Below are 54,751 nucleotides of genomic sequence, written 5' to 3'. Positions count from 1 at the left end.
GGATGGATTGGAGTAGCCAAGAATGTGTTTGTTCTTCTCAAAGAATTCTGCAATGCTTATTTCCTTATGCTCCGAACTCATATCAGATTTCTGCGCCTATTACTGTGCTCGTCTTTATAACACCCTCAATCTCCCTGATGGTATCGACAGTTTTGTTCAGCTCTGAAAGACTTGATGCCTCGATAATCACAACGAAATCGAACTCCCCGAATACGTGATAAACATCCCTGACATTTTTCATTGCTTTGAGTTCAGAATAGACCGGTTTTTCCTTGCCAGGCGAGACGCTAACCATTGTAACTCCAATTACCATGTTTTCTTCTTCAACTGGAAAATATATAACGTTTTTCCTCAAAAAAGAGCCTTGAGCCAGGATTCATGCCTGCAGACCTGTCGGGGACATGAGCAGGAAAAAAAGATATATCAGAACTTGAATCAAAGATCAAGTCCAAATTCCTCCAGATATGTATGCACGTTGACTAAAAAATCGTTGAGCTTCTCAAACGGAACAATTACTGAATGGTGAAAATAGACCAGATCATCAATGAGTGGGACGACCACTGGAACCACCCTTCTTCCAAGAACTCTTTCAAGCCTTTCGCATCTGACTGCATGTTTTTCGGCCTCTCTTTTAATTGCAGAAAGCCTGTACCACCGTTCAGTGTACCTCTTCGCATCTATCCCAAGAACGAGATCAAATCGCTCTGCAACAACATCAACCTCCGCTCTGCCAGACTCGTCTCTAAAAACATACCTGAATCTCGTCTCGAACCCGTGTTCCTCGAGTATGTCCCTGACAATTTCCTCAAACTCCTGCCAGGAATTCATGGCTCTTCAGCAAGTTGACCATGCCGAGATTTCCAACGACCATGACGTCACCCGCCGGATTTGCTTCCCTGAAATCTGCGATGTGAGCATTGGGGCCTGTTTTTACGAAATCCTTCACATCCACCACAGCATCAATCCACGCCCCATGTCCTCCCTGCTCATACACGGTCTCGTTATCCAGCTCCCCACGGATGAATTTTCCGGCAAGTTCTTTAACATCCATGTTTTTCACGATGGATGTGTGATGCTCCATGAGGGAGTAGATCCTGCCATCTCTGTCGATCACAGCGAAAACCGTGTGTCCATTGCCGAAGTTCATCACCAGTGCTGGAAATTCCACAGCATCGAGCATCGCTCCACCTATCGCCGCAAACACAGTATCGATGACATACACCTCAGCTTCTCCACCAAGAAAGTCCAGTACCGCGGTAACGGCTGACTTCATTCTGTTATAATGCCCCGGAACATCATCGGCAGAATACAGGAAGCTCTCCAAGTATGGAGAGTTGTTCAATACCTTCTCAAACACCCTGAACCTGAATTTTCTGTTACTCTCAGTGGGAGAAAAACCGTGATCCTGCACAGCCACAACAAATTTATCGGGCACGCCAATGCCAAATGACTCCAGCATTGACGAGTATGCGGCCATGTCAACGTCAGTCATAAACACTTCGTGAGTATTTTCAACCACCTCATCCACAATGCGAATTCCAAGCTCCTCAACCCTCTGAAGGTTATCGTTTATCGTGAGAGCGGGTTTTTCAAAAGCATAAACGTTAACTCTGTCCAGTGCATCCCTGATTGCCCTCGAGCTTGGACCCCCTCCCATCGTGTAACCCGTGAGCAGTATATCTTCCCCTCCAGCAGCCAGTTTGCGTACCTTTTCCGCCACAATTTTTGTTGGGGAGGGCATTACGGCCTTGGGGCAGTTTCGAACATTCTCCCCCTCAATGTACAGTAAAAAGTCCTGGGTTCCCGTACCAACATCCAATGTGAAAACCTTCACACCATTCCAGAAATTCGCATGAGATATAAAGCTTAACCAGTTTTGATTCCAAAGTCATGGAGCCTTCTCTGAGATGGGTCAAAAGCTGTCGCTCGCCTGATGCTGAAGCCCAGCTTCTTCAGTTCGAGCAAACTGCACCCCTTCTCTACAAGTCCAGAAGTCTTCAATCCCAAACCAGGAACCTCCAAGGGTCTCAGCTCCTCCCCTCTCTCAAGCTTTTTGAGTGCAAAAAGTATCTTTGGGTCCTCATTCATGAGATTTCCGTCAACCATAATCTCTTCCAGCTCTTTAACATCAAAACCATACAGCCTGATCAGTGCATCAGCCCTGTAAAGCTTCACGACTCTCGCTTTCCTCTCTCTCTTCATGTTTTCAAGGGGCGTTCCCTTGAGTGGTGTAAAGCGGGAGTAATACACCCTCCTAACACCCCTCTCGTAAAGCTTCTCCGCTACCTTAAGAATTTGCACATCTTTTTCACCCAGCCCTGCAATCATCTGTGTGGTGAAGCTCCTGCCAGCCCTCCTTGCCATTTTTAGAGCAATTCTGAGAGTTCTCGAAAAATCAGATCTTGATTTTGTGGAACACAGCTCGGTGAGAATTGAGTAGGATGGGCTTTCCAGATTAACACTGACTCTGTCTGCAAGCATTACCGCCTGTTTTATCTGATCTCTGGTGCAACCCGGTATTATTTTGAGGTGGAGATACCCGTCAAAATTCCTTCTGATCATCTCAGCACTTTCGATGATTTCGTCCATCGACCTTTCCGGATCCCTTATCGAATTGGAAAGGAATGCTCCATTTACCAGCCCATTTCCCAGCAGAAGCTCAAAAGCCTTTACAATTTCTTCAGGTTTCGCAGCGTAGCCCTTATTCCAGGCATTATTGCAGTAATGGCAATCGTACGAGCATGAGGAGCTTATCAGCGTCTTGAAAAGATTCGCCCCTGCCGAGCGATAGATCGCTCTAAAAGGGTCAAACACACACCTTTCATGACATACGTCAAAATGTGAAAGCTGAATCAGCCTTCGAAGCTTAGACAGTTCCACAGAGAAAAACATGAGAAGAAGTTAATAAAAGAATTTCTCAGGCCGTGTACAGGTCTGTTCCCAGCATATACCTGAGACCGGCAAGGCAACCCGGCACGGGCTTTAGTGACCGCGGGCTGAACGGCTCGCCCGAAGGCTCGCCGCTTACACCCCGGCCCTATCAAACGGGTCTTTTACCCGCGCCCTTAAGGGCGGCTCTTTTCGGGGGCGGTTTCAGGCTTAGATGCTTTCAGCCTTTAACCGCATGGCGCGTAGCTGCCCGGCAATGCCCTGCCGGACAACCGGTCGACCAGAGGCGCCGGAGGCTCGTTCCTCTCGTACTAGAGCCTCCTTCCCCTCAGCCGCCCAGACACCCCCGTTAGATAGCAACCGACCTGTCTCACGACGGTCTAAACCCAGCTCACGATCCCCTTTAATAGGCGAACAACCTCACCCTTGGCCGCTGCTGCACGGCCAGGATGGGGAGAGCCGACATCGAGGTAGCAAGCCCCCGGGTCGATATGTACTCTCGCCGGGGACAACTCTGTTATCCCTGGGGTAGCTTTTCTGTCGTCACCCGGCCTCACCAAAAGGCCAGGGTGGTTCGCTAGGCCCGCCTTTCGGCTCGTGACTCCTTATTGTGCGGAGTCACGTCAGGCCGGCTTTTGCCCTTGCACTCTACGGCGGAGTTCTGACCCGCCTGAGCCGACCTTTGGGCTCCCCCGATACCTTTTCGGGGGAGTGGCGCCCCACCCAAACTGCCCACCTACCGATGTCCCCGCATTGCGGGTTAGCCCCACAGCTAAGGATGGGCGGTGTCTCATCGACGGCTCCATCCCCCCCGGAGAGGGGACTTCGAAGCCTCCCGCCTACCCTGCGCATCCCCAGCTGTGAGGCAACGGCAGGCTGCAGTAAAGCTCCACAGGGTCTTCGCTTCCCAACGGGGGTCCCCAGACTCTGCACTGGGATGTCGGGTTCGCCGGCTTCCGGCCGGGGACAGTGGGGGGGTCGTTAATCCGTTCATGCAAGCCGCCAATTAAGCGGCAAGGTATTACGCTACCTTAAGAGGGTCATAGTTACCCCCGCCGTTTACGGGCCCTTCGCCCGGTTGAACCCGGGTTTCAGGTACCCGCACTGGGCAGGACTCAGGGGCTGTACTAACCCTTTCGGGGTTGCAGCCCCCTGTGTTTTTAGTAAACAGTCGCCCCCCCCTAGGCACTGCGACCTGCGGTCTCCTAAACCGCAGGCACCCCTTCTAGCGAACATACAGGGCTAATTTGCCGAATTCCCTCGGCCGGAATGTTCCGTCACGCCTTGGCTTGCTCAGCCAGGGCACCTGTGTCGGTTCTCGGTACGGTCCTCCCGTCCCCCTTTTCACGGGCCCCAGGAGTCAGCCGACTTACGCCATCACGCCTTCACCCCCTTCTCTCCATTACGGAACTCCGGGGGCTTCGACGCTTGGACGGGCTGGCAACTCCCGCTCGGCCTATCCCGAGGCGTCGGGGCCTTACGGCAACCGCAGAGCGGTCGGACGGGGGGTGCGGGAATGTTAACCCGCTTCCCTTTTCGGTGGCTCCGAGTTACGGACCACCTTAGGACCGACTAACCCACGGCTGACGAACATTGCCGTGGAACCCTTGCCCTTCCGGCGGCCGGGATTCTCACCCGGCTACGCTGCTACTACCGCCAGGATTCTCGTTACCGACGGCTCCACCCGGGCTCACGCCTCAGGCTTCTACGCCATCGGTACGCCCCCCTACCGGATCACCTTTCGGTGCCCCGGGGTATCGGCGGCCGGCTTGAGCCCCGTCCATTTTCGGTGCCCCGAGTCTCGGCGGGTGAGCTGTTACGCACTCCTTAGAGGGTGGCTGCTTCTAAGCCTACCTCCCCGCTGTCTTCGACCCGGGACCTCCTTTATCGTTTACACTTAGCCGGCACTTGGGGGCCTTAACCCCGGTCTGGGTTGTCTCCCTCGCGGACATGGAGCTTAACCCCATGCCCGGACTCCGCCCATCTACGGCGGTAGTGGATTCGGAGTTTGACAGGGGGGCGAGGGTGTCACCCCCCGACTCCCCCAATCAGTGCTCTACCCCACTACCAGCCTCCGGACGGGTCATACTGCGGTATGTTTCGGGGGGAACCAGCTATCCCCGGGCTCGATTGGACTTTCACCCCTAGACGGGGGTCAGAGGAGCGATTTGAACATCAACACCCCTGCGGGCCTCCACGGCTCTTTCGAGCCGCTTCACCCTGCCCCCGCCTAGATCGCCCGGCTTCGGGTCGTACGGCAGAGACTACAGGCGAGCACACCCCGCCCCTCGCAGAAGCTGCGGGCTGTCGGTTTCCCTTCGGCTCCGGGCTTCAAGCCCTTAGCCTCGCCTCTGCCGTACACTCCCTGGCCCGTTCTTCAACACGTACGCGGCGACTCCGGTGTCCCGGTTCGTACTTGCGCCTCGCGGCGCTTTCCTTCACCGGGATTGCCCTTTCGAGCCACCGCTCACTATCCCCGGCCAGTTTCAGGCTCTTTTCACTCCCCTTTTCGGGGTTCTTTTCAGCTTTCGGTCACCCTACTATTGCGCTATCGGACTCGGGACGTATTTAGCCTTGGGGGTTGATGACCCCCTGCTTCCCGCGAGAATTCCAACCCGCGGTACTCAGGGAACCCCACCTTGTAACCTGAGAGCTTACGCCTACGGGGCTATCACCCTCTACGGCGCCGCGTTCCAGCGGACTTCGGCTTCACCCTCAGGCATTAGGCGGGGCCCTACTACACCACATTCACCCTTCCTTACGGAAGGGTGTTCGGTTTGGGCTGTGCCGCTTTCGGTCGCCCCTACTAACGGCATCGCGTTTGCTTTCTTTTCCTGCGGGTACTCAGATGCTTCCTTTCCCCGCGTTCCCACTCCCAGATGGGAGCGTCCCCGAAGGGACAGGATATCCCATTCGGGGATCCCGGGTTCTACGGCTCCCTGCGCCTCCCCCGGGCTTTTCGCAGCTTGGCACGCCCTTCGTCGGCGCCCGAGCCCAGCCATCCACTGACCGGGATATTTGCCGGAAGAGCCTCACCGGTCCCAGTAAGTACCTGGGAACAGACCTGTACACGGCCTCACAGCCCACATGGGGCTAAGCCCTTCCCCGGTGACTTTTCCATCACCGGGTGCACCTGAGATACAAGAATTAATGGACTCGTCGGGATTTGAACCCGAGGCCTCCGCCTCGCAAAGGCGGCGCTCTCCCAGCTGAGCTACGAGCCCATGGGCCTGTCAGCATTTAGGCTCCGGTGGGAGAAAGGCCCGCTACGTTAGGAGGTGATCCAGCCGCAGATTCCCCTACGGCTACCTTGTTACGACTTAGCCCCCCTCGCGGACCCTGGGTTCGAGAGTGCCCGAAGAGCACCCCCTCACCCCTGGCCCACTCGGGTGGCTTGACGGGCGGTGTGTGCAAGGAGCAGGGACGTATTCACCGCGCCATTTTGAGGCGCGATTACTACGGATTCCAGGTTCACGAGGGCGAGTTGCAGCCCTCGATCCCAGGTTAGACCGGGTTTAGGGGATTACCTACCCCTTTCGGGGTCGGTACCCATTGTCCCGGCCATTGTAGCCCGCGTGTAGCCCGGGGGATTCGGGGCATACGGACCTGCCGTTGCCCGCACCTTCCTCCGGCTTAGCGCCGGCAGTCCCCTCAGTGTGCCCGGCATCCCCGAAGGGATCCGCTGGCAACTGAGGGCGCGGGTCTCGCTCGTTGCCTGACTTAACAGGATGCTTCACAGTACGAACTGACGGCGGCCATGCACCACCTCTCAGCTAGTCTGGTAGGGTCTTCAGCCCGACCTTCATCCAGCTGTCTCCCCCGGTAAGCTTCCCGGCGTTGAATCCAATTAAACCGCAGGCTCCACCCGTTGTAGTGCTCCCCCGCCAATTCCTTTAAGTTTCAGCCTTGCGGCCGTACTTCCCAGGCGGCGGGCTTAACGGCTTCCCTCCGGCACCGGATAAGCTCGTGGCTTACCCGACACCTAGCCCGCATCGTTTACAGCCTGGACTACCCGGGTATCTAATCCGGTTCGCTCCCCAGGCCTTCGTCCCTCACCGTCGGAGCCGTTCCAGCCGGGCGCCTTCGCCACAGGTGGTCCTCCCGGGATTACAGGATTTCACCCCTACCCCGGGAATACCCCCGGCCTCTCCCGGTCCCTAGACTGGCAGTATCCCCCGGCAGTCTGACGGTTAAGCCGCCAGATTTCCCGGAGGACTTACCAGTCCGGCTACGGACGCTTTAGGCCCAATAATAGTGGCCGCCACTCGGGCCGCCGGTATTACCGCGGCGGCTGCCACCGGCCTTGCCCGGCCCTTGCTGTGGGGAGCTTTTTAGGCTCCCCGACAGCCGATGCGAGGCATCGGCACTCCGGCTAACCCCGTCGCGGTTTCCCGCATTGCGGAGGTTTCGCGACTGCTGCGCCCCGTAGGGCCTGGACCCGTGTCTCAGGGTCCATCTCCGGGCTCCCACTCTCATGGCCCGTACGGATCTTCGGCTTGGCGGGCCGTTACCCCGCCAACTACCTAATCCGCCGCAGACCCATCCTCGGGCTGCCCGAAGGCACTTTCGGTGATAGGGCATTCCAGCACCTATCACCTATGGGGGTTTAGCCCCAGTTTCCCGGGGTTATCCCCCTCCCGAGGGCAGGTTGTCCACGTGTTACTGAGCCGTCCGCCGGTGCCTGCATCCCCGAAGGGATACAAGCCCCCTGACTCGCATGTCTTAGCCTCAGCCGGATAGCAGCGGCCTCTGGCAGGATCAACCAGAATTGGCGGGGAAAAGGGTGAATACGTCCCTTCTCCCACCGGATCTGCCTTGCTGACAGGCCCATCTCAGACGTGTCTCACCGGACACGTCCTCCTTAGCTATACCGCGGGTGGGAACACCGCCCCTCATCACAGGCATTACGCCCTTTCGGGGCCCTTGCCGGTCCCGCGGTTTTGGTAATATGTTATTGAGACTTTATGATTTATAAGCTTTATCGTGCATCTCAACCCCCCTTGCGGGGATTTTTCTGCTGATGCTTGGTTATATAAACCTTGCCCTTGATCTCAGGGGCCTTCAACCTCGGAAAGCCCCCGCACGTGTAATTCCGCTAAGTACAGGGTGGAAATATAAAGCTTTTGGCTGAAAAACCAAGTGAAAAATAATTAAAGATGTCAAGAAAAAGTTCTTCTGCCCGAATACCATCCGAATTTCAAGTAATGGAAAAATAATCAAAGCTGGATTAAGAGGTACCAATAAGCTATAACCTCTTTCTGATAAATCTGTCAATTTCCCCTCCAATTTCAGATATCCAGTCCACATTTCCGGGTGGAGAAGCGGTCTGCCTTAGATATATGCTTTCCACTATTCTGGCAACTTCATGCGGTGTCTTACCTGTTGTATCAATTTCGTGCACTTCTGCACACATCTCGAGTGATTCTACAAGGATGAAATCCACTATTTCCGCTTCAAGATTCTCCAGAATCTTATCCTCGTCCCAGCCCTTGCCCTTCATCCTTTCTAAAAGCTCAGCAGGGTGACACCGCAGGACGGCACATCTGTCCGCAATATGATGGCTGAGATGCCCCTCCACAAAATCACACTCCCATTCGTACGGATCGAACCTCCCGTCAAGGCAGTCGAGGTCGACAACGAGTTCATCTCCTTCTCTGGATAGGCAACCGTAGTATTCAGCCACCTCATTGATATGAATAACTCTGTAACCTTTTCTCCTGAGTATCTCCGAAACGGTGGTTTTTCCAACCCCAGGGGTGCCGGTTATCGCGAACACAGTACCTCCCTCAGCGTGTCGATAAAGATTTTGTTCTGTTCCTCAGTCCCAACACTCACCCTGACCGCATTTTCGCCTGCGCCATCAAAATTTCTGAGAGACCTGATAATCACACCCCTCCTTTCAAGTCTCTCCGCTAGGTCCCTGGAAGTGATTTCAGTCTCGAAAAAGATGAAGTTGGCATCAGACTTCACAGGCTTTGCGATTTTTTCAAGCTCGGAATGAAGCCATCCTCTGCCATAAACGATCTTTCTCACCGTTTCCTTCATCCAATCGATGTCCTCAAGAGCCGCAAGTGCGGCAGATATTGCAACGGATGAAAGAGAAAAAGGTGGATTGACCCTCATGAACGCCTTTCTAAGCGACGGGTGCATAATCCCGTAGCCAATTCTGAGGTTCGCCAGCCCAAAGGCCTTTGAAAACGTTCTACCTATGATCACGTTCTCATATTCCGCAAGCTTCAGCATATCCCTTTCCGCAAACTCAGCATAGGCCTCATCAATAAATACATACCCTCTTACCGACTCGACCACTTCTCTGACAAAGTCAAAATCTTCAGAGTTGCCTGTGGGATTGTTCGGTGTGCAGATGATTGTGAGTTTCGCTCCTTTCACGTATTCTGCCATTCTGTAATTCGAATTTCTTTTCAGCCAGACCTCATTCGCTCTGTAAATCCTGGAGAGAATGGAGTAATACGGAAAGGTTGGAGGAGCATAGCAAACAGCATCTCCGGGATCTATGAGCATCTTGAAAACTGACTCAAGGACTCCATCCATTCCTGCTGATAGTGCAATCATCTCTGGCTCATATCCGATATAGTCTGCAATTCTCTCCCTGAGTTCACCAGGATCAGAAGGCGGATAGACGTTGAGGCGATATTGATTCTTCAGAATCTCCGCCACCTTTGGAGAAAAGCCATAAGGATTCTCGTTGGAAGCAAGCTTGATTATTCTCTTCAGCCCGTATTTTTTCTTGATTTCTTCGATGCTCTTCCCAGGAACATATTCCGGTATCCTGTCTATATCACTCCTCATCTTCTCTGCTTATTTTTATTTCAATCTCTGACCAGTCTTCCGGCACACCCTTCAGGGTTGACACGAGGGCAGCGATGACCTTCAGAAAGACGTCTTTCACGTAGCGGTTTACGGGAATCACCTTTCCGTCTATTTTTATCTCGACCAAATCAATCACCCCTGTAATAAGGCTCTCTCAACAGTATCGCCTCTCTTATAACATTTAATAATCTTTCTCCGCTTAAGCCACGAACATCAACAAGATTGTCGTTTCTCATAAGACATGGTTTTATTTTTCCATCTGCTGTAACCCTTATTCTGTTGCAGGAATGACAGAACTCCGAATTATCAACAGGCTTTACAAGTTCAACAGCATAATCCTCGAAAATGTACTGTCTTCTTTTCTGCATACCTCTGATTCTAATCTCCCTCGCACTGCTTTCGAACCTTTCTTTAAGCCGGAAGACGTCAAAATATCCTTCGCCATTGTAATTAAGATTGACAAGTTCTATGAACTGCAGAATAAGTTTTCCTCTGAACTTTCTGGCGAATTTGATCATTTCATCAATTTCATCAAGGTTCAGTCCAGAAATCAGAACCATGTTGAGCTTTACGGGAGTCAAACCAGCGTTAATTGCTGCCTCTATCCCCTCGATGACCCTTTCAATCTTCCCACCCCTCGTCATTGCCCGATACTTTTTCGCATCAAGGGTGTCAAGACTCACGTTGACTCTGTCCAGTCCGGCACGTTTCAAATCACACGCATACCTGCTCAAAAGCTGTCCGTTGGTTGTCATCGAGATTTCATCAAATTTCGGGAGCTTTTCCACGATTTCTACGATATCCTTCCTCACGAGGGGTTCTCCCCCTGTGATCTTGACTTTCCTGACCCCCAGTTCTCTGAAAGCTTCTGCAATTTCAGCTATCTCATCTGGAGAAAGCTCATCTCCACTAAGATAGCCTTCCCTGTGACAGTAAAAACAGTTCAGGTTGCACCTTGATGTTACAGAAATCCTCAGATTTGTGATTTTCCTCCCAAATCTATCGACAAGCATAGTTTTTCAGCTCGCTCCACGTCTTCACGGGTATTTACATTAAAGAAAGATAACAGATTTTTATCAATTTTTCGTAAACATTCAATGTCATAAAGAGCAACATTATTGCTCCGGAACACTGGAGCGAGTATCTTCCTCTCGTTTTTTTCGAAGCTTCTCTCAATTTCGAGAAGAATTTTCGGAGAATAAACTGCCAGCAAAGGCTCAAGTCTTCCGTCACTCCATACCGGTAGCAGCGCATCCGCATCACATTTTTCAGCCTCAGCATACAGTTTTTCCAAAACTTTTGCCTTAACAAAGGGCATGTCGCACGCAACAACAGCTGTCCTGCTACTGAAGTAGCTCAAAGCCGAATGTATCCCTGCAAGAGGGCCAAAATTCCTCACAGAATCTACAACACAGCGATGTCCCTCAAAAAGCCGCTTTTGACCTTCATCTCTGCAAACAATAACGGTTTCAAATTCGGCAAATTCCTCGATAAGCCTTTCAATAATCTTTTTTCCGCAAATTCTTATCTGAGACTTTTCAGCACCGCCAAGCCTCCTCCCCCTCCCCCCGACGAGAATTGCAACATTCACATCAGAAATGGATTAGTTATTTAAATAGTTGTTCCCAAACGCCTGACATGGATGTGATTGAGGAACTCAAAGCTGTCAGAGGCAGGGATATTCCCTACTCGAGAGTTCTCAGCTCAATGTGTACTGTCCCGCATCCTGTTGCAGCTGAAGCTCACAGTTTATTTATTGAAACAAACCTCGGAGACCCGGGAATATTCGTCGGAACCATGGAGCTTGAAAAAAAGGTCATCTCAATGCTCGGCAGACTGCTGGGCAACAAAAATGCTGCCGGATACATATCATCCGGAGGGACTGAAGCGAACATTCAGGGAATCAGAGCTGCAAGAAACCTGAAAAAAGTGGATAAACCAAACATAGTCATCCCAAAATCTGCCCACTTTTCATTCGAAAAAATAGGCGACATCCTCGGAGTGGAGATAAGGAGAGCAAAACTGGACGAAAACTACTGCGTGGATGTGTCGGAAGTTGAAAAGCTCGTGGACGACAATACCGTGGCGCTCGTGGGCATAGCCGGAACCACAGAGCTTGGGCAGGTGGACGATATTAAAGAGCTGGGAAAAATTGCGGAAGACCAGAATGTTTTTCTGCACATCGATGCAGCTTTTGGCGGACTCGTTCTACCATTTCTGGATGAGAAAGTCCCGTTTGATTTCGAAGTAAGAGCTGTAAGCTCGATAACCGTCGATCCCCACAAAATGGGCATGGCCACGATTCCCGCTGGGGGAATACTTTTCAGAGACGAGACCTTCCTCAAGGCCCTCGAAGTTGAAACGCCCTACCTCACAACCAGATTCCAGTACACCCTAACAGGAACGCGACCCGGAACAGGTGTCGCCTCAACCTACGCGGTGCTGAAACATCTTGGATACGATGGGATGAAAGGGATCGTGAGGGAGTGTCTCAGAAACACCAGAACGCTCGTAGAGGAAATGAAAACCCTCGGATTTGAGCCTGTGGTCGAGCCGGTTATGAACGTCGTTTCATTCCACGCACGTGATGCCAGCAGGCTGAAGGACGAGCTGTACAGGAGAAGATGGGTGATATCCACCATCAGGGAGCCTGAAGCTATCAGGATGGTCATAATGCCACATGTAAATGAAGAGATGATAAAGGAATTCATTTCAGATTTCAGACAGATGCTCATCAGGCTCGGATACCTCAGTTAATCCAAAGATTTAACTAAGAAGCCGGGAAAAGTAAGGCAATGATACTGGGAATATGTGGAAGTCCCAGGAAGAAAACAACACACCATGTCCTCTCGCTCGCGTTGAAGATGCTCGAGAAGCGCGGGGTCGAGACCACTCTATTCTCAGCCCATGACAGTAAGATAGAGTTCTGCAGGCACTGCGATTTTTGCAGAAAATCGAAGAGGTGCGTGCATGAGGATGACATGGCGGAGCTCTACGAGCTACTCGAGGCTTCGAAGGGTGTGATCCTCGCCACCCCGGTGCACAACGGTGGAGTGTCTGCTCACCTGAAGGCTATGATGGAGAGGACGAGAGCGCTGCTGTTCAGAAACCCGAAAGCACTTGCAGGAAAGCCGGGGATGGGGATTGCGGTTGGGGGGGACAGGAATGGAGGTCAGGACCTGACCCTGCTCGAGATAAACGCGTTCTTCATAATGAATCGCATGATCCCTGTCAGCGGAGGGAACTTTGGAGCGAATCTCGGCGCAGCGTTCTGGAGCAGGGACACACTCGAGGGTGTGAGGAGCGATGAGGAGGGAATTAGAAGCCTCGAAATGACTGTGAACAGGTTCGCGGAATGGGTTGAGAGGGCAGGAAAGCTCAGAGAATCATTCTGAGAAAGCGCCTCGTTCTCTCCTCCCTCGGGTTTGAAAATATCTCCTCCGGAGCCCCCTCCTCCACTATTACTCCGTGATCCATGAAGATCACTCTGTCACCAACCTCCCTCGCGAAGCCCATCTCGTGCGTCACAACCAGCATTGTCATGCCCTCCCTCGCAAGCTCCCTCATGACCTCGAGCACCTCCTTCACAAGTTCAGGATCGAGGGCTGAGGTGACCTCATCAAAAAGCATCACCTCGGGGTTCATTGCCAGAGCCCTTGCAATCGCAACCCTCTGCTGCTGACCTCCCGAGAGCTGGTGGGGGTAGTAGTTGGCCTTATCTCTTAATCCAACTTTCTCCAGAAGCCTCATGCCGATTCGGTACGCCTCTTCCTTGTCCATCCTCTTCACTTTTATTGGAGCGAGGGTTATGTTCTCTATGGCAGTGAGATGTGGAAAGAGGTTGAACTGCTGAAAGACCATCCCTATCCTCTGTCTTATCCTGTTTATGTCCACCCTATCTGAAGTTATCTCCTCATCGTCCAGAAAGATTCTGCCCGAGGTTGGCTCCTCCAGCCGATTTATGCACCTCAGCAGGGTGCTTTTCCCGCTGCCAGACGGGCCGATTAAGACCACTACCTCTCCTTTCTCCACCTTGAGGTTTACTCCTTTCAGCACGTGGAGGTCTCCAAATTTTTTGTGAAGGTTCTCAACCCTTAACAGCATACTTACCAATCCTCCTTTGGTAGTAGTTGACCAGCCTGCTCAGCGGAATTGTCATCAACAGGTAGAACAGTGCAACGCCAATGAATGGTGTCCACGCGTTGAATGTCGTTGAGACGATCTGCCTGCCCACTCTGGTGAGCTCGACTATGGATATGACCGACAGAAGCGAGGAGTCCTTGAGCAGAGCTATGAATTCATTGCCCAGAGCGGGCATTATGTTCCTGAATGCCTGCGGGAAGATCACGTACCTCATGGCCTGAAGGTACGTCATGCCGAGGGATCTCGCAGCCTCCATCTGACCGTGAGGAACTGATTCTATTCCTGCCCTCACTATCTCGGCGATGTATGCCCCGCTGTTTATGCTGAGCGCTATTATGCCCGCAGGTTCAGGGGAAAGGTTTACCCCTATAGCCGGAAGGCCGAAGTAGACGATGAGGATCTGAACGAGGAGGGGGGTGCCCCTGATGACCTCCACGTAAAACGTTGAGAGGTAGTGGAAAACGGGATTGTGGGACACCCTCGCCAGGCCCGCAATGGACCCAATTATCAGGCCGAAGAACGTTGAGACCGTGGTGAGCTTGAGAGTCATGAATGCCCCGAAGGCGAGGTCGGGGAGGATGTTCATGAACAGCTCGGGATCGAACTGGTTTATCCCTACCATGGGCACAAAAAAATTGGGAGATTTTAAACCTTACCCTTTTACTCTCCAAACCACTTCCTGTAGATCTTGTCGTAGGTTCCGTCCTCCTTCATCTCCTTCAAGACCTTGTTTATGGCCTCGAGGAGAGCTGGATTGTCCTTGTTCACGGCAATTCCATAGTACTCGGGCTCAAAAGTCTTGTCCTCTATGATCTCGAATACGTCAGGGTTGTTCTTCTGCGCGAGGTAGGCGACGAAATTGTCAATTATTGCCGCGTCTATGTCTCCTTTCTCGATGGCCATTAAGGCTGAGGGTGTGTCCTCAAACTTGATCAACTCGAACTTTATTCCGTTCTCGATGAGCTTCTGGGCGGCAAAGTCCCCTGTCGTGCCAAGCTGCACTCCAACCTTCTTGCCTGCCAGATCGCTGACACCCCTAATTCCGGAGCCTTTCTTGGCGAGTATGACCTGCTTCGCCTCGAAGTATGGATCGCTGAACGACACCTGCTTGGCCCTCTCCTCGGTGATCGTCATTGCAGACATTATCACGTCATACTTGTGGGCCAGCAGTCCGGGTATTATTCCGTCCCATGCAGTGTTCACGACCTCCAGCTCAAGCCCAAGCCTCTTCGCAATTTCCTTTGCCAGATCCATATCAAAGCCCTCGTACTTGCCCGTCGTCTGGTTGGTGTATTCGAATGGAGGGTATGCAACGTCGCTACCAACAGCCAGCTTCCCCGGGTTCACGAGATTCAACTCAACCTTCTGCTTGGCTGCTTTTTCAGGCGCGGGCGTTGGCGTTGCAACCTTCTCCTCCTGCTGTGCGCAACCAGCGAGCATAACTCCCAAAATCAGCAATACGATAAGCACCTTCCTCAAGCTACCACCCGTGTGAGCCTTGCAGCGGAAGTTTATAATTTTTCCTGAAAAATCTCACGAACTGCAAGGTGAAGAAAGAATATCTATTTATAGACTCGACGCCAAAGGTTTCAGCATGACAAGGAAGGTTTTAGTCTGTCCGGTGTGCAACTCCACGGACGTGGAGCTTGACACAGGTGGAGTTTCTGGAAAGTACTACTGCAAGAATTGCGGATACATAGGTAGCTACGTAATGGAAATGACCGAAGGAGAATATGAAGAGATGCTCAAAATGGAGGAAATGAAGAAAGAACATGATGAAAGCAAATGAGAAACTTCTCAAAAATTATATACCCAGAGTGCCCCCGCTGAACATGGACAGCATTGGCACTGTAATTCATGACGGGAAAAAGGCTATTGTAAGTTTTCCTGCAGAATTTGTCGACCCACGATCAATAAATCTCCTCATGAAAAACTGTGACAGGATAATTCTCGCAATGCCCTGGAAAAATATCGTTTCTCTCGGACTTAACAGGTACAGATTCTATAACGGAAGGTACATACCCGTGGATTACAGAGACAACGGGGAGGCGGGGAAAAAAGCCGAATTCATCCGAAAACTTGCAGAAGGTAACGTAAAGCAGGATGAAATAGTCTATCCTGGGAATATTTTCGTTGAAGAAGTTAAGGAGAACGGGGTCCTCGAAAGACCCTTTTTTGGCGAAGCCAGCATTGACGTTTCAAGACTGAAAAATCTGAAGCTAACGGCGGTGTATGGCTACCTCATGGACGAAAATGGTGGCTATGCAGACCCAGACTTTGCTAAAAACTTTGCCGACGAGAAAGGTTTCGAGTTTACATCAATACAGGAAATAATCGATAAAAGACTGAAGGGCGAAAAACTCGTCAGACGGGTTGTTGAGGCAACACTTCCAACCAAATTTTACGGCACATTCAGAGCGGTGGGGTATGAGACGCCCCTCGGAGAAATCGTGGCGCTCGTGAGAGGGGAGGAGCTCAGAGAGGTCCCTGTCAGAATTCACTCTGAGTGTCTCACCGGCGACATTTTCCACTCCCTGAGGTGCGATTGTGGAGAACAGCTTGAAAAGGCACTGAAAAAGATTGATTTCGAAAACAGAGGTGTTCTGATATACATGAGAGGGCATGAGGGCAGAGGAATTGGCCTGCTGAACAAGCTGATGGCATACAGGCTTCAAGAAGAGGGTAAGGATACGGTCGAGGCAAACCTCGAGCTTGGATTCCCATCAGACATGAGAAGTTACGGGATAGCAGCGCAGATCTTGCTTGACCTCGGAGTGAAAAAAGTGAGACTCATGACCAACAATCCGGAAAAAATAGAGGAGCTTAAGGCCTACGGATTTGAGGTCGTGAGAGAGCCTATAGAGATTGAACCGCATGAAGAGAACTACGTTTACCTGAAAACCAAGAAGGAAAAGATGGGGCACATGATCTGCATAAATGATTGATCACACCTGTCACAGTTACATACCCATACCTATTCTTTTCTGCCATCGGGTGCTTTCGGAAAGATAAACAATTCCTCAGAACTCCTCTTCCCATGTAAGAATCGTGTGCGTGTAGGTGCCTTCTTCCTCCCTGATACCCCTCCTGACCTCGGAAACGTGGGCATGCTTTGCCCCTATCCTTTCGAGAATGAAGTCGACAGCCTCCTCAGGATTGGATTCACCACATGTGTAGACGTCTATAGCCGCATACCCGAGCTCAGGCCAGGTATGAATAGAGATGTGGGATTCGGCAATTATAACCGCCCCTGACACGCCTGCAGGCATGAACTTGAAAAAATGTGATGCCTTCACAGTCATTTTTGCGTGCTTTGCAGCATCCTTGAAAATCCTCTCTATCTTCTTTGGATCCGAGAGAACGTCCGGACTGCACCCTGAAGCCTCCACTATGATGTGTGTCCCCTCTGTTCCCACGACGGGAGTCATCGCTTTGAGTTTCTCGTTCGGATTTTAAAATCTATTCCTCTCCTGAGGGGTCGATGAAAACACCATCATTACCCCTGACTCTGGCCATCTCTACCCTTCCATTCGATATAACTGCAATAGGGGCAGAACGTCCATGATTTGCCCTTCGAAGGTCTGATCCTGAGAATGGACATGTCATGCTTATCGCATTTTCTGGCAGTAACCTCCAGCCTTCCTTTCTGCGGTAAAGGCAGGGTGAACCTGCATTCTGGGTAGGACGTGCATCCAATGAACCTACCTCTCGCCTTCCTTATCTCAAGGTCATTACCGCACTCAGGGCATTTTCCGACAACCCTGTCCTTTCTAACACCCTCACGTATAGTCTTCCCAAGCTCCTCTTCATTGACATTTTCCAGGACTTCTTCGAGGAACTTTGCGCTCTCATTGACAACGGCCTTCTGATCCTGCTTCCCCTCTTCAATCCTGTCCATATCCTCCTCAAGCTTTGCGGTCATATCGGGTAGAGTTATAACCTCGGCCTCCTTTTTGAGTGCATCGATGACAGCAAAAGCTACTTCAGTCGGTTTCAGAGGGTTGCCCCTGATATACCCTCTTGAATAGAGCTTTCTCAAAATTTCGTGCCTTGTGGATTTTGTCCCGAGATTGTACTTTTCCATGAGCTTTATAATCGAGCTCATTGTGTATCTGCCGGGCGGTTTTGTCTTCTTTTCCTCGATTTTCTTTGAAAGCACCTTCAGGGTCTGACCCTCGTGCAATCCGGGCAAAAAGCTCTCCTCAGCTTTGTAGTAAACATATATTGCCCTCCACCCTGGATTTACAAGCTGTTTGCCGGTTGCCTTGAAAATCTCGCCACTGGCGTCGATTTCCGCCTGCCTCACAGCCCATACCGCATCAGGAGCTAAGGTGGCAAGAAACCTCCTCACAACAAGCTCGTAAATTCTCCACTCATCTTTGGAAAGGTCTTTTCTGCTCGCCACCTCGACAGGATGAATTGGAGGATGATCCTTGGTTTCTTTCTTACCTCTTGACGGTTTCATGTGCGATAAAGCGATTTCCGCCTCAGCCTTAAATTCAGAATTTAAGAATTTGCTCACGATCGCTTTCAGATTTAGTGATGGTGGGTAGACAGTATTGTCCGTTCTGGGGTAGGATATGTAACCGTTCATGTAAAGGTTTTCAGCTATGCTCATTGCCTTGTCAGGAGCCATGAACTTGCCCGCTTCTCTCAGAAACTCGGTTGTGTTGAACGGTATCGGCCTCCTTTCAGAAACATCCTTTTCGACGTACTTCTTTACGACGGCTCTATCACCAATCCTCGAAAAAGCCTCTTCTGCTTCTTCTTTCTTCAGAAATCTTTTAACGTGTTTAGCAGAAAACTTTTCCCCGTTTTCGAACTCTGCAAAAATTTCCCAGTATGGAGTTGGCTTAAATTGCTGGATCTCCCTCTCCCTTTCGACTATAAACCTGAGTGTTGGAGACTGCACCCTTCCAACGCTCAGAAAATCCTTACCAAGCCTTCCGGATGAAAGGGAAAGCAGTCTCGTGAGCAGCGCACCCCACATAAGATCCACAATCTGTCTCGTCTCTGCCGCCTTGGCAAGATTGAAGTTTATCTTTGTCGTGCTGGAAAACGCCTTCTTTATCTCCTGGGGGGTGATGGCAGAGTATTTCGCTCTATCGGCTTTAACTGACGGATTTGCTTTCTTTATTATCTCCAGAGCCTCGACTCCAATCAGCTCACCTTCCCTGTCGTAATCCGTTGCGATGGTGACCCTTTCTGCTTTCTGTGCAAGCTGAGACAGGGCTTTCGCAATATTTCTCGCCTTCACCTTTTTTACCAGATCTGCCTTAAGCAACGATTTTAACGGGACCTTGCTCCAGTTGTTGTATTCCTTTGGATAATCAAGCTCAACTATGTGCCCCTTCAACCCAACAACCGCATTTTTTTCATCCTGTGAGAAATAGACGTTAACTCCGTCTATCTTCCTTACCTTAACCCTGCCGAAGAGAATTCCGGCTATCCTTCTGGCGGTGTTGTCCTTCTCAGTTACTATCAGCCACATCCAGAACCATCTCAAGGTATGACTTTCTTATGCTTTTCTCTCCACCAAGCCCAAGCATTTCGGCATATCTGAAAACCCTCCTTTTTGCCTCCTCGACATCGTCGCTCTCAATCTCAAGCTCAACAAAGCTCCCGATACCATCAAGATGGTCGAGACAGATTATAACGTCCCCATCCCGGTAGATTTTCCTTCTCTTTACCACTTCACCTGCCTTTCTGAAACCCAGTTTTTCAAGTATTTTCCTTGCTGCTTCGAAGTTATCCAGCTTCACCTTAAACTCCTCCCTCGTTTTCGTCTCACTGTCAATTTTTTTGCCCTTGTAGGTCAGCGTTACACCCTCAACATCCTTCCTGACTCTGAGAGCCTCATCAGTTTCGCGAAAATCCCTGCATGGGTGATTGAAATAATAATCGTGCTCAATCTTTTCTATTACAAACTCAGCCCTGTCCCTCAAAACCCTCTCGATTTTTTCGGGATCCGGGATTCTGAATTTAATCTCAACTTCCATAACGCCCGTTTGATGGCAAACTTATAACCTTAACCATACTTTTTTAAATCCAGTATTTGAGTGGGTCTCAGGTGGTAACGATGATCAAAAAGGGAGACTTTGTCAGGGTAAGCTATACCGCAAAGCTTGAGGATGGAACCGTGATAGACTCCACAGATGAAAGCGTGGCGAAAGAGCACGGAGTCTATGAAGAGGGAGCAAGATACGGCAGCATTGTTGTTGTGGTTGGAGAGGGGCATGTGCTCAGGGGTCTCGATGAGGACCTTGAAGGAAAGGAGGCAGGCTACAAGGGAAGCGTGGAGGTTCCTCCGGAAAAAGCATTCGGGGAATACAACCCGGATAACAAGGAAGTGATTTCAATAACGAAATTCAAGGAAAGGCCTGTTCCGGGCCAGAGAGTCCAGGTTGGAGAAAAGGTTGGTACCGTCGAGAAGGTCATTGGAAGGAGAGCCATTGTCGATTTCAATCATCCGCTCGCAGGAAAGAAAATCATATTCGAATACGAAATTGAAGAGATTATAGAAAAGCCTGAAGAAAAGATAAAGTACCTTTTCCTGATCTACACCGGAAGAGAGCTTGAGCCAAAAATTGAGGATGGAAAGGTTATTGTCGAGGTTCCCAAAGACGCCTCATTCAACCAGTACTTCCTGCTGGGCAAATACACGGTTGTGGACCAGATCTTCAAGCACATAGAGGGTGTTAAGGAAGTCGTGTTCATGGAGGTCTTTGAAAAACCGGAAGAGGAGAAGGATAAACAGGGTAGCGCAGAAACAGAAGAGAAATCTGAAGCCGAAGGAGAAGAGAAAGAAGAGTAAAAACCCTACAATTCTTTTCTCAAATCAAGAACCCTTTTTGCTTTTCCTTCAAATCTTTCGAGGGTGCCCTTCTCAACAAGGTCAACGTTCACCCTTATGTTGAGTTCCTTCTGCAATGCCCGCATGACGTTATTCCTGATCCTGCTGAAGTCCCTCAGCTCACCAGTAAAGATTTCATCTCTCATCTCCACTCTGACAGTAATTTCATCAAGGCTGCCATTTCTTGTTATCACAACCTGAAAATGATCTCCAACCTCAGGCAGATTCATCAGAACATGTTCTATCTGGCTCGGATAGACGTTTATCCCCCTCACCACAATCATGTCATCCGCTCTGCCAATTATCCTGTGAATCTTGGGATGAGTTCTGCCGCAAGAACACCTGTCAAACCCCATCAGGTAGGTGATATCTCCCGTCCTGTACCTCAGCAGAGGCATTGCTTCCTTCGTCAGCGGAGTTAAAACAAGCTCACCCTTCTCACCTTCTCCGAGCTGTTCTCCCGTTTCAGGATCAACAATTTCAACCAGGTAGTGATCATGCCAGATGTGCAGTCCATTCTGCTCCTCGCACTCGAAGGCAACCCCCGGGCCATTCATCTCACTTAAGCCATAACTGTCGAAGGCCTTCAAATCAAACGCTTCTTCAAGCCTCTTCCTCGTATTATCGCTCCAGGGCTCTGCCCCAAAACATCCGATACGAAGGGGGAGGTTCTGAGTGTCTATGCCCTTTTCCTCCGCAACCTCCTTTATTCTGAGGGCATAGCTCGGGGTCGCATGGATGGCCGTGGTGCCGAAATCCACCATGTACTGAAGCTGTTTCTCAGTGTTGCCGGTGCCTGTAGGAACCACCATTGCTCCGATTCTTTCGGCGGCGTAGTGAAAACCCAGTCCTCCAGTAAATAATGTGTAGCTGACAAGATTCTGGAACACATCTTCCTTCCTCACCCCAATCATGTAAAGACATCTGGCAACCATGTTTATCCAGTTTTCAAGGTCCCTCTCAGTGTAGGCAACAACTTTGGGCTTCCCCGAGGTGCCCGAAGACATGTGAATTCGAACAAGCTCGGACTTATCGACGGCCACCAGGCCAAATGGATAATTCGCCCTCAAATCATCTTTCGTCGTGAAAGGGAGCTTAACCACATCATCTATCCTCCTGATGTCATGAGGAGTGATGCCCATTTCTCTCATCTTTTTCCTGTAAAAGGGAACATTATCGTAAGCCCGCCTGACAACCCATCTCAGCCTTTTCACCCGAAGCTCCTCAAGCTGATTCAGGGGCATAATTTCCTCACGTTGCCAATAGCTACCAAATGGCATACTTTGGACATCGGTGCATGAGGTTTTAAAAAATTTATCAAAGGTCAAAGTGAGTGATTCCGAGGGACACTCCACCATCTGGTTGAGTAGAGGCCCACATTACCACCAGTTCACCAAAACCAGTATTTCCGTTAGTGCTGCGCGACCAATGGAATTGAGTTTCATAAAAAAGAATGATATCGCCAGTAAGATTGCGAAATTGAGACACGTATTGCAGGTTCATATTCCAAAAATAATTTATATTGAATTTGTCAAAATTACTGTTGGATGACCCAGTTAGTCATCAATATGAACAGCAAGATTCTTGCAAGATTGCTCGCAAGGGCATATGTGGCAGAACACACGGAATGCGAGGCCATTTCCGAGACCATGCTTCAGCTGGGGGACGAGAACATATCCAAGCCATTTTTCAACCTGATAAAAGACAACGAGATCCACAAGATGATGATTGAAAATGTAATCGAGAGATTGAGCTTCAGCATTGAAGATTTCAAGGAATATTCCATCAGAACGATCGGAGTAAAAAAGTTCGATTTTACGGAAGATTTTACAACCCAGCAGTTAAACGAGATACTCAAATGGGAGAGGTGGGCAAGAAACTACTACCGAAACCTGCTTGATCAGGACTTCTCCCAGATATCGCAGGAACTCGGAGAGGAGACCGTAGAGTTCGTGAAAGATACGCTCAGAAAGCTCATACAGTGGGAAGAGATGCACATAAAACTGATAGAAGACCTGATGTCAAAAGCATGAAGTAAAAAATAGAGAGAATCAGAGCTGGCTTGTTGCGAGCTTGATATCCTCGATCTTGACTGTCTTCCTGCCAGAATGCTTGGCAAGTTCTACAGCCTTCTTAGCAACCTGAAGAGCGTAGTCCTCTATTGCCTCCGCCAGTGCTTTCTTTGCATCCTCACTAACTCTCTGCGCACCAGCCTGCCTAATAATCCTCTCAACTGGAGCAAGTGGCAGTTCCATCAAAACACCTCCTTAGCTTTTTTCGAGTATAAATTAAGTAATTCCATTATATAAATTTTTGGGTTGTTTAGGGAGGGGATTGAACCCAGTTCAACCAACGAAAGATGTAATCAATCACATCACTAATTCGATATTCCTTCAACGCTCCATTGGGGAAAATCAGCAAACTTTATACTCAGGACAACATTACTGGCAGTATGGATAGGCTGTTTGCTCCGTGGAGAATAAGATACATCCAGGCTCCAAAATACGAAGGCTGTATTTTCTGTGATTTTCCAAGAGAAAACAGGGATGAGGATAGGTTGATTGTATTCAGGGGAGAGAAAAATTTTGTCATAATGAACAACTATCCCTACAACCCGGGACATGTGATGGTGGCTCCCTTCAGACATGTTGGCGATCTTGAAGACCTGAGTCAGGAGGAGCTATCAGATATGATGGTGCTCGCTCAGACCTGTATCAGAGTTATAAAAGAAGTCATGTCTCCTGATGGCTTTAATATCGGAATAAACATGGGCAAAGTGGCTGGAGCCGGAATAGAAGAGCATATCCATCTGCACATCGTGCCGAGATGGAACGGTGACACCAACTTCATGCCTGTGCTTGCAGATGTGCGGGTGATACCGGAGGCTGTTGAGGAAACCTACAAAAAATTAAAAAAGGGTTTTGAGAAAATCAGCGACCTTTGAATCCGAACAGATTCCTTGCAATTATGAGTTTCTCGACTTCTTTAGCTCCCTCATATATTTCAGTAATCTTGGCATCCCTGTAGAACTGATTCACCGGATACTCATCGATGTAGCCGTAGCCTCCATGGAACTGCAGCGCCCAGTTGGCCGTTTCGACAGCAACCTCTCCAGCATACCATTTCGCCATGGCTGAAAGGGTGTTGTCTGGCTTACCCTGCTCAACCTGAAGCGCTGCTGCTCTGTATGTGAGGGTTCTTGCCGCCTCGATTTTGGTCGCAAGCTCGGCAATCTTGAACTGAATGTACTGGAAGGCTGCCAGAGGCACTCCAAATGCCTTCCTCTGCTTTACGTAATCGATGACAAGCTTCAATGCGCCCCTCGCAATTCCAACTGCCTGAGCAGCCACCCAGACTCTGCTGATGTCGAAGAACTCCATCATGTAGTAAAAGCCCTTGCCCTCCTCACCGACGAGGTTGTCTGACGGCACTCTGACGTTGCTCAGGCTCACTTCTGCTGTGTCTGTGGCTCTTATACCCATCTTGCCCTTTATCTTGTCCGCTTTATAGCCCTCCCTGTCAGTCTCAACGATAAAGTAGCTTATTCCCCTGTGTCTCGTCTCAAAGCTTTCCAGCTCGCTTGTTCTTGCAGTTACAAGGATGAAGTCTGCTATCGAACCATTGGATATAAACTGCTTTGTGCCATTTAGCACCCACTCATTGCCGTCCTTAACAGCCCTTGTCTTGATGCTCGCTGAATCGCTGCCCGCATCAGGTTCCGTGTTTGCCATGCCCATTATTGCATCGCCCCTGGCGACCTTCGTAACGTACTGCTCTTTCTGCTCCTCACTGCCGTGCAGAAGGAGAATCTCAACTCCAAACGTTGGGAGGAGGCACGCAAGGCCGAGGCCGGGGTTGACAGCCGAGAACTCTTCCATCACAATCATCTGCTCAATTGGCCCGTAGCCACCGCCGCCGTACTCCTCAGGAATTGACACTGCATGGAACCCGAGCTTTGCACACTTTTTGAAAAGCTCCTTCGGAAACTTCTCTTCTCTGTCACACTCTATCGCAAGCTCCGGTGTGAATTCCTTTTCAGCAAATTCCCTTGCAGCCCTCCTTATATCCTCCTGTTCCTCCGTAAACTGAAAGCTTATCGCCATAACACCACCTCACAATCAAACGTGAAGATTTAGTGTATTTCGGAGTATATAATTTTTTTCGGTTGGATAATTTGTTTAACGGCTCCGTCAAAACATAGTAAAATATTTAAAAGAAAATTTGAAAAAATCTTAAAATTCATGACAGATTTGGCCAAAATAAAACGTTTTCCATTTTTTTCGAGGTGAAAAAGCCCGGACAGCGTCAAAAGGCTTATATAATGAACTAATGTTACAAATAACTATGGCAGTTGCAATTATTGGCGCCGGACAGACAAAGTTCGGCACAAGAAAAGACGTTAACATGCCAGAACTTGCATGGGAAGCCATTAAACAGGCAATGCAGACAGCAAACGTGGAACAGAAGGACATCGATTTTATGGTTGTGGGCAATGCCGGCATGTGGAGCAGCGAAGCAGCAGTACCTGCCCTGATGTACGAATACGGTAAATTTGAGAATGTTGGGAGCATGAGGGTTGAGGCTGCATGCGCCACAGGAAATGCCGCAATCAGGGTTGGATACACAGCAATCGAAAGCGGCGAGGCAGACGTTGTGCTTATTCTCGGCGTTGAGAAGATGCAGGAGTCTCCAAACCCAACAGTCATAGAGCTGATCGGAAGATTCGGGAGCTATTTCTGGGAGTTTGAAAATCTCGGCCTCACGTTCCCCGGATACTATGCAATTCACGCAACAGCATACATGGCAAAGTATGGGGCAACCGAAGAAGATTTCGCAAAGGTGGCTGTGAAGAACCACCACTACGGAGCCAAAAACCCCTACGCCCAGTTCCAGAGAGAAATAAAGCTTGAACAGGCACTCAACGCCCCGTACGTGGCCTGGCCATTCAAGCTATTTGACTGCTCTCCGATAACAGATGGTTCAGCAGCCGTAATTCTTGCAAGTGAGGAAAAGGTAAAGGAGTGGGGCATCGAGGAAAAGATCTGGATACACAGCCAGGGTGTTGGCACCGGAACAGCCAACCTCAGCAGAAGAGAGAGCTTCACTTCCCTGAAGTCAGCATCATATGCTGCTGAGGTCGCCTACAAGAAGGCGGGGATAGATATAGATGCCCCATACAAGTACATTGATGGAGCAGACGTCCATGACTGCTTCACAGCAGCCGAGGTTATCGCTTATGAGGATCTGAGATTCGCCAAGAGAGGAGAGGGTGTGCAGCTTGTGAGAGAGGAGCAGACATACATAGGTGGAAGAATACCGGTCAACGTTGACGGCGGTCTGAAGGCCAAGGGTCACCCGATTGGTGCTACTGGTGTTAGTCAGGCAGTTGAGGCATGGAAACAGCTTCTCAGCAAGGCGGAGAACGGCAGACAGGTTGACGTGAAGAACGGAAGATATCTCGCTCACAATGTTGGTGGAACAGGTCATTACAGCTATGTTACGATATACGGGCTTGAAAAGCCGAGGTGATGAGGTATGGAAGATTTGAGAAAAGCTGCTGAAACAAATATTAAGGAATACGGATTTCCGGTAGCAATAGATGAGAAAAGCGGGGCCCTTCAGTGGGTCGACATGAGAGAACTCCACCTGAAGTACATAATATCAATCGAAAACATTCAGGAATTCTTTGAAGGATTGAGAGATGGCAAGCTTCTCGCCACCAAGTGCAAGAAGTGCGGAGAGCTGTTCTTCCCTCCGCAAAAAGACTGTCCAACATGCATGGACAGCGACATGGAGTGGTTCGAGCTGAAGAAAGAGGGTGTGCTTGAAACCCTGACAGTCATATTCGTCAGGCCCCCAAGCTTCTCAGCCTACGAGCCATACACGGTTGCGATTGCAAAACTCGACGACGGTGTCAGGATTACTGCATGGCTCAGAGGAGACCCCCAGAAGGTCAGACCCGGCCAGAGGGTAAAAATCGAAATCGCTAAAAGAAAGGAAGGCTACCTGATGTACGAAATCGTTCCTGTTGAGGGGTGATAGAATGGAGATAAAGAAGGTTGCCGTCCTCGGCGCGGGAGCAATGGGTTCGGGAATTGCACAGGTTGTGGCCCAGGCAGGTTATGAAGTCTGGGTTAGAGACATTAAAGAAGAGTTCATTCAAAAAGGGAAGCAGACAATCGAGAAAAACCTGAGAAAAGCTGTAAACAAGGGAAAAATCAGCCTTCCAAAATACAAGGAAATCACATCAAGATTGCACTTCACAACAGACATGAAAGAGGCTGTTGAAGATGCGGACCTCGTTATCGAGGCCGTCCCTGAGGTAATGGACATCAAAAAGCAGGTATTCCAGGAAGTGTGCCAGCTTAACAAAAAGGCAATCCTTGCCTCAAATACATCCGGTTTGAGCATAACCGAGCTTGCAAAGGCAACGGACAGGCCTGAAAGATTTGTGGGAATGCACTTCTTCAACCCCGTACCAGTAATGGCACTTGTCGAGGTTATAAGGGGCGAGCAGACGAACGACGATACCGTTAATGCTGCCGTGGAATTCGTTAAAAGCATCGGAAAGATTCCTGTTGTCGTCAAGAAAGACGTTGAGGGATTCATAGTCAACAGATGCCTGGTACCATACCTTGTTCTCGCAATTGATGATGTCGAGAAGGGCGTTGCTGAACCTGAAGAAATCGATGCAGCACTGCTCTACGAGTACAAGATGCCAATGGGACCACTTGAGCTTGCAGACTTTGTGGGACTTGACATCCTCTACTTTGCAGGCCAGCAGTGGTCAATTGTTCCGAAGTCCAAGCTCCTCGAGGAGAAGTTCAACAACAAGGAGCTGGGAATGAAGACCGCCAGAGGATTCTACGACTGGAGAGCCGGTAGGCCAAAGATACCCAAGGAGAAGGCAGGGAAGTACGACGGCCTGAGAATTATCGCTCCAATGGTTAACATCGCCGCAGGACTCATAGAGATGGGCGTTGCTGATGCTAAGGAAATTGACACGGCCATGAAGCTCGGTACAAACATGCCGAAAGGACCTCTTGAACTGGCCGATGAGATCGGGCTCGATATCGTGCTTGCAAAGGCTGAGGAGATATACAAGGAGAAGGGCTACGAAATCCTCAAACCGTCTGAATATCTGAAGAAACTCGTTTCTGAAGGCAAACTCGGAAAGAAAAGCGGGGAAGGATTTTACAAGTATGAGGCAGGAACCTACCAGAACATCAGAATAGAGAAGCTCGAAGGTGGCATTGCCAAGGTCGTGCTTAACAGACCGCACAGGCTGAACGCAATAACACTCGAACTTCTCGATGAGCTTAAGAGAGCCTTTGCAGAACTGGAGTTCGACGATGAGGTCAGAGTAGTCATAATAACAGGAGAGGGTAAGGCATTCTCAGCGGGACTTGACCTGCAGGCTGCCGGAACAGATGATGTGCTCAACCCGCCTGTCGCAATGCTCCTTGCCGCAAAGGGGCAGGAAACATTCACCACAATAGAGAAGTTCCCCAAGCCTGTGATAGCAGCGATAAACGGATACGCATTTGGAGGCGGATGCGAGCTTTCACTTGCATGTGATTTCAGAATAATGGCAAAGAACGCACAGATTGGCCTTACAGAGACGGCACTTGGACTCATTCCGGGATGGGGCGGCACACAGAGGATGGCGAAGATTCTTGGAATAGCTAAAGCCAAGGAGCTGATAATGTTCGCCGAAAGAATCAGCGGAGAAGAGGCAGAGAGAATCGGGCTCGTGAATAAAGCCGTGGAGCCAGAGAAGCTCTGGGATGAGGTCATGGCATTCGCAAAGAGGCTTGCTGAGGGGGCACCGGTTGCTCTCAGACTTGCAAAGTACGCCATCAACTTCGGCTACGAGCTACCCGTTGAGACGGGACAGGCTCTCGAATCAGCATACTTCGGCCTTGTGACGGCCACACAGGATGTCAGAGAAGGATTTGCAGCGTTCTTTGAAAGAAGAAAGCCCAATTTCAGGGGCAAATAAACAATTAATCATTTAATTTTTAATTTTTGGAAAGAGTTATTAAATTTCCCGAAAGGAAGTCCAGTTAACCGGAGGTGGTAAATTGAACATTATCGTGCTGGCAAAACATGCGGCTGACCCAGAAAGTGAAATTAGAGTTTCTCAGGATGGAAAAAGTGTTGACGAAAGGGGACTGGTTTTCGATATAAACGACTGGGACAGGTATGCTGTTGAAGAGGCGATCAGGCTGAAGGAAGAGCATGGTGGGGAGGTCGTGGTCGTTGGAGTCGGGCAAACAGAGGATACATTGAGAAAGTGCCTGGCGATGGGTGCAGACAGGGCAATCAAGGTTCCGGTGGAGCCAGGAATGGACTCATACCAGACAGCAATGGCAATAAAGGAGGCAATCTCGGGAGAGAAATTTGATCTGATACTTGCAGGTCTGATGAGTCAGGACTACAACAACGCACTTGTGGGCGTACTTCTCGCCGGAATGCTCGATATTCCGTTCGCCACTGCAGTTACGAGCATAAAGGTGGAGGATGGTAAGGTCAAGATAGTAAGAGAACTCGAAGGAGGCTTCGGAGAGGAAAACGTCCTTTCACTCCCGGCACTCCTCACGGTGCAGAGCGGTATAAACGAGCCGAGATACGTGTCAATCATGGGTATCAAGAGGGCGAAATCAAAGGAGCTCAAAGAGGTAAGCGTTTCTGTCGAGGGTGGCTACACGGAAATCGACAGAATATACACCCCACCTGTAAAGAAGGCAGAACTGATTGAGGGTTCACCTGAAGAGGTTGCGGAAAAGCTTATTCAGATTCTCAAAGACAGGGGGCTGATCTGAAATGAGGGTTTTTGCAGTAGCAGAAATCAAGTTTGGGGAACTTGATCCGGTCAGCATCGAGCTGCTCAATCTCGCAAACTCCATCAAAGGAGACGGGACTGCTGAGGCAGTGGTTATTGGAAATGGCATTTCAAAATATGCTGAAGAGCTTGCAAAGTATGCGGACAGAGTATGGAAAATCGAGGACAGCAGCCTGGAGAACTACAACCCAGAGCTTTACGTTGATGTGCTGTCCCAGCTTTTCAGCAAGGAGAAGCCAGACATTGTGCTGGTTGCCAACTCATCCAGAGGCTCTGAGTTCGCTCCGGCACTCGCAACAAAGCTGAACGCACCAGTAATTACGGACATTGTTGGACTCGACACCAGCAACGGAATAAAGGCGACAAGGTACATATTCCAGGGCAAGCTGCTTGTTGACATTCTTGTAAAGGATGGCGATACCAGCGTGTTCACGGTAAGGCAGGGTGTATTCAAAGAAGGCAGCGAAGTCGGAGGAGAAGTTGTTGATGCAGGGATAAAGCCTTCAGTAACTCCAAAAAGAGAGTTCTCACAGATCATAGAGCCAGAGGTAGGAGAGGTGGATATAAGCCAGGCAGACATAATTGTCTCCGTGGGAAGAGGTATAGAGGATGCGTCAAACATAGAGCTTGCAGAGGAGCTTGCCGATGCCCTCGGAGGAGTTGTTGCGGGGAGCAGGCCGGTTATCGACAGTGGCTGGCTTCCAAAGGACAGGCAGGTTGGCATTTCAGGTAAGACTGTGAAGCCCAAACTCTACCTCGCACTCGGTATTAGTGGTGCGTTCCAGCACATCATGGGAATGAAAGACAGTGAACTCATAATAGCCGTGAACAAAGACCCTGAGGCTCCAATATTTGGAGTTGCACAGTACGGAATCGTCGGAGACATATTTGAAATCGTGCCGGCCCTCGTAGACAAGCTTAGAGAGATAAAGGGCTGAGATCCTTCTTTAATTTTTTATCTCAGGGTGATAATATGGGGGACGAAGCAATAGTCAACACCACAGTTCTGCTTGCTGAGAAACTTTCGAAAGATGAGGAAAAGCTCTCCGAGCTGGTTTCAAAGATTGTCGAGCTGATAGAGAGCGGAAATGCATCGAGATTGCTTGAGCTTGCAGGTACTCTTGCTCCACTCATCGAAACCGCTGGCGTGTTTTTTGACAGGGAAACAGAAGAGGTTGTCCAGAACCTGATTGAAACGCTTGGCGCAGTTGCGCTCAGCATTGACAGCAACACCATCAGGGTTGTTGAGGCGATGGTTGATGCCCTGAACGCAAGCACCGAATTCACCCCGGTCACGCTTACTGGATTGATCAGAGCAATGAGGGATGAAAACGTACAGAAAACGCTTGGATTCTGTATAAAATTCGCACAGGAGTTTGGAAAAAGACTTTAACCATTTTTTAGATTTTGCCCAGCAGAAGTAATACGATAAGAACGATTACTACCAGAATAGCCACATCGATTACTCTCAAAAGGACAGTTCCATTGTCCTCTGAACCTGTAAACAGCACAACTTTTTCGCCTGAGAGTGCACCTTTTTCTGCGCTACCTTTGCTTTCAGAGGGGGCTTCCGAAATCTCGACTTCACCATCATCCATTAAAACCCTGAACAGTTCATCTTTCATGCCAACCCCAGAAGATACTTCAGCTTACCATACTTTTTAATTTCGGTCCTGATACCGGCAATGTTCATGGCCAGTCGGGTCACATCTCTGGATATTGCGGATGAAGGGTGGCTCACAACAAACGGTATGCCACTCTCCCACGATTTTCTGACGATGCTGGATTCTCTTATGATTCCCGCAATCTCTGCATGGACTTTTTCCTGCATTTCATCAAGGGCTTTTTTATCCCCTCTGTATCTGTTCACCACAATCCCGCTCACATAAACGCCTGCTTCTGTTGCAACATTCACAACCCTGCTGGCGTCAGAAACAGAAATTTTGTCGGGATTGGTTACAACGTATGTTTTTTCGGCTGAGAGCATTGGCATCAGAGCATATTTGCTCAGCCCTGCAGCAACATCGATTATGAGAAAGTCATAGTCAGGCTCAAGAATTTCGACTATATCGCCAAATCTGGAAATGTCCGCTTTTTCAAGAGAGTCCAGTGAGGTCGATGCAGGAAGAACGTCGATTGACACCTTCGCCCTTCCGACAACATACTCTACCCTCTTTATGGCATCCTCAACCATCCCGGGATTTCTGAGGGCATCCAGAAGTGTCTGATCAAATTCCTCAAGCCCTATGAGGACGTGAACATTGGGGAGAGCAATATCACCATCGATTATCAGAGTTTTTCCAATAGATGAAAGAGCAATGGCAGTATTTACGGAAATCGTGGTTTTTCCAACGCCACCTTTCCCAGAAGTGATCGCTATTACGGGCATCCAATCATTTATGCAGCGGATTAAAATATAATTTTTTTGAATTTCTAATTTAGCACGAATTTTAGGTTCCCGAAATTTATTTATTCATTAAGTCTCAAGCTCTGGGGAATGACAGTCATAAGATTTCTCGGAGGATGCAGGGAAGTTGGAAGATCAGCAATAATGGTGGATTCAATCATACTGGATTACGGTCTGAAGCCGTCGTCTCCTCCAGAATTCCCTGTTAATGGTGTCAGCCCAAAAAGCATCATAATATCTCATGGCCATCTCGACCATGTCGGTGTCGCTCCGAATCTGATGGATGTTGACCCAAAGGTATTCATGACTCCACCAACAAGAGACCTTTCAGACATTCTGCTCAAAGACTCAATGAACATAATGGAGAACCCGCCGTTCGGGAAGAGAGAGTACATGCAGTTCCACAGTAACACGAGAGAGGTCGGTTATGATGAGCCATTTCTGTTTGACGGATGGGAGGTTACGCTTTTCAACGCCGGACATATTCCCGGAAGTGCCTCGATATACATGTCGAGAGACGTGAACATACTCTACACAGGAGACATTAAGCTCGAAGACACCAGATTGCTCGAGGGTGCGGACACATCATTCCCAGAAACAGATATCCTCATCGTCGAATCCACGTACTTCGGTGTCAAGCATCCTGAGAGAAAAGAACTGGAGAAGCAGTTTGTCGAGAGCGTAATTGACACGCTCGATAAGGGAGGTCATGCAATTATTCCTGCTTTTGCTGTTGGGAGAACGCAGGAAATTATGATGATCCTGACCAAGCACGGGATAACGCCTTACGTGGACGGGATGGGAAAGGAAGTTTCAAGAATGCTTGAGAACTATCCTGACTATCTGAAAAGCGTTAGAGAACTGAAGAGGGCTATTAAAAGATCAATAATAGTGGAGAGGGGTAAAAGAGAGAAGGTTCTTGAAGAGCCGTCGGCAATAGTTACCACTGCAGGGATGCTCAATGGGGGACCTGCGCTGTTCTACATCTCAAAGCTGTATGGTGATGAACGCTCAAAAATCATACTGACCGGGTATCAGGTCGAGGGCACCAATGGTGATAAAGCGCTCAAAACCGGCGAAATAGACCTTGGAATGAAAACCGTAAAGCTCAAAATGAAGGTTGAACAGTACGATTTTTCCGCACATGCAGATGATGCACAGCTCAAAGAACTCGTAAAAAAGGTTGTGGACAGGGGGGCTGAGAAGGTCTTTGCGGTCCATGGAGAGGATACAGAGGCTTTCGCAAGCTGGATTTCTGAAGAAATAGGTGTTGAAAGCTACGCTCCAAGAAATGGGGACATGTACGTAATATGAGGATTCTGGCAATTTCGGACATCCATTCTGAGTTTGAAATGCTCGAAAGGCTGGTGGAGAAAGTAAGAGCAGATGTCCTCGCCGTTGCCGGGGACGTAACCCACTTTCGCCCATCAGATGTCAGAACATTTGAAGCAATAATCGAAGACTTCGATGGTGAAATTCTGGTTGTGCACGGGAACTGCGACCATGAAGACTCGCTGAACAGGGAGAATGAAAAATACAGGTTTATACATGGAAAAAGCCACAGAATCGGACATCTTACCTTTCACGGTCTCGGCGGTTCCCCAATCACACCATTCAACACACCCTCAGAATATCCTGAAAAGCATTACAGAGAAATCCTCGAGAATCTGAAGTATGGAGAGGTTAACATACTCCTGTCTCACTCTCCACCATACGGGATACTCGACAGAACGTACTCAGGAATCAATGCTGGAAATACTGTGATAAGGGAGAACCTGGATAAGTTCGACCTGATAATATGCGGACACATCCACGAATCTGCTGGAATAGAGAGAGCAGGGAAACGAACACTTGTAGTCAATCCAGGGCCGCTGAACAGAGGATATTACTCGATCATCGAAATCGATGAGGGGGTGCACCCCACGCTGCTGAAGCTTCCCTGATGATTTCCACCGGCTGTAGGACAGTTTCCTGTAAACAATCATCAGCAATATCTTTTTATCCGGCTTGTTAACACAATAAACAGAAAAGTATATCACCTCAGCCCGTTAAATTAAGAAAAGTTGATACAATATCAAATTAACTTGATGGTGGTAGAATGGAACTGAGCAATACTGCAAAAGTTGTTCTGGAAAAGAGGTACCTCCTCAAAAACGAGAAAGGAGAGCCGGTTGAGACTCCGGAAGAGATGCTCTGGAGAGTCGCAAGGGCAATAGCCAAGGCTGAGGAGAACTACGGAAACGACCCCGAAGAGTGGGCAAAAAGGTTCTACGAGATAATGGACGGGCAGGAATTTATGCCCAATTCGCCAACACTGATGAATGCAGGCACCCCACTCGGCCAGCTTTCTGCCTGCTTCGTCATCCCCGTGGAGGACAGCATAGATGGTATTTTCAAGGCTCTGTGGGACATGGCAAAAGTCCAGAAAAGCGGAGGAGGAACAGGATTCAGCTTCTCAAGAATAAGACCCAAAGGAGATATAGTAAAATCGACAATGGGCGTTGCGAGCGGTCCAATAAGCTTCATGAAAATTTTTGATTCCGCAACAGAGCAGATAAAGCAGGGAGGTAAGAGAAGAGGAGCAAACATGGGAGTTCTGAACGTGCACCACCCGGACATTGAGGAGTTCATAACCGCCAAGTGGGAGGAGGGTGTGCTGAGGAACTTCAACATAAGCGTCGCAGTAACCGAGAAGTTCATGGAGGCGCTGAAAAGCGACGGAGATTATGAGCTCATAAACCCGAGAACGAAAGAAGTTGTCAGAAAAATTTCTGCCCGGAAGGTCTTTAACCTTATTGTTGAGGGTGCATGGAGAAATGGCGAGCCGGGAGTAATTTTCATAGATGAAATAAACAGGCACAACCCGACACCGCATGCTGGTGAGATTGAAGCCACAAATCCATGCGGTGAACAGCCTCTCCTGCCCTACGAATCCTGTAACCTCGGCTCGATAAACCTTTCCAGATTCGTTGATGAGGGTAAAATGGATTTCAACTGGGAAAGGCTAAAAGAAGTTGTCCGGCTTGCAACCAGATTTCTGGACAATGTCATTGATGTGAACAGCTACCCAATCCCGGAAATAGCTGAAATGACCAGGAAAAACAGGAAAATTGGTCTCGGAGTGATGGGATGGGCAGATGCGCTGTTCAAGCTCGGGATACCATACGACAGTGAAGAGGCAATAGAACTGGCCCGGAAAGTGATGAAATTCATCCAGGAAGAAAGTCACAGGGCATCACAGGAGCTTGCAGAGGAAAGAGGGGTCTTCCCTAACTGGGAGGGAAGCGTGTGGGAAAAGAAAGGAATCAAAATGAGAAACGCCACCACCACAACCATAGCTCCAACCGGTACGATAAGCATCATCGCAGGATGCAGCAGCGGAATTGAGCCTGTGTTCGCCTTAGCATATAAGAGGGCAAATATTCTCGATGGAGACGAGTTCTTTGAGGTCAATCCAATATTCGAGAGAATGCTGAGGGCTCTGGATCTATACAGCGATGACGTGCTCAGCAAGGTCGTGGAGGAGGGGAGCATACAGGGAATTGACGAAATCCCAGAAGAGATAAGGAGAGTGTTCAAGTGTGCCCTCGACATCTCACCAGAATGGCACGTGAGGATGCAGGCGGCATTCCAGAAGTACACAGATAACGCCGTGAGCAAGACCATCAACCTGCCCAACCACGCAACGAAGGCAGATGTAGAGAAAGCATTTCTGCTAGCCTACGAGCTGGGGTGCAAGGGCATAACCGTGTACAGGGACGGAAGCAGAGAGGAACAGGTGCTGTCCGTGAAGAAAACCGAGAAGAAGAAAGAGGAAGAGAAGGTGAGGCCACCAGCAAGGTACCACAGGCCGAGACCCAGACCCAGAATCACGAAGGGGACGACGGTGGAGACGAGGACCGGATGTGGTTCGCTGTACGTAACAATAAACGAGGATGAACACGGAATAGCAGAGGTTTTCGTGCAGCTCGGAAAGAGCGGAGGGTGTGCGGCATCACAGACAGAGGCAATAGGCAGGCTGCTGAGTGTTGCTCTTCGAAGCTGGGTGGACCCGGAGGCTCTGATAAGGCAGCTCAAGGGGATAAGATGTCCTTCAGTGGGCTTCGACAACGGGGAGATAATAACGAGCTGCGCAGATGGTGTTGCAAAGGTTCTGGAGAAGCACCTCAAGGGAGAGTTCAGGAAGATCAAGATGGATGTCAAGGGTGTGAAGCCGCTGACGGAGTTCACGGAGGAGAAGGTTGAGGAGGTCCACGAGGCCCAGAGAACCAAGCTCATAGGCGGGATGTGTCCGGAGTGCGGAAACATCCTGGAGTACGGCGAGGGCTGCATGACCTGCAGGATGTGCGGATTTACAAAATGCGGCTGACTTCCTGCCTCTTTTTTATTTTAGATATTAATTTTGTTAACTCGCTTTCCCGGCTGTGATGGAATCACCAAACCCGGAGATACTTTTTAACACCTGCTGGAGAGTGTGCAGAGATAATCATGGGTCTTATGGACAGACTGTTCAGGAGAGGTGAGAGTGCGGCAGGCAAGCCCATCAGTGTCGACCAGTCCAGCTTCGACGAGTTTTTGAAGTCCAGCAGGTATGCTGTCGTGGACTTCTGGGGTAAGAACTGTCCTCCCTGTGAGGCCATGGAGCCTATCCTGAAAAAGCTCGCAAGAGAGTATGAAGGGAGAGTTGTTTTCCTGAAGGTGAATGCGGCATCCAGTCCGGAGATATCCCGGAGGTTCAGGGTTAAGAGCGTCCCTGCATTCCTGTTCTTCGAAAATGGAAGGCTGAAGGGTAGAAGAGTCGGAGCAATGTCGTACGAAACTTTCAAAAAGTGGATGGAGAGCATGATGTCCTGACTCATTCCACGTCGACAACCTTCCCCAGATTCAGGATGTTGTTGGGATCAAAGACCTTTTTTATTGCCTTCATAAGCTCTATGCTCTCTCCCGGCAGGGTTTTCAGCATGTCTGCTTTCTTGACCGAGCCTATGCCATGCTCTCCGGTGATGTATCCTCCAAGCCTGCTCGCCAGTCCAAACGCAAACTCCTTGAATTTCAGATATTTTTCCATCCACTCTTCCCCATCCATTCCCGACCTGAGTATCTGCTGGTGGACATTTCCGTCCCCTGCATGCCCGAAGTGCAGAACCTCAATGCCGAGCCTTTCAGCCTCCCTCTGACAGGTCTCAACGAACTCCGCTATGCTCGCAGGCGGAACTGAGACATCGAGAACCTCAATCGTCTCACCCTTGAGCCCCTCGTAAATCAGGCTTCGAATCTCCAGAATGTCCCTCTGCTCTTTTTTGCCCACTCCAACAAGAACGTCCAGCGCTCCGTGAGTTTTTGCTATCCTCTCTATTATCTCGGCCTTTCTGATCAGCTCATCCTCATCCATCCCGTCAATAATTATCATGAGGTGAGCCTTACCTCCGCTGTGAGGCCACCTCTTCCCAGTTACCCTTTCTCCAGCCCTTATGGCCCCGATATCCATGTACTCCATCGCGAGAGGAATAACTCCGCTCCTGAGTATCTCCGGCACAGTCCTGATCGCGTTCTCTGCGCTTTCAAATGGGATGACGAGCGTGTAGGTTGCACCGGGCTCAGGAATCAGACGGAGGACTGCTTTCGTTATAACGCACAGCGTCCCTTCACTCCCTATTACGAGGTGAAGCAGATCGTAGCCTGTTGCGTTCTTTATCACCTTCCCGCCGAGATTCAGCACCTCGCCAGTCGGCAGCACAACCTCAAGGCCAGCCACATAGTTCCTCATCACCCCGTACTTCACCGCCCTCGCCCCACCGGCATTGTTTGCAACAAGCCCACCAATCTGAGCACCCTCATCACCGGGGTGAGGTGGAAACGACAGGCCCGGAATTCTCTCAACAGCATCCAGCAGCTGCCTCAGCGTAACCCCTGCCTCACAAACAGCCATCAGATTTTGCTCATCAATCTCAATTATCCTGTTCATCCTTTCCATTGAGAGGATGATCCCGGGTCTCGTGGGTATCACTCCACCGCTCAGCCCCGTGCCGCCACCCCTGACAAACACCGGGATTTTACGCTCGTTTGCAAGTTTCATTATCCTGGAAACTTCTTCCGTACTTCCAGGCTTTACGACAACCACATCCCTCGATGCCTCAGGTCTTATCAGAGGCGGAGTTTCGTCGTAGATGTAGCTTTCAGGCTCGAGAACCACGTTTTCGTTGCCAACAATTTCCTGGAGCTTCAAAACCACACCCCTGGGGAGAGAAAAGAACATCGCACCCATCGGGCTCACTTGGACATGATTAATCATAAATTTTACGCAGCCCTAGAACGTCTGATGGAGCCAGAGATTCCCCGGAGCAAAAATCACAGAAAGACTTTTCTATAGCTGACCAGATCAATTACATGACCCTCAGAGATGTGATGCATTACGCTGGAATTACCATATCTGCAATATCCACGTTTCTCCTGCTCATTTCATACTTCATGCTTGTTTCAGGTACTGCAATTGTCATCACCGGAATACTTCTCCTCGCATACTACATCCTTACAGGCTCTGCAGGTGGCATTCTCACAGCACTCAGCCGAACCCCGGAAAATCTCACGAGATTTGCACCACCGGTTCTCGGGTTGCTTCAAACAGTCATCGTGCTTTTCCTGATCATGAAGATAAACACATTCAGCATCGCAATTCTGCTGCTGTTCATCCCGCCACTTCTGCTTATAGGAAAGAGTGCGATTTTCCGCTGAACTGATACAGCCTTTCGGTCTCTTAAAGGTTGGATTTCAACGAAAGTTCAAACCCCGGATTTCAGCATCCTCTCCACAAACTCCCTCTGCTCCTCCGCAAGCTTTGGCAGCAGAATCTCTATTCCTACAACCTCCCAATTTCCGTCAGAATCCACCGTAACCATACCTTACCAGCCACTCCTTACACACCTTTAAAGTTGTGATCACACAAAGCTTAAGTAATCTTCCGACGACTCCCGATCATGAGACTACCCGGGTTCCTGCTATTCCTGAGAAGAAACCAATACAGAAAAGAGCGAGAGGCTTTTTTCAGAGAGATTGACGAAGACATCGAAAAGACGCCGAAAAGCGAATACGTGAAATTGGGTGACCTTTGAAATTTTAATACACCCAAAAGCTTCCAGGAAAATAAATTCACTTCCTGCAAATGTCAAAGAGCATATTAAGCAAAAACTTAAAGAATTCTCCCAAGATCCCTTTGCCTTCGACGTTAAAAAGCTCATCGATGCTGGAAAACATCCAAAATACAGGCTGAGAATAGGAGACTACCGCCTTATTTTCACCATAGACTACGAATCAAGAACAATCTATGTTCTCAGATTCTTCCACAGAAAAGAAGGATATGATAAATTCCTCTAAAAACTCATCCTCTCAGCAAACTCTTCAATAGCTCTTTTAATCTTTTCCAGCCGTCCTTTCAATCCCATATTGGTCTGATTTCAGCTGTACGCTGTACCGAGTGGAGCCACTCCCTCGAATCCCCCTTTCAATCCCTTAAAGGTCTGATTTTAACGCTTTTATAAGGGCCTTTACGATTTTTTTGGCCTGAAACGACTGGTAACTTCATTGGTTGCATCTCCTTACAAAATTATGTTATACATATCCAGTCTGCCCTCAGCCTCACCCATCTTCTCCTGAAGCTCCTTCAGGAAACTCTCCACCCTCTCAACTGCAAGCTTCTTGCATTTACCGCATAAAAGTCTGCCCTCCCTGCAGTCCCTCTCGACCTCTTCAAGCTCCTCATCGTTCAGCAGGTGTATGGTGTAGAGCTCGAAAATCACGCACTTCTCCGGCTGACCTCCAAGCCTCCTCTGCTCCTCTGCTGTCGCTCTCCCACCGGTAAGGGCACGCTTTACCTTTCTGCCAGCCTCCTCTGGGGAGTCCAAAAGCGAGATGAAGCTCTCCGGCTTTGACGAGCTCATCTTTCCGCCCTGAAGGCCGGTTATGAAGCGATGGTATGTTGAGGATGGAGGAATGAACGCATAGCCGCCAATGCTGACCTCCAGCTCCCTGACTCTTTCCTCAACTTCCTCAGGCTGGGCGAAAACATCAACATGCTCGTCGTAGAACTTCATCTCAAACTCCAGATCCCTCAACCGCTCCAGATATTCTCCTCCCTTCCTGCTCCTTATCCTGACTCCGTTTTCAATCCTCTCGAATGCAAATATTGAGACTCTCGCCGCCAGATCCCGCGTCAGCCTGATGTGAGGGTCCTGATCGGCCCCTACGGGAACAACGGTGGGTTTTGGTCCGCCATAAAATGCAATCTGAGGCAGGAGGATGTCCCCCGCCTGAACTGAGGTTACGAACATTTTCGCGAGGGTGGTTTCACCGTCAAAGCCATATATGGCCTTCAGCTCGCTCCAGTTGACCTCCTCAGCCAGCTCGAAGGCAAGGCTTTTCACCCTCTCGTTCGCACTCTGGAAGTATATGACTGAGTTCTCGTTCAGCCCGAGAGCTATTATTGCCTTGATATATTCCATACCTATTTCTCTCGTCTTCTCCCAGCTCAGTCGCCTTACAGCATGAGCCTCCATGTCTGCTATGCCAACAAACGCCACACCCCCCATCCGGTTATGCCACACGATCTCGTCCATCGTCATCTTGTGGCCGAAATGAGGCAAGCCGGAGGGCATGAAGCCGGACATTACCGCAAAGCTCTCTCCCTTTTTCATCGCATCAACAATCCTGTGATAATCGCGATGTCCGAAAATTATCCCCCTCTTCATCAGGTGCATGGGTTCATCAATCAGATCGAGAACCGAGCCGAAAGGTTCAATACCGAATTCCTGAATCAACCTGTCGTAGTCAACCTCGCCGCTGACCTCCCAGGGAGTGATCATGGGCATAGCTCTTGATGCGTAAATAAAAATTCTTTGATTTGGCTGCAGAAAACTATTTATCTTTGACTGCATAAAATAAAAATCATGGTAAAAACATCTCTCGGTCTTGATGAAAACGTTGAGGCTGCTTTGAGCTACGTGCTGGGCTTTCTCACGGGAATCATATTCTATCTGCTTGAAAAAGAGAGCAAATTCGTTAGATTCCATGCAATGCAGTCCATTGTCGTCTTTCTCTCAATCGCAGTCCTCCAGAAAGTTCTCATGTTCATACCGTTTTTCGGATGGCTTGTCTCATGGCTCCTCGGGCTTCTCGGCTTTGCACTGTGGATCGTGCTGATAATCAAGGCTTATCAGGGCGAGATGTTCAGGGTGCCGGTAGCCGGAGATTTTGCAGAGAGGTACATGTGAGCCTGTCTGCACACCAGATTTTTTAAGGGTCGAAATTTTGCAGAAACTTTAAAATACGATCGGCAGTAGGAGATTCATGGGTTTCTTCGGCACAAGGGCTGGAACTTTCTCAGACGTCAGTCTCGTGCTTGAGTTCCTCGTCACGTTCGCCTTCATTCTGGGATACTACTTCGCAAGAAAAAGGGACATAAGCTCGCACTACAGAACAATGGTATCTGCCTTCGCTCTGGACACGTCGTTCATGGTCAGCTACATGGTGAAATCACTCGTTGAAGGGAGAACTGAGTTCGTGGGGCCAGCAACCATCAAAACCTACGTTTACCTGCCCACAGTCATTTTCCACTCAATAATCTCCATCGTCGTTCTGGCGATGGCCGGATACATGGTTTACCACGGCTTCAGGAACACCGAAAAGACAAACGGAAGAAGGATGCTGAGAGACGTGCAGAGACACCACAAACTCGGGAAGCTCACGATAATCACCTGGCTGCTGTCTTTTGCAAGCGGGCTTGCGATATACTATCTGCTTTACGTGGCAGTGTTTTAAAACTAATTTTTTGGCGCTCAGAAGTTTTTTAACAATTTCCACGTGCAATTTCAATTATGGGGCGCCCAAACCAGAATAAGGTCCGTGTGAACCTCACCATAAACAGAGAGATACTGGAAGCTTCGAGGAAATACATACCCAACTTAAGCGATTTCGTTGAAAAGAAGCTTTTGGAGTTCTTGGAATTCGTAAATCACCCCGTAGAAAAAAGTTTGATATGCGGCCGCCGGGATTCGAACCCGGGCAACGGGCTCGGGAGGCCCGTGTCCTACCGCTAGACTACGACCGCATCCTCACAGAATTAAGTGACTCGGGTAATATATCCCTTTCGCTGAGTTCTGGAAAGAACCTCTCAGAAAGATTTATGGCAGTCAGCGCAGAAAGGTCATGTGAACATTCTGGATGAATTAGAAAAAATTGAAAAAAAGCTGAAAAAGGGAGAAGATGCTAAAAGAGAATTCTGGATGCTCGTAGGCAGGATAAAGCGGTCGAATGTTCTGGATGATGATATGCTCGCAAGAGTTGCGAGTATCAGAGACGAGATGTTCGACAGAAGAATACTCTTCGGATTTAAAGCTGGTTTTCTCGCATTTTTATTCCTGTTTATCCTGTCTTACGCCCTACTTTACCTGATCGCCTTTAAACCCCTGCCTGACAACCTTAGACTCGCAGGCATCGTCGGTGTGGAACTCACAGCCCTGTACACCTCATTTCTCGTGGGCAGGTGTCTTTCTGCCATTTTAACTGGGATAAAGGTGGATGGCTTTTACAGATACACCCCGCTTGAGTTTGGGGTCAAGATCAACTACCTGAGCTACCTGAAAGCATCCCAGAGAGACAGAGTACTGCTTTATTCAGGAGCGATCGTTCTTGAACACGTCACAATGCTCGTCCACACGCTGTTTCTTCTCTCCATCAAATCGATCTACTGGATAATTCCAGCCTTCTTTCTGACCGTAAACCTGCCGTTCTCATACCTGATGCACAGGATGGTAAAAACGGGAGAACTTCACAGGCTGATCAGAGAGTTCAGGATTCTCAGAGAGATGAAAGCCAAATCCAATAAATAATCATTTGGTTTTTACCGTTTTTGTCAAAACCACTCTCAGCTTAAATACATGTTCTCACAGAGTATGTAAGGAGGTGATGAAGGATGATCACGATAAAGCTCCTCACGTCCCCAACCTGTCCGTACTGTCCAAGAGCAAGGGAGGTTGTCAAAAAACTGGTTGAGGAAGAGAGAGATGTAATGGCACTCGAGCTGAGCGTCACAACGGATGAAGGTTTGAAGGAGGCTCTGAAGTTCGGAATATCTGGAGTTCCTGCAATAATTATAAACGACACTGACGTGATACTGGGTGTCCCCAGGTTTTCAAATCTGAAAAGGCTCGTTGAAAAATACAGGTACAATTAAGATGGAGGTGAAAAAGAATGAAGGCACTCACAGAAAAGGAATTTGATGAGGAAATAAACAAGGATAAGCTCGTCGTGGTTGATTTCTGGGCAGAGTGGTGCATGCCGTGCAGGATGCTCACCCCGGTACTGGAAAAGCTGGAGAAAGAATATGATAGTGTTGAGTTTGCAAAGCTGAATACCGACGAATATCCCAACGTCGCGATGAGGTTCGGAATATTCAGCATCCCCACAGTGATGATGTTCTACAAAGGAGAAATGATAAACAGCTTTGTCGGAGCCATGCCAGAGAGCGTTGTCAGAAGAGAAGTGGAAAAGGCACTTGAAAAGATACAGGCATGAAAGTCATAGATTACGGGGATTGCAGGGTCGATGCCGGACTCTGCAATCTCCGGTGCCCCTACTGTGTTCATCTAAAACATGAAGCAATAGATGTCAGCCCGGAAGAGATAGCAGCATCTCTCAAAGGCTGTGAAAGTGTTTACGTTGGTGGAGCAGAACCGACGGTCCATGCAAACCTTTCAGAGCTGCTCAGAAAACTGAAAGAGAACGGTTCATACATTACACTGAAAACAAACGGATATCTGCCGTCAAAGATTGAAGAAGCTTTGCCTTATGTTGACAGGTTCGTATTCGAAATCAAGGGAGATTTCGATGACATTGACACCGTGGCATTCATGTCGGGTTTGAGCAGAGAAAGAGCGAGAAAATACGTCAGCAATCTGGAAAAAAGTCTGGAAATCGCAAGAAAAGGTGGAAAATCTATACGGCTCTGGTTCAGAATAATTCCAGGATATGTAAACGAAAAAAGCTTCACAAGAATGCTCGAAAAGGTTGGCATCGTGGATGAAATCCTCCTTTACCAGTTTCTTTCGAGACCTGACTGGGATAAACCTGTAGAGGGGCTTGAAAAACCCGATTACGAGTTCGTGAGAAAGCTGGGTGCAATCGCAAAACAGTATGCAGACAGGGTCATAATCATCGGAGACAGGCGGGAATCACTATGAGGACCATAAAAGATTCAATTACAAGCTTGAACTGCGAAACAATACTGGAGTGTTTTTACGGTATAAATGATAGCGATGCCCAGATATACCGTCTGCTAATAGAAAGAAATCTCAAAATAGAGGAAATAAGCCAGATCCTCGGTAGAGGGGAAAATTCCGTCTACAAATCTCTGCAGAAACTTTTGATTGCCGGACTTGTCGTTAGAGAGAAAAAAGTACTCCCGGGAGGGGGCTACTACTACACATACCGATCAGTATCTCCCAACAAGCTAGCCGAAGAGATGCGCAGGATTATGAAAGAATGGTGCGAAAAAGTCGCATTTACAATAAACGAGTTTGAGGAAAAGTTCGGAGGTGATTGAATGCCACCTGCAGTTCTCGGATGCCAGGGCTGCGGAAGGTGCTCACAGGTATGCCCAACAGACGCCCTGATAAGACAGGGGGGCAAGGTCGTGAGAATCGATGCGGACAGGTGTAGGGAATGCTACAGGTGTGTTGAGGTATGTCCATACGGTGCACTGATAAAAATGGACTGAATGACGAGACGGCACGGAAGGGTTTCATGCTTCTCGAAAAATATGCTGAAAGTGGAGTCATACCTGAAAGAGAACTTGACCATGAACTGATCCTGTTCTTCGATTCCGAAAAACTTGCCCTTCCCGTTTCCGCTCGCAGAGACTCTCTGTCATGGAGTATGAGAGAAATATCACTGCAAGATCTCGAAATCCCGTATATCATAAGAGAGCTTTTGAAAAACAACTGTGACTGGAAGAAGGCCATAAGAGAGTATTTCAGGAGAATCGGAGAAATTCGACCGGAAGATTTTGTAGAGATTGTTGAAGAACTCATCAAAAGAAAGAAGGAGTTTTTAATTTCAGGAACAGAGATTGTGGACATCTGCAAAAAATATAACAGAGATGGAGGAGTCGTCATAGCCGAGCTAAAAGGCGCCGGTGTGATAAGTCCCTATTCTGGCTGTGGTAGGGTGGTTTCAAAGCTGGAAAGAATTTATGGCTCTCCGCTGTACGAAATAAACAGATTCCTGATAAAGCTCGTTGAAGGCTAAAGTATATGCAGGGCCACCTTTCTTTTTCTCCTTCTGGTGTCAAAATTTATCAGGACTATCTGCTGCCACGTTCCGAGCACAAGTCTCCCATCACTGAAAGGAACGATCAGACTCGTTCCAATTACGGCAGATTTGACGTGAGATGAACCATTGTCGTCATTCCACGTTCCATGATGTTCATAGTGTTCGCCATAAGGTGCGAGTTTGTCCATCATTCTCGGCAGGTCTTTTTTCAAACCCGGCTCATATTCCAGCGTTGTTATCGCACCTGTCGAGCCCACGCTGAATACAAGGACTGCTCCATCCTTTTTCCCGCTTTCCCTGACGAACTCCTGAACCTCCCGGGTGATGTCCACAACCTCATCCCTGTCCATTTCAAACTCCAGAAACTTCAACTGAATCCCTCCAGTGCAAGACTCACAGCCTCTTCGGGGCTTTCAGCAAGAATCAGCCCATCAAGCTTTACAGCAGGCCTGTAAGCCACCACTCTTTTTCCCTCCTTGAGAGCAATCGCCATCTCGGAAACGGTGCCATAACCGCCCCCCACGGCTATGAGAGCATCGCTCGAATGGACAATGATCATGTTCCTCGCATGACCCATATCGGTCGCAATGACGTAATCACAGTATCTGTTTGCGGGCTTTTTGTCTTTAAATGGGATTATTCCAATAACCGTGCCGCCTCTGCTCTTTGCACCTCTGCTAACAGCCTCCATCACTCCTCCGAGACCGCCGTTTATCACCACCGCACCGTTTTCGGCAAGGAGCTGTCCTATCCTGTAAGCAGCATCACAGATGTCTCCATAACACTCTCCGCTTCCTATTACTCCTATCTGCATGATACCACCTCTGAGAGCAGTTGAAAAACCAGGACAGATATTTAACGGCTCGAAACAATATAAAAATATGCTTGAAAGGGTCATCGATCCCGAGAAAATAGATGTTCAGGCTGATTGCATCGAGATGAGTGAATTGTACACAGGAGAAAGGGTGAAGAATGGCAGAATTCTAAAGGGATTTGAGCTTGTGGAGATAGGCGAGGGTGACGGAATTGAGGTAATTGGAAATTGCAGAGACATAATGGGTATCCACGTTCTGGTTTCAGGTGTAACTGAGGATTCCGCCCAGGCAATTGAGAGCATTTTTTCAGAAGTCATAAACAGGATGAAGGGTGTGGAATACAGATTCAGAAAAGAAAACGTCAGAATAATCGTTTCTGAAGAAATCAAAGAAAAATTCTCGGCAGAGTGCGTTGGCAGGGTTATATATGATGCAATAAAAGCAATCCCTGCAGTCAGATCGGTGAAAGTCAGAATAATATGCGATGAAAACGAGTTTATAAAAATCATTGAAAAAAGCCGGGGAATTCATGAAGTCAGAGAAGAGAAATCAAGAAACTTAAAAGACAGTGACGTGAGTAGATTTTACGGCTGTGTGTCGTGTCAGGTTTACCTTCCCCATCACGTATGCATAATCACTCCTGACAGGCCCTCCCCATGCGGAACTCTCTACGGCGAGGCAAAAGCAGCAGAAGAGCTTAAGCTCGTGCACTACTACTTCCCGGTTGACAGAGGCAGAACCATCGACGAACACAAAGGAGAGTACGAAGGTGTGAACAGAGCTGTTGAGGAAATGAGTGATGGAACAATAACAAGAGTGAAACTGCATTCAGTTCTCGATTCGCCCCCATCCACAGGAAATTATGCCGAAGCGATAGTATTTTACATTCCGGAAGAGAACGGCTTCGGAATTGTTGACAGAAGCTGCGGAAAAAAGACACCCGTAGGGCTCACGTTCGACAGTATGGAAAAAATCATCGTCGGACGGCAGGTTGAGGGTTTTTTGGGGATCAGCTTCGCATACATGAAGTCCCCAGAATTTCTGAAAGGCGACGGCGGGTGGAATCGAGTGGTCTGGGTATCTCCAAAGATATACGAGTACATCATGGAGTTTCTGCCATATGAGCTGCTGAAAAAAATCAGAACCACGAGCTAAGCCCTGAAAACACCAATTCTGCTTTCAGACTCACATCAGCCCGAGGACTCTTCCCAGATAATACACATAGAATATCAGAAGCATTGCGCCCTCCCACCCCGTCATCTGCCTGTCCTGCGTCATGAAAAAGTACATCAGAGTTGCAACAACCATCAAGGGCAGTGCGAATGACCGTATAATCTCAGGGAAGATCACGGTCCCGAACAGTGCTGAAATCCCTGTGACTCCAAAAGAGTTGAAGATGTTGGAGCCGAGGACATTGCCTATGGCTATCTCGGACTTTCCTCTCCTCGCCGCCACCAGACTGACTGATAGCTCAGGCAGAGACGTCCCGAGTGCAACAGCAGTTGCCGCTATGATTTCAGCACCCATTCCAAGCTCGTGCGATATTTCTACAACCGATTTTACCGTGTACTCTGCACTCAGGTACAGCAGGATTGCGCTTCCCGCAAGCACCACAGCATCTTTTATGCCAAATCGCTCTGATCTGTTTCCACCGTCATTCGCAGTCTTAGCTGCATATCCGAGATAGACTGCAAGTCCGGCAATCGAGATCACACCATCTGCAATGGAAAAGCTGCCATCATATGCAAGGATTGCCAGCATAAAAGCTGATGCGATGAGGAGAGGCAGATCCACCCTGAGCAAATCATATTGAATTGTGATCTTTTTTCCCACAATCCCGGAAAGACCTATGATGAGGAAAATGTTGGTTATGTTCGAGCCCACAACATTGCCTGCCACAATCTCGGGAGACCCCATCGTCATTGCCGCAACAGACGAAGCAAGTTCCGGGAGAGATGTACCTATTGCAACGACTGTAACTCCGAGTATAAAGTGGGGCAGGCCGAGATGGGTGCCCAGTTTTTCCGCAGATCCTGTGAAGTAGTCAGAGGATTTTATCAGCGTGGCGATGCTGAGAACGAACACGGCAACCCAGAAAATCACGATGTTTCTCCTACAGCACTACTTTTTATAATTTTCCGAGCAGAAGAGAATCCTAAAATACATTTTCCAGCATTGTGACAAAATGGGGGATAAAAGATGATCAGGATCGACGGAAGTTATGGCGAGGGTGGTGGGCAGATTTTAAGGAGTTCTATCGCTCTTTCCTGTATAACCGGTGAGGATGTAGAGATTTACAATATCAGAGCCAGCAGGCCAAAACCGGGGCTTGCGGCCCAGCATCTGAAGGGAATCGAAACAGCAAAGATGCTGTGTAACGGAAGGGTTGAGGGTCTGAGGGTGGGATCTACAAGGGTCGTATTCAGGCCGGGAAAGATACGCGTAAGAGACCTGAAAGTGGATATAGGCACGGCGGGGAGCATAACGCTCCTTCTGCAGACGATTATGCCCCCTCTGCTCCATGCTGGTAGAGAATGCAGAATCGAAATAACGGGAGGCACGGACGTCAAGTGGAGTCCAAGTGTAGATTATTTCGTATTCGTGCTTGGAGATGTGCTGAAAGAAATGGGAGCAGAATTCGAAATTGAGCTGATAAGAAGAGGATATTACCCCAAGGGTGGGGGCAAAATTATCGTGAAAATATTCAGTGGGGAACTGAAAGGAATAAAATTCAGAAGAGCAGAGTGCAGCACGGTCAGGGGGATAAGCCACTGCTCGAATCTCCCCGAACATGTTGCCGAAAGACAGGCAAAGAGTGCCGAAGAGGTTTTGAGAGAACATGGAGTATTAAGTGAGATAAAAACAGAGGTCAGAAGAGGCGTGTCCACCGGCTCGGGTATTACGCTATTCTGCAAGTACAAGGGCTCCGTTTCGTACGGAGAGAAGGGTAAGCCAGCAGAAAGGGTTGGCGGTGAAGCTGCACTCGAAATCCTGAGAGAAATTGGCTCGCAAGGAGCATTTGACAGACATCTTGCAGATCAGGTCATGATACCGGGCGTTATCGCAAGGGGAGTTACGGAGTACAGCTCAACCGAGATCACAAAGCACATACTCAGCAACGCCTATGTTATCAACAGCTTTATCGATGGTTCTGTAGAAATACGTGACGACATAATCAGAATATCGGGGATCTGAACTCTTCAAACCCATACTGCGAGATCCACCCTTTATAAATAAAAATTAACGCCGAAAACCTTAAATATGAGTTTATATTAATTAATCATGCGAAAAAAAGTAAATGATTAATAGTTATATTTGGAGGTGTCTCAATGCATCTAAGCAGGAGAGATTTTAACAAAGCTCTTGCAACCCTGGGTGCAACCGGATTTTTGCTGAGATACAAAACAGAGATTGTAAATGCTTTTGAAACAGCAAAAAGCAATGGAGTGAACCTGTTCTGGTTGCAGGGGCAGAGTGATACTGCCTGTACAGTCTCACTTCTCCAGGCCTCCGATCCAGACCTTTACGATGCCGTTGAAGAGCTGAAGGTGGGAATCAACTTCCACCCGACCATAATGCCATCATTCGGTGACGAAGCGATAAGTGTTCTGGAGAATACTGAACCTGATGTCCTCGTTCTGGAAGGCTCCATCCCTACAGGAGACATGGAGTATGCATGCACCTTCGGAGAGAGGAATGGAGAGGAAGTAACCCTTGTCCAGTGGCTGGACGAGCTGATTCCCAGGACAAAGGTTGCCATCGTCGGTTTTGGAAGCTGTGCCACATACGGAGGGATACCCTCCGGGAGGGATTTTGACGGAAAGAGCCCGACAAATGCTGTTGGGCTTTACCAGTTCCTGAAGGACAGGAAACCGTCAGTGCCGGTTGTGCTGATACCCGGCTGTCCGGGACACCCGGACTGGCTGATGGTGACGCTTGCGAGCGTACTGCTCGGAATTGTTCCCGAGCTTGACGACCACTGGAGGCCCAAAGCGTTCTTCTCAAACCTGATACACGACAACTGCGCGAGGAGGGGGTTCTATGACGAGGGGTGGTTTGCCGAGAGCTTCATGGAGAGCGACATGAGGTACAACAAGTGCCTGTTCAAGCTGGGATGCAGGGGGCCGATGACGCTCTCCGCATGCAGTGAGACCAAGTGGAATGGAGGAATAAACGTATGCATGAATGCCGGAGCGCCCTGCATAGGGTGCATGCATCCCGGATTCCCGGACGAGATCTCTCCGTTCTTCAAGGCCCAGAGCAGGCTGGAGATTGATCTGACGAAGACGGTATTCACGACGCTGACCGGAGCGGTTCTGGTTGGAGCCGGAGCCTACATCGTCACTCACGCCATCAGGGAGAGCAAGATTGAGAAGGAACGGAGGAAGGAGAAATGAGGTACGTTCTGAGGTTTGATGTTCACCAGAGGCTCCAGCATCTGCTCCTTCTCACCAGCTTCATAATCCTCGCCATCACCGGCCTGCCACTTCTTTACAGATATACGGACTGGGGGATGGCTCTCATAAACGCCATGGGCGGGGTTGAAAACGTTCGAGGGTGGCACAGGCTTGCGAGCTTCGTGATGATAGGTGCAGGAATCTACCACATCCTGTGGGCCATTGCAAAAAGGCCGACTACAATGATACCGAGGATGAAGGACGTTCGGGACTTCGTAGCAGATGTCAAGTTTGCATTTGGTCTTTCAGACGAGGTGCCGGAATACCACAAGTTCAGCTACGTGCAGAAGTTCGAGTACTGGGGTGCCTTCTGGGGGATGGTCATAATGATCTCAACCGGACTCGTGCTGAGCTATCCGGAGATTTTCTCCCCCTCAGGAGAGTGGTTTGCGGCATTCAGGGTTGCACACTGGGAGGAGGCAATTCTGGCTGTTGTGTTCATAGCGAGCTGGCACATGTACTTCAGCCACCTCAGGAAGAAGTTCTTCCCCTTCAACAAGGTCATCTTCACCGGCAAGATGGAGCTGGAAAAGGCGGAGGATGAGCATCCACTCTGGGTTGAGGAGGTGATTAAGCGTGGAAGTGGTAATTGATCCGGTTACGAGACTTGAGGGTCATCACGGAGTGAAGCTGAATGTGGAGAACGGTGTTGTTAAGGATGCGAAGGCTCTCGCAACGATGTTCAGGGGCTTTGAGAGGATTGTGGTTGGCAGGGATGTAAGAGATGCCCCCATAATCCTGCAGAGGATATGCGGAGTCTGCCACAACGACCACAGACTCGCAAGTCTGTTTGCCATTGAAAACGCAGCCGGGCTGGGAAACGAGTGGGGCCACGGGATACCCGAACCGGCGCTGCTGCTCAGAAATGTCATAGCAAGCCTTCAATACGTCTTTGACCACCCGGTATGGGCTTACGCTCTCACTGGCCCCGATTACTGTGACCAGATACACAAAACCGGCCTTACAAGGTTCAACCCGCTTGTTGGCCAGGGGGTGAAGGAGGCCGTCTTCGCCCAGAGAAGACTTCATCAGGCCATGGCCTACATCGGTGGGAAAGTGCCGCACATCATGACGCCCATTCATGGCGGGGTAACCCTCGAAATAGACGAGAAGGTGATAAGCAGGCTGATCAGCATCGTTCTCGACGTCAAGAAATGGGCAATAGGGGTCGGACTCGGAAAGACCACACTCGAACACACTGCAGATGTAGCAGGATATATCATAGATGATGTCTCCAGAAAGGTCCAGGACGGTAAGGAGATTGCACCACCCTCAGACCCGGAGATCGGGAGGGGTCTTTACGACCTGGTGTCGCTCATCGTGGTGATGGCAAACATGGGTCTGGCCGAAATGGGCGAAAGAACAGCAACGATGCTGGCCTACGGATTTCTGACGGATGCTGAAGGAAAGCTGTTTTTCCCGTCAGGATTTTTCAATGGAAACGAGCTGGAAAAATTCGACTACAGGAAAATAAGCGAGGACGTGAAGCACTCATACTACAGCGACGACGCTGGTGGAGAATACGTGGGCAGCGAGGACACGAGAAAGCTCGTACCGAAATACGGAAAGAGCGGTGCATACACCTGGGCCAAGGCACCCAGATACGCAGGCACACCGGCAGAGGTTGGACCGCTGGCGAGAATGGTGGCCAAGGGTTTCAGAGACGGATGGGAATACGGAGACCCGCTCGACCTCAGAAAGAGCCTTGCAGGTGGACGAACGGCAAGCAACGCTCTGGCAAGAAACATTGCGAGGATTCAGGAGGAGCTCCTAATGATAGACTACCTCGAAAGCCTTCTTCTCCAGCTGAAAGACCATGCGGGCAAGAAAACGCACATAGAATTCCCTGAAAACCTGACTGGAGAGGGCGTAGGCCTCAGAGAGGCCCCGAGAGGAGCGCTGGGACACTGGATGAGAGCGAGGGATGGAAAGGTCGAGAACTATCAGGTCATAGCTCCAACGACCTGGAACGTCTCACCGAGAGATTCAGCCGGGAATCCCGGACCACTTGAGGAAGCACTTGTCGGAACCCCAATGGAAAACGGAGACCAGTGGAACGTTATTAGGGTGATACACAGCTTCGACCTCTGTCTTGCATGCACGGTCCACGTGTTCACGAATGACGGCAAAAAGTGGAACTTTATCGTCTAATTTTTTATCAGGCCCTTCCCCTGTTTTCTCCATGGATTATGGCTGAAGCGATCATGTGTGCTATTCTCAAACACTCTGGAATGTTTCCCTTCAGGGATGCGAGCCTCAAGTACTCTCTCGCTTCCTCCAGCCCACATCCCTTAAACTGGATAAATACATCTCCTGCATCAAAAACAGGTCCGGCTTTTTCAATCATGTTTTTTCTCGTTTCAAAGCCATCCACGTTTTTCAGTGCGCTGTAAATATCATCAAAATTGGGCCGCCTCCTCATCACAACGACAACGGGTATGTTAAGCTGTTCGTGTATGACTTCAATATCTGCTACGTTGAACCCGCCAAATGTTATTCCGCTCAGAAATATGCAGTGAACAAGTTCCCTGAATTTTGATCTTCCAAGCATGGAGATGATCCTGTCAGTAACGTCAAAACCATCAACAGCTATGCTGTCGACAAGAACGCCCTCGAGATACGAACTTCCCTCTGTTACCGCACCAACAATGCTGGCCCTATCGTTCCTGAAACTGTCATCAAAACCAACAAAGCGATATCTTTTCATCAGCAGTTATAATGGCTTTTCACGTATTTAACTCCATCTACCCTGCTCACTTCTTCAGCACTATCTGCGTTCACGATAAAGTGATAATCATAAAAAGCCTCGTAAACTTCAGGAAATATATCCCTGAGCTTTCTGAAAATTTCTTCTTTTCTCGTCAGATCCACCCAGACCTCAAAATATGGCACACTACCCCCTCAGACCGGCAATATCATACACTCCAAAAACGATTATAAAAAATAAGATTATGCCGACCGCAACCCTGATGGTGCTGATTACCCACCAGTACTTGAGAATTCTCACGAGATTTTCTTCATCCATCAACCATCTGAAAATCCTCTCAGAAATCATGCCTCAGCCTGCTCTTTCTTTCCCTTGATCTTCTTCAGCCTGATGATATTCTCTCTGTCCATTTCCTCAAGCTTGAACGTGATGTATCCTGCAGCTTCCTCCATCCTCGGGATGACGTTGAACTCGAGAGCATTGACCCTTCTCTTGGTCCTCTCAATCTCGTCAATAAGCCTTTTCAGTGTGGTTTCAATCTCAGCAACCTCAAGTATTGCATCCACAAGCTCCTCGTATGCTTCAACAGCCTCATCAATTCTTGCAGTTGTACCGATTATACCGTAATTTCGCTCACCAACACTCTTCCGAACCTTTTCTCTCTTTATAACTGGAACAACAACACCCATGATGTTCTTTCGCTTGAGGGTGAATGACGGAGGTTTGTCCACAGACAGTGCAATTGATTTCACGGCGATGACACCATCTGCCGCCATTGCAAGAGCGAGTTTCTCCTGAGCCTCCTGATAGCTCCTAACCATCTCGTCAATAACCCTCTTCGCATCTTCGAGTATCGTCCTGAATTCCATTATGAGGCCATCTCTTTTCATTTTCAGGAGAGAATGCCCCTTCTTTGCCATTGCTATTCTTCTTCTGAGCTTGATGAGCTCCATTCTCGTTGGCTGGACGTCCATTGTTTACCACCTCAAAAAATTTAAAAAGTTATTCAGCCGTTTTTTCCTTCTTCTTGTATGCAGGGTGATACTTCTCTATGTACTTCCTTTCGATCTTTGTCAGCTCGCTTTCTGGAAGCATCGAGAGGAGGTCCCAACCAATATCAAGGGTTGTCTCGATGTCTCTGTCCTCATATCTTCCCTGCTGTACGAATCTCCTTTCAAACTCATCCGCAAATCTGAGATATCTCCTGTCTCTCTCCGAAAGCGCCTCCTCACCGACAATTGCAACAAGACCTCTGAGATCGACACCCTCAGCATAGGCTGCATACATCTGGTCGTTCCACTGCACATGGTCATCTCTCGTCTTACCCTCGCCAATACCTTCTTTCATCAGCCTGCTGAGTGATGGCAGAACGTTAATGGGCGGATAGATGCCCTTGGCGTGCAGCTCTCTGCTGAGCACAATCTGTCCCTCAGTGATATATCCGGTGAGGTCCGGAATAGGATGAGTGATATCATCTCCAGGCA

At 49.1% G+C, this 54,751-nt stretch carries 65 protein-coding genes, 2 tRNA genes and 2 rRNA genes (2 of these 69 only partly in view); 34 read left to right on the top strand and 35 right to left on the bottom strand.

The features are described 5' to 3' along the window. The 13 genes from LPQ35_RS02565 to mobA form a co-directional block, all read right to left on the bottom strand. Positions 1–81: the 5' end (the start) of a DNA topoisomerase VI subunit B gene (locus LPQ35_RS02565; RefSeq protein WP_193806189.1), read on the bottom strand. Its footprint begins 1,707 nt before the window's first position; 81 of the gene's 1,788 nt are visible here — the first part of the coding sequence; its start codon is at positions 79–81; the stop codon falls past the left edge of the window. 1 nt (position 82) lies between these two features. Then, positions 83–313: an Lrp/AsnC ligand binding domain-containing protein gene (locus LPQ35_RS02560; protein ID WP_048092616.1), complete on the bottom strand. Its 231-nt coding sequence runs from the start codon at positions 311–313 to the stop codon at positions 83–85. Positions 314–435: 122 nt separating this feature from the next. Then, positions 436–828, bottom strand: coding sequence for a restriction endonuclease (locus tag LPQ35_RS02555; protein ID WP_193806191.1), 393 nt, complete (start codon positions 826–828; stop codon positions 436–438). Continuing rightward, on the bottom strand, positions 806–1,834 hold the full coding sequence (locus LPQ35_RS02550; RefSeq protein WP_193806192.1) for a DUF1786 family protein: 1,029 nt from the start codon (positions 1,832–1,834) through the stop codon (positions 806–808). The genes LPQ35_RS02555 and LPQ35_RS02550 overlap by 23 nt, the downstream gene beginning before the upstream one ends. A 32-nt stretch (positions 1,835–1,866) precedes the next feature. Next, positions 1,867–2,880, bottom strand: a complete 1,014-nt coding sequence (locus LPQ35_RS02545; RefSeq protein ID WP_193806193.1) for a radical SAM protein — start codon at positions 2,878–2,880, stop codon at positions 1,867–1,869. Positions 2,881–2,965: 85 nt separating this feature from the next. Next, positions 2,966–5,919 (bottom strand): 23S ribosomal RNA (locus LPQ35_RS02540). A 121-nt stretch (positions 5,920–6,040) separates the two neighbouring features. Continuing rightward, positions 6,041–6,113: transfer RNA gene (locus LPQ35_RS02535), tRNA-Ala, on the bottom strand. 49 nt (positions 6,114–6,162) lie between these two features. Beyond that, positions 6,163–7,658: ribosomal RNA gene (locus LPQ35_RS02530) — 16S ribosomal RNA — on the bottom strand. The 16S and 23S rRNA genes sit together here with 1 tRNA gene alongside, the layout of an rRNA operon. Positions 7,659–8,134: 476 nt before the next feature. After that, entirely contained in the window at positions 8,135–8,665 is a 531-nt protein-coding gene (locus tag LPQ35_RS02525) for an AAA family ATPase (protein WP_193806194.1), read from the bottom strand. Beyond that, positions 8,653–9,699 carry a histidinol-phosphate transaminase gene (gene hisC / locus LPQ35_RS02520; RefSeq protein ID WP_193806195.1) on the bottom strand — a complete coding sequence of 349 codons (1,047 nt, stop codon included), beginning with the start codon at positions 9,697–9,699 and terminating at the stop codon, positions 8,653–8,655. Before hisC ends, LPQ35_RS02525 begins: the two co-directional genes overlap by 13 nt. Next, positions 9,689–9,847, bottom strand: coding sequence for a hypothetical protein (locus LPQ35_RS02515; protein ID WP_193806727.1), 159 nt, complete (start codon positions 9,845–9,847; stop codon positions 9,689–9,691). The genes hisC and LPQ35_RS02515 overlap by 11 nt, the downstream gene beginning before the upstream one ends. Before the next feature lies 1 nt (position 9,848). Continuing rightward, on the bottom strand, positions 9,849–10,733 hold the full coding sequence (gene moaA, locus LPQ35_RS02510; protein ID WP_193806196.1) for a GTP 3',8-cyclase MoaA: 885 nt from the start codon (positions 10,731–10,733) through the stop codon (positions 9,849–9,851). Continuing rightward, positions 10,694–11,311, bottom strand: a complete 618-nt coding sequence (mobA, locus tag LPQ35_RS02505) for an NTP transferase domain-containing protein (protein WP_193806198.1) — start codon at positions 11,309–11,311, stop codon at positions 10,694–10,696. The genes moaA and mobA overlap by 40 nt, the downstream gene beginning before the upstream one ends. Positions 11,312–11,358: 47 nt before the next feature. Here mobA and mfnA point away from each other — a divergent pair, with 47 nt between their 5' ends. Both mfnA and LPQ35_RS02495 read left to right on the top strand, forming a co-directional pair. Continuing rightward, complete coding sequence (gene mfnA, locus LPQ35_RS02500; RefSeq protein ID WP_193806200.1) at positions 11,359–12,477, top strand: tyrosine decarboxylase MfnA; 1,119 nt, start codon at positions 11,359–11,361, stop codon at positions 12,475–12,477. Between the two features lie 38 nt (positions 12,478–12,515). Next, the gene (locus LPQ35_RS02495; protein WP_193806202.1) at positions 12,516–13,115 is read left to right on the top strand and encodes an NAD(P)H-dependent oxidoreductase; all 600 of its coding nucleotides are present in this window, start codon (positions 12,516–12,518) and stop codon (positions 13,113–13,115) included. Here LPQ35_RS02495 and LPQ35_RS02490 read toward each other — a convergent pair. From LPQ35_RS02490 to LPQ35_RS02480, 3 genes are read right to left on the bottom strand one after another with little or no spacing between them, the layout of a single operon-like run. After that, the gene (locus tag LPQ35_RS02490) at positions 13,099–13,824 is read right to left on the bottom strand and encodes an amino acid ABC transporter ATP-binding protein (RefSeq protein WP_428832251.1); all 726 of its coding nucleotides are present in this window, start codon (positions 13,822–13,824) and stop codon (positions 13,099–13,101) included. The two genes, LPQ35_RS02495 and LPQ35_RS02490, sit on opposite strands and share 17 nt — an antisense overlap. Further along, positions 13,808–14,485, bottom strand: a complete 678-nt coding sequence (locus LPQ35_RS02485; RefSeq protein ID WP_193806203.1) for an ABC transporter permease subunit — start codon at positions 14,483–14,485, stop codon at positions 13,808–13,810. The genes LPQ35_RS02490 and LPQ35_RS02485 overlap by 17 nt, the downstream gene beginning before the upstream one ends. A 38-nt stretch (positions 14,486–14,523) precedes the next feature. Further along, positions 14,524–15,333: a basic amino acid ABC transporter substrate-binding protein gene (locus tag LPQ35_RS02480; RefSeq protein ID WP_346297716.1), complete on the bottom strand. Its 810-nt coding sequence runs from the start codon at positions 15,331–15,333 to the stop codon at positions 14,524–14,526. Between the two features lie 124 nt (positions 15,334–15,457). Here LPQ35_RS02480 and LPQ35_RS02475 point away from each other — a divergent pair, with 124 nt between their 5' ends. Both LPQ35_RS02475 and ribA read left to right on the top strand, forming a co-directional pair. Next, a complete protein-coding gene (locus LPQ35_RS02475) occupies positions 15,458–15,652 on the top strand; it encodes a TFIIB-type zinc ribbon-containing protein (RefSeq protein ID WP_193806205.1) in 195 nt (64 codons plus the stop codon). Positions 15,653–15,695: 43 nt separating this feature from the next. Next, positions 15,696–16,808: a GTP cyclohydrolase II gene (gene ribA, locus LPQ35_RS02470; RefSeq protein ID WP_346297672.1), complete on the top strand. Its 1,113-nt coding sequence runs from the start codon at positions 15,696–15,698 to the stop codon at positions 16,806–16,808. 75 nt (positions 16,809–16,883) lie between these two features. Here ribA and speD read toward each other — a convergent pair whose 3' ends face one another. The 3 genes from speD to cyaB all read right to left on the bottom strand — a co-directional run bounded on the left by speD (position 16,884) and on the right by cyaB (position 19,862). After that, entirely contained in the window at positions 16,884–17,279 is a 396-nt protein-coding gene (gene speD, locus LPQ35_RS02465) for an adenosylmethionine decarboxylase (protein WP_193806702.1), read from the bottom strand. 80 nt (positions 17,280–17,359) lie between these two features. Beyond that, positions 17,360–19,354, bottom strand: coding sequence for a DNA topoisomerase I (locus LPQ35_RS02460; protein WP_193806207.1), 1,995 nt, complete (start codon positions 19,352–19,354; stop codon positions 17,360–17,362). Next, on the bottom strand, positions 19,335–19,862 hold the full coding sequence (gene cyaB, locus LPQ35_RS02455; RefSeq protein WP_193806208.1) for a class IV adenylate cyclase: 528 nt from the start codon (positions 19,860–19,862) through the stop codon (positions 19,335–19,337). Before cyaB ends, LPQ35_RS02460 begins: the two co-directional genes overlap by 20 nt. Before the next feature lie 80 nt (positions 19,863–19,942). On the opposite strand from cyaB, the gene LPQ35_RS02450 reads away from it, so the two are divergent. Beyond that, positions 19,943–20,677, top strand: a complete 735-nt coding sequence (locus tag LPQ35_RS02450) for an FKBP-type peptidyl-prolyl cis-trans isomerase (protein WP_193806210.1) — start codon at positions 19,943–19,945, stop codon at positions 20,675–20,677. 5 nt (positions 20,678–20,682) lie between these two features. Here LPQ35_RS02450 and LPQ35_RS02445 read toward each other — a convergent pair whose 3' ends face one another. After that, a complete protein-coding gene (locus LPQ35_RS02445) occupies positions 20,683–21,996 on the bottom strand; it encodes an AMP-binding protein (RefSeq protein ID WP_193806212.1) in 1,314 nt (437 codons plus the stop codon). Positions 21,997–22,263: 267 nt separating this feature from the next. On the opposite strand from LPQ35_RS02445, the gene LPQ35_RS02440 reads away from it, so the two are divergent. Then, positions 22,264–22,749, top strand: coding sequence for a hypothetical protein (locus LPQ35_RS02440; protein WP_193806214.1), 486 nt, complete (start codon positions 22,264–22,266; stop codon positions 22,747–22,749). 18 nt (positions 22,750–22,767) lie between these two features. Here LPQ35_RS02440 and LPQ35_RS02435 read toward each other — a convergent pair whose 3' ends face one another. Next, positions 22,768–22,974 carry a histone gene (locus tag LPQ35_RS02435; protein ID WP_048092641.1) on the bottom strand — a complete coding sequence of 69 codons (207 nt, stop codon included), beginning with the start codon at positions 22,972–22,974 and terminating at the stop codon, positions 22,768–22,770. A 194-nt stretch (positions 22,975–23,168) separates the two neighbouring features. Between LPQ35_RS02435 and LPQ35_RS02430 the strand changes: the two genes are divergently transcribed. After that, the gene (locus tag LPQ35_RS02430; protein WP_193806215.1) at positions 23,169–23,660 is read left to right on the top strand and encodes an HIT domain-containing protein; all 492 of its coding nucleotides are present in this window, start codon (positions 23,169–23,171) and stop codon (positions 23,658–23,660) included. Here LPQ35_RS02430 and LPQ35_RS02425 read toward each other — a convergent pair. Beyond that, positions 23,647–24,819 (bottom strand): acyl-CoA dehydrogenase family protein, encoded by a 1,173-nt coding sequence (locus LPQ35_RS02425; RefSeq protein WP_193806216.1) that lies wholly within the window; start codon positions 24,817–24,819, stop codon positions 23,647–23,649. The two genes, LPQ35_RS02430 and LPQ35_RS02425, sit on opposite strands and share 14 nt — an antisense overlap. Before the next feature lie 241 nt (positions 24,820–25,060). Between LPQ35_RS02425 and LPQ35_RS02420 the strand changes: the two genes are divergently transcribed. The 6 genes from LPQ35_RS02420 (at position 25,061) to LPQ35_RS02395 (ending at position 30,954) form a co-directional block, all read left to right on the top strand. Beyond that, positions 25,061–26,245: a thiolase domain-containing protein gene (locus tag LPQ35_RS02420; RefSeq protein ID WP_193806217.1), complete on the top strand. Its 1,185-nt coding sequence runs from the start codon at positions 25,061–25,063 to the stop codon at positions 26,243–26,245. A gap of 6 nt (positions 26,246–26,251) precedes the next feature. Continuing rightward, the gene (locus LPQ35_RS02415; protein WP_193806218.1) at positions 26,252–26,755 is read left to right on the top strand and encodes an OB-fold domain-containing protein; all 504 of its coding nucleotides are present in this window, start codon (positions 26,252–26,254) and stop codon (positions 26,753–26,755) included. 4 nt (positions 26,756–26,759) lie between these two features. Further along, positions 26,760–28,718: an enoyl-CoA hydratase-related protein gene (locus LPQ35_RS02410; protein ID WP_193806219.1), complete on the top strand. Its 1,959-nt coding sequence runs from the start codon at positions 26,760–26,762 to the stop codon at positions 28,716–28,718. 82 nt (positions 28,719–28,800) lie between these two features. After that, positions 28,801–29,541, top strand: a complete 741-nt coding sequence (locus tag LPQ35_RS02405; protein ID WP_193806221.1) for an electron transfer flavoprotein subunit beta/FixA family protein — start codon at positions 28,801–28,803, stop codon at positions 29,539–29,541. A gap of 1 nt (position 29,542) precedes the next feature. Next, a complete protein-coding gene (locus LPQ35_RS02400) occupies positions 29,543–30,499 on the top strand; it encodes an FAD-binding protein (protein ID WP_193806223.1) in 957 nt (318 codons plus the stop codon). A 35-nt stretch (positions 30,500–30,534) separates the two neighbouring features. Further along, the gene (locus LPQ35_RS02395) at positions 30,535–30,954 is read left to right on the top strand and encodes a DUF1641 domain-containing protein (protein ID WP_193806226.1); all 420 of its coding nucleotides are present in this window, start codon (positions 30,535–30,537) and stop codon (positions 30,952–30,954) included. A 7-nt stretch (positions 30,955–30,961) separates the two neighbouring features. Here the strand turns inward: LPQ35_RS02395 and LPQ35_RS02390 are convergent, their stop codons facing one another. Together LPQ35_RS02390 and LPQ35_RS02385 are read right to left on the bottom strand one after the other, a co-directional pair. Then, positions 30,962–31,186 carry a hypothetical protein gene (locus LPQ35_RS02390; RefSeq protein ID WP_193806228.1) on the bottom strand — a complete coding sequence of 75 codons (225 nt, stop codon included), beginning with the start codon at positions 31,184–31,186 and terminating at the stop codon, positions 30,962–30,964. Continuing rightward, positions 31,183–31,950 carry a P-loop NTPase gene (locus LPQ35_RS02385; protein WP_193806231.1) on the bottom strand — a complete coding sequence of 256 codons (768 nt, stop codon included), beginning with the start codon at positions 31,948–31,950 and terminating at the stop codon, positions 31,183–31,185. The genes LPQ35_RS02390 and LPQ35_RS02385 overlap by 4 nt, the downstream gene beginning before the upstream one ends. A 108-nt stretch (positions 31,951–32,058) precedes the next feature. Here LPQ35_RS02385 and LPQ35_RS02380 point away from each other — a divergent pair, with 108 nt between their 5' ends. The 4 genes from LPQ35_RS02380 to LPQ35_RS02365 all read left to right on the top strand — a co-directional run bounded on the left by LPQ35_RS02380 (position 32,059) and on the right by LPQ35_RS02365 (position 36,822). Next, positions 32,059–33,282: an MBL fold metallo-hydrolase gene (locus LPQ35_RS02380; protein WP_048092660.1), complete on the top strand. Its 1,224-nt coding sequence runs from the start codon at positions 32,059–32,061 to the stop codon at positions 33,280–33,282. Further along, complete coding sequence (locus LPQ35_RS02375) at positions 33,279–33,911, top strand: metallophosphoesterase (protein WP_193806233.1); 633 nt, start codon at positions 33,279–33,281, stop codon at positions 33,909–33,911. The genes LPQ35_RS02380 and LPQ35_RS02375 overlap by 4 nt, the downstream gene beginning before the upstream one ends. Positions 33,912–34,066: 155 nt before the next feature. Next, positions 34,067–36,337 (top strand): vitamin B12-dependent ribonucleotide reductase, encoded by a 2,271-nt coding sequence (locus tag LPQ35_RS02370; RefSeq protein ID WP_193806235.1) that lies wholly within the window; start codon positions 34,067–34,069, stop codon positions 36,335–36,337. Positions 36,338–36,456: 119 nt separating this feature from the next. Further along, positions 36,457–36,822, top strand: a complete 366-nt coding sequence (locus LPQ35_RS02365) for a thioredoxin domain-containing protein (RefSeq protein WP_193806238.1) — start codon at positions 36,457–36,459, stop codon at positions 36,820–36,822. Position 36,823: 1 nt separating this feature from the next. On the opposite strand, the gene LPQ35_RS02360 is transcribed toward LPQ35_RS02365, so the two are convergent. After that, positions 36,824–38,233, bottom strand: a complete 1,410-nt coding sequence (locus tag LPQ35_RS02360; protein WP_346297671.1) for an FAD-binding oxidoreductase — start codon at positions 38,231–38,233, stop codon at positions 36,824–36,826. Between the two features lie 122 nt (positions 38,234–38,355). Here LPQ35_RS02360 and LPQ35_RS02355 point away from each other — a divergent pair, with 122 nt between their 5' ends. From LPQ35_RS02355 to LPQ35_RS02345, 3 genes are all read left to right on the top strand, one after another. Continuing rightward, positions 38,356–38,700 carry a hypothetical protein gene (locus LPQ35_RS02355; RefSeq protein WP_193806240.1) on the top strand — a complete coding sequence of 115 codons (345 nt, stop codon included), beginning with the start codon at positions 38,356–38,358 and terminating at the stop codon, positions 38,698–38,700. 242 nt (positions 38,701–38,942) lie between these two features. Continuing rightward, positions 38,943–39,077 (top strand): hypothetical protein, encoded by a 135-nt coding sequence (locus LPQ35_RS02350; RefSeq protein ID WP_346297670.1) that lies wholly within the window; start codon positions 38,943–38,945, stop codon positions 39,075–39,077. Beyond that, positions 39,067–39,339, top strand: a complete 273-nt coding sequence (locus tag LPQ35_RS02345; RefSeq protein ID WP_193806242.1) for a type II toxin-antitoxin system RelE/ParE family toxin — start codon at positions 39,067–39,069, stop codon at positions 39,337–39,339. Before LPQ35_RS02350 ends, LPQ35_RS02345 begins: the two co-directional genes overlap by 11 nt. Before the next feature lie 221 nt (positions 39,340–39,560). Here LPQ35_RS02345 and LPQ35_RS02340 read toward each other — a convergent pair whose 3' ends face one another. Continuing rightward, positions 39,561–40,823, bottom strand: coding sequence for a tryptophan--tRNA ligase (locus LPQ35_RS02340; protein ID WP_193806244.1), 1,263 nt, complete (start codon positions 40,821–40,823; stop codon positions 39,561–39,563). Between the two features lie 84 nt (positions 40,824–40,907). On the opposite strand from LPQ35_RS02340, the gene LPQ35_RS02335 reads away from it, so the two are divergent. Further along, positions 40,908–41,231, top strand: coding sequence for a DUF4870 domain-containing protein (locus LPQ35_RS02335; protein ID WP_193806246.1), 324 nt, complete (start codon positions 40,908–40,910; stop codon positions 41,229–41,231). 76 nt (positions 41,232–41,307) lie between these two features. Then, the gene (locus LPQ35_RS02330; RefSeq protein WP_193806249.1) at positions 41,308–41,778 is read left to right on the top strand and encodes a DUF420 domain-containing protein; all 471 of its coding nucleotides are present in this window, start codon (positions 41,308–41,310) and stop codon (positions 41,776–41,778) included. Between the two features lie 218 nt (positions 41,779–41,996). Here LPQ35_RS02330 and LPQ35_RS02325 read toward each other — a convergent pair. Next, positions 41,997–42,067: transfer RNA gene (locus tag LPQ35_RS02325), tRNA-Gly, on the bottom strand. A gap of 100 nt (positions 42,068–42,167) precedes the next feature. On the opposite strand from LPQ35_RS02325, the gene LPQ35_RS02320 reads away from it, so the two are divergent. From LPQ35_RS02320 to LPQ35_RS02290, 7 genes are all read left to right on the top strand, one after another. Beyond that, complete coding sequence (locus LPQ35_RS02320; RefSeq protein WP_193806251.1) at positions 42,168–42,848, top strand: hypothetical protein; 681 nt, start codon at positions 42,168–42,170, stop codon at positions 42,846–42,848. Between the two features lie 83 nt (positions 42,849–42,931). Continuing rightward, positions 42,932–43,192: a thioredoxin family protein gene (locus LPQ35_RS02315; RefSeq protein ID WP_193806253.1), complete on the top strand. Its 261-nt coding sequence runs from the start codon at positions 42,932–42,934 to the stop codon at positions 43,190–43,192. A 17-nt stretch (positions 43,193–43,209) separates the two neighbouring features. Next, positions 43,210–43,533 carry a thioredoxin gene (trxA, locus tag LPQ35_RS02310; RefSeq protein WP_193806255.1) on the top strand — a complete coding sequence of 108 codons (324 nt, stop codon included), beginning with the start codon at positions 43,210–43,212 and terminating at the stop codon, positions 43,531–43,533. Further along, the gene (locus tag LPQ35_RS02305) at positions 43,530–44,198 is read left to right on the top strand and encodes a radical SAM protein (protein WP_193806257.1); all 669 of its coding nucleotides are present in this window, start codon (positions 43,530–43,532) and stop codon (positions 44,196–44,198) included. The genes trxA and LPQ35_RS02305 overlap by 4 nt, the downstream gene beginning before the upstream one ends. Further along, positions 44,195–44,560: a helix-turn-helix domain-containing protein gene (locus LPQ35_RS02300; protein WP_193806259.1), complete on the top strand. Its 366-nt coding sequence runs from the start codon at positions 44,195–44,197 to the stop codon at positions 44,558–44,560. The genes LPQ35_RS02305 and LPQ35_RS02300 overlap by 4 nt, the downstream gene beginning before the upstream one ends. Continuing rightward, a complete protein-coding gene (locus LPQ35_RS02295; protein ID WP_193806260.1) occupies positions 44,561–44,734 on the top strand; it encodes a 4Fe-4S binding protein in 174 nt (57 codons plus the stop codon). It abuts the gene before it with no gap. A gap of 26 nt (positions 44,735–44,760) precedes the next feature. Further along, on the top strand, positions 44,761–45,264 hold the full coding sequence (locus LPQ35_RS02290; RefSeq protein WP_193806261.1) for a hypothetical protein: 504 nt from the start codon (positions 44,761–44,763) through the stop codon (positions 45,262–45,264). On the opposite strand, the gene LPQ35_RS02285 is transcribed toward LPQ35_RS02290, so the two are convergent. Beyond that, entirely contained in the window at positions 45,261–45,659 is a 399-nt protein-coding gene (locus LPQ35_RS02285) for a secondary thiamine-phosphate synthase enzyme YjbQ (RefSeq protein ID WP_346297669.1), read from the bottom strand. The genes LPQ35_RS02290 and LPQ35_RS02285 overlap by 4 nt on opposite strands. Continuing rightward, positions 45,656–46,102: a TIGR00725 family protein gene (locus LPQ35_RS02280; protein WP_193806262.1), complete on the bottom strand. Its 447-nt coding sequence runs from the start codon at positions 46,100–46,102 to the stop codon at positions 45,656–45,658. The genes LPQ35_RS02285 and LPQ35_RS02280 overlap by 4 nt, the downstream gene beginning before the upstream one ends. Before the next feature lie 67 nt (positions 46,103–46,169). Here LPQ35_RS02280 and LPQ35_RS02275 point away from each other — a divergent pair, with 67 nt between their 5' ends. Next, positions 46,170–47,258 (top strand): hypothetical protein, encoded by a 1,089-nt coding sequence (locus tag LPQ35_RS02275; RefSeq protein WP_193806263.1) that lies wholly within the window; start codon positions 46,170–46,172, stop codon positions 47,256–47,258. A 30-nt stretch (positions 47,259–47,288) separates the two neighbouring features. Here LPQ35_RS02275 and LPQ35_RS02270 read toward each other — a convergent pair whose 3' ends face one another. Continuing rightward, the gene (locus LPQ35_RS02270) at positions 47,289–48,206 is read right to left on the bottom strand and encodes a calcium/sodium antiporter (RefSeq protein ID WP_203218938.1); all 918 of its coding nucleotides are present in this window, start codon (positions 48,204–48,206) and stop codon (positions 47,289–47,291) included. 96 nt (positions 48,207–48,302) lie between these two features. Here LPQ35_RS02270 and rtcA point away from each other — a divergent pair, with 96 nt between their 5' ends. From rtcA to LPQ35_RS02250, 4 genes are all read left to right on the top strand, one after another. Further along, the gene (gene rtcA / locus LPQ35_RS02265; protein ID WP_193806264.1) at positions 48,303–49,298 is read left to right on the top strand and encodes an RNA 3'-terminal phosphate cyclase; all 996 of its coding nucleotides are present in this window, start codon (positions 48,303–48,305) and stop codon (positions 49,296–49,298) included. A gap of 134 nt (positions 49,299–49,432) precedes the next feature. Next, a complete protein-coding gene (locus LPQ35_RS02260) occupies positions 49,433–50,500 on the top strand; it encodes a hydrogenase small subunit (protein WP_193806265.1) in 1,068 nt (355 codons plus the stop codon). After that, positions 50,497–51,153: a cytochrome b/b6 domain-containing protein gene (locus LPQ35_RS02255; RefSeq protein ID WP_193806266.1), complete on the top strand. Its 657-nt coding sequence runs from the start codon at positions 50,497–50,499 to the stop codon at positions 51,151–51,153. Before LPQ35_RS02260 ends, LPQ35_RS02255 begins: the two co-directional genes overlap by 4 nt. Beyond that, positions 51,137–52,711 (top strand): nickel-dependent hydrogenase large subunit, encoded by a 1,575-nt coding sequence (locus tag LPQ35_RS02250; RefSeq protein ID WP_193806267.1) that lies wholly within the window; start codon positions 51,137–51,139, stop codon positions 52,709–52,711. Before LPQ35_RS02255 ends, LPQ35_RS02250 begins: the two co-directional genes overlap by 17 nt. 7 nt (positions 52,712–52,718) lie before the next feature. Here the strand turns inward: LPQ35_RS02250 and LPQ35_RS02245 are convergent, their stop codons facing one another. The 5 genes in view from LPQ35_RS02245 to LPQ35_RS02225 are tightly spaced (at most 28 nt apart) and all read right to left on the bottom strand, a layout consistent with a single transcriptional unit that may run on beyond the window. Further along, a complete protein-coding gene (locus tag LPQ35_RS02245; protein ID WP_193806269.1) occupies positions 52,719–53,267 on the bottom strand; it encodes a DUF99 family protein in 549 nt (182 codons plus the stop codon). Continuing rightward, on the bottom strand, positions 53,267–53,452 hold the full coding sequence (locus LPQ35_RS02240) for a hypothetical protein (protein ID WP_193806270.1): 186 nt from the start codon (positions 53,450–53,452) through the stop codon (positions 53,267–53,269). The genes LPQ35_RS02245 and LPQ35_RS02240 overlap by 1 nt, the downstream gene beginning before the upstream one ends. Position 53,453: 1 nt before the next feature. Beyond that, on the bottom strand, positions 53,454–53,615 hold the full coding sequence (locus LPQ35_RS02235; protein WP_193363915.1) for a hypothetical protein: 162 nt from the start codon (positions 53,613–53,615) through the stop codon (positions 53,454–53,456). Continuing rightward, a complete protein-coding gene (locus LPQ35_RS02230) occupies positions 53,612–54,241 on the bottom strand; it encodes a V-type ATP synthase subunit D (RefSeq protein ID WP_193806271.1) in 630 nt (209 codons plus the stop codon). The genes LPQ35_RS02235 and LPQ35_RS02230 overlap by 4 nt, the downstream gene beginning before the upstream one ends. Before the next feature lie 28 nt (positions 54,242–54,269). Next, positions 54,270–54,751, bottom strand: the 3' portion of a protein-coding gene (locus tag LPQ35_RS02225; protein ID WP_193806272.1) for an ATP synthase subunit B. Its footprint extends 910 nt past the window's final position; the window shows 482 of its 1,392 coding nt (coding positions 911–1,392); its start codon lies off the right edge, out of view; the stop codon is at positions 54,270–54,272.

It is taken from the genome of Geoglobus acetivorans (assembly GCF_039641995.1).
Lineage (GTDB): Archaea > Halobacteriota > Archaeoglobi > Archaeoglobales > Archaeoglobaceae > Geoglobus > Geoglobus acetivorans.
This window is presented reverse-complemented; position numbering and strand designations above follow the sequence as displayed.

Excerpts from the sequence above, each read along its gene's own strand:
- LPQ35_RS02560 (WP_048092616.1), bottom strand. The coding sequence starts at position 313 with ATGGTAATTGGAGTTACAATGGTTAGCGTCTCGCCTGGCAAGGAAAAA.
- LPQ35_RS02555 (WP_193806191.1), bottom strand. The coding sequence starts at position 828 with ATGAATTCCTGGCAGGAGTTTGAGGAAATTGTCAGGGACATACTCGAG.
- hisC (WP_193806195.1), bottom strand. The coding sequence starts at position 9,699 with ATGAGGAGTGATATAGACAGGATACCGGAATATGTTCCTGGGAAGAGC.
- moaA (WP_193806196.1), bottom strand. The coding sequence starts at position 10,733 with ATGCTTGTCGATAGATTTGGGAGGAAAATCACAAATCTGAGGATTTCT.
- mfnA (WP_193806200.1), top strand. The coding sequence starts at position 11,359 with ATGGATGTGATTGAGGAACTCAAAGCTGTCAGAGGCAGGGATATTCCC.
- LPQ35_RS02495 (WP_193806202.1), top strand. The coding sequence starts at position 12,516 with ATGATACTGGGAATATGTGGAAGTCCCAGGAAGAAAACAACACACCAT.
- LPQ35_RS02490 (WP_428832251.1), bottom strand. The coding sequence starts at position 13,824 with ATGCTGTTAAGGGTTGAGAACCTTCACAAAAAATTTGGAGACCTCCAC.
- LPQ35_RS02485 (WP_193806203.1), bottom strand. The coding sequence starts at position 14,485 with ATGGTAGGGATAAACCAGTTCGATCCCGAGCTGTTCATGAACATCCTC.
- LPQ35_RS02475 (WP_193806205.1), top strand. The coding sequence starts at position 15,458 with ATGACAAGGAAGGTTTTAGTCTGTCCGGTGTGCAACTCCACGGACGTG.
- ribA (WP_346297672.1), top strand. The coding sequence starts at position 15,696 with ATGGACAGCATTGGCACTGTAATTCATGACGGGAAAAAGGCTATTGTA.
- LPQ35_RS02460 (WP_193806207.1), bottom strand. The coding sequence starts at position 19,354 with ATGTGGCTGATAGTAACTGAGAAGGACAACACCGCCAGAAGGATAGCC.
- cyaB (WP_193806208.1), bottom strand. The coding sequence starts at position 19,862 with ATGGAAGTTGAGATTAAATTCAGAATCCCGGATCCCGAAAAAATCGAG.
- LPQ35_RS02450 (WP_193806210.1), top strand. The coding sequence starts at position 19,943 with ATGATCAAAAAGGGAGACTTTGTCAGGGTAAGCTATACCGCAAAGCTT.
- LPQ35_RS02445 (WP_193806212.1), bottom strand. The coding sequence starts at position 21,996 with ATGCCATTTGGTAGCTATTGGCAACGTGAGGAAATTATGCCCCTGAAT.
- LPQ35_RS02440 (WP_193806214.1), top strand. The coding sequence starts at position 22,264 with ATGACCCAGTTAGTCATCAATATGAACAGCAAGATTCTTGCAAGATTG.
- LPQ35_RS02430 (WP_193806215.1), top strand. The coding sequence starts at position 23,169 with ATGGATAGGCTGTTTGCTCCGTGGAGAATAAGATACATCCAGGCTCCA.
- LPQ35_RS02425 (WP_193806216.1), bottom strand. The coding sequence starts at position 24,819 with ATGGCGATAAGCTTTCAGTTTACGGAGGAACAGGAGGATATAAGGAGG.
- LPQ35_RS02420 (WP_193806217.1), top strand. The coding sequence starts at position 25,061 with ATGGCAGTTGCAATTATTGGCGCCGGACAGACAAAGTTCGGCACAAGA.
- LPQ35_RS02415 (WP_193806218.1), top strand. The coding sequence starts at position 26,252 with ATGGAAGATTTGAGAAAAGCTGCTGAAACAAATATTAAGGAATACGGA.
- LPQ35_RS02410 (WP_193806219.1), top strand. The coding sequence starts at position 26,760 with ATGGAGATAAAGAAGGTTGCCGTCCTCGGCGCGGGAGCAATGGGTTCG.
- LPQ35_RS02400 (WP_193806223.1), top strand. The coding sequence starts at position 29,543 with ATGAGGGTTTTTGCAGTAGCAGAAATCAAGTTTGGGGAACTTGATCCG.
- LPQ35_RS02395 (WP_193806226.1), top strand. The coding sequence starts at position 30,535 with ATGGGGGACGAAGCAATAGTCAACACCACAGTTCTGCTTGCTGAGAAA.
- LPQ35_RS02390 (WP_193806228.1), bottom strand. The coding sequence starts at position 31,186 with ATGAAAGATGAACTGTTCAGGGTTTTAATGGATGATGGTGAAGTCGAG.
- LPQ35_RS02385 (WP_193806231.1), bottom strand. The coding sequence starts at position 31,950 with ATGCCCGTAATAGCGATCACTTCTGGGAAAGGTGGCGTTGGAAAAACC.
- LPQ35_RS02380 (WP_048092660.1), top strand. The coding sequence starts at position 32,059 with ATGACAGTCATAAGATTTCTCGGAGGATGCAGGGAAGTTGGAAGATCA.
- LPQ35_RS02375 (WP_193806233.1), top strand. The coding sequence starts at position 33,279 with ATGAGGATTCTGGCAATTTCGGACATCCATTCTGAGTTTGAAATGCTC.
- LPQ35_RS02370 (WP_193806235.1), top strand. The coding sequence starts at position 34,067 with ATGGAACTGAGCAATACTGCAAAAGTTGTTCTGGAAAAGAGGTACCTC.
- LPQ35_RS02365 (WP_193806238.1), top strand. The coding sequence starts at position 36,457 with ATGGGTCTTATGGACAGACTGTTCAGGAGAGGTGAGAGTGCGGCAGGC.
- LPQ35_RS02360 (WP_346297671.1), bottom strand. The coding sequence starts at position 38,233 with ATGGGTGCGATGTTCTTTTCTCTCCCCAGGGGTGTGGTTTTGAAGCTC.
- LPQ35_RS02355 (WP_193806240.1), top strand. The coding sequence starts at position 38,356 with ATGACCCTCAGAGATGTGATGCATTACGCTGGAATTACCATATCTGCA.
- LPQ35_RS02350 (WP_346297670.1), top strand. The coding sequence starts at position 38,943 with ATGAGACTACCCGGGTTCCTGCTATTCCTGAGAAGAAACCAATACAGA.
- LPQ35_RS02340 (WP_193806244.1), bottom strand. The coding sequence starts at position 40,823 with ATGATCACTCCCTGGGAGGTCAGCGGCGAGGTTGACTACGACAGGTTG.
- LPQ35_RS02335 (WP_193806246.1), top strand. The coding sequence starts at position 40,908 with ATGGTAAAAACATCTCTCGGTCTTGATGAAAACGTTGAGGCTGCTTTG.
- LPQ35_RS02330 (WP_193806249.1), top strand. The coding sequence starts at position 41,308 with ATGGGTTTCTTCGGCACAAGGGCTGGAACTTTCTCAGACGTCAGTCTC.
- LPQ35_RS02315 (WP_193806253.1), top strand. The coding sequence starts at position 42,932 with ATGATCACGATAAAGCTCCTCACGTCCCCAACCTGTCCGTACTGTCCA.
- trxA (WP_193806255.1), top strand. The coding sequence starts at position 43,210 with ATGAAGGCACTCACAGAAAAGGAATTTGATGAGGAAATAAACAAGGAT.
- LPQ35_RS02305 (WP_193806257.1), top strand. The coding sequence starts at position 43,530 with ATGAAAGTCATAGATTACGGGGATTGCAGGGTCGATGCCGGACTCTGC.
- LPQ35_RS02300 (WP_193806259.1), top strand. The coding sequence starts at position 44,195 with ATGAGGACCATAAAAGATTCAATTACAAGCTTGAACTGCGAAACAATA.
- LPQ35_RS02295 (WP_193806260.1), top strand. The coding sequence starts at position 44,561 with ATGCCACCTGCAGTTCTCGGATGCCAGGGCTGCGGAAGGTGCTCACAG.
- LPQ35_RS02290 (WP_193806261.1), top strand. The coding sequence starts at position 44,761 with ATGCTTCTCGAAAAATATGCTGAAAGTGGAGTCATACCTGAAAGAGAA.
- LPQ35_RS02280 (WP_193806262.1), bottom strand. The coding sequence starts at position 46,102 with ATGCAGATAGGAGTAATAGGAAGCGGAGAGTGTTATGGAGACATCTGT.
- LPQ35_RS02275 (WP_193806263.1), top strand. The coding sequence starts at position 46,170 with ATGCTTGAAAGGGTCATCGATCCCGAGAAAATAGATGTTCAGGCTGAT.
- rtcA (WP_193806264.1), top strand. The coding sequence starts at position 48,303 with ATGATCAGGATCGACGGAAGTTATGGCGAGGGTGGTGGGCAGATTTTA.
- LPQ35_RS02260 (WP_193806265.1), top strand. The coding sequence starts at position 49,433 with ATGCATCTAAGCAGGAGAGATTTTAACAAAGCTCTTGCAACCCTGGGT.
- LPQ35_RS02255 (WP_193806266.1), top strand. The coding sequence starts at position 50,497 with ATGAGGTACGTTCTGAGGTTTGATGTTCACCAGAGGCTCCAGCATCTG.
- LPQ35_RS02245 (WP_193806269.1), bottom strand. The coding sequence starts at position 53,267 with ATGAAAAGATATCGCTTTGTTGGTTTTGATGACAGTTTCAGGAACGAT.
- LPQ35_RS02235 (WP_193363915.1), bottom strand. The coding sequence starts at position 53,615 with ATGATTTCTGAGAGGATTTTCAGATGGTTGATGGATGAAGAAAATCTC.
- LPQ35_RS02230 (WP_193806271.1), bottom strand. The coding sequence starts at position 54,241 with ATGGACGTCCAGCCAACGAGAATGGAGCTCATCAAGCTCAGAAGAAGA.